We start from the raw sequence: 57671 nt of genomic DNA on the forward strand, positions 1-57671 counted from the left end.
GGGCCCAGGCCACGATCCGGATCAGGTCTTCCTTCGGGATGACCTTGCCGGTGGGGTTGGACGGGGAGTTGAGCCACAGCAGCTTCACGCCGGCCGGGTCGAGCTCGGTGGGGTCGTCGTAGACGACGGGCTCGGCGCCGCACAGCCGCGCGCCGACCTCGTACGTCGGGTAGGCGAGCCGCGGGTAGGCCACCTTGTCACCGGCGCCCAGGCCCAGCTGGGTCGGCAGCCAGGCCACGAGCTCCTTGGAGCCGACGACCGGCAGGACGTTGCGGTGCTCGGCGGCGCTCGCGCCGAGGCGGCCGCGCAGCCAGCCCGTGATCGCGTCGCGCAGGGCGGGCGTGCCCCACACCGTCGGGTAGCCCGGGGAGTCGGCGGCCTCGACCAGGGCGCGCTGGATCAGCTGCGGCACCGGGTCCACGGGCGTGCCGACCGACAGGTCGACGATGCCGTCCGCGTGGGCCGCCGCCGTCTTCTTGTACGGCTCCAGCTTGTCCCAGGGGAAGGCGGGAAGACGGTCGGATACTGCGGCCACGGTGGTCTCTGCTCTCTCTGGGTACTGGCTGGTAGCAGGTCGGAAAACGCCTCGGTCCCGTGCGGCGGGAAGGCCGTACGGGACCGAGGGGCGCTTCTGCCTGAAAGGTCAGTGCTCGCCGTTGATGCCGGCGGGCAGCGCAGCGATGAAGGGGTGGTCGCGCTCGATCAGGCCGAGCTTGGAAGCGCCACCGGGCGAACCGAGCTCGTCGAAGAACTCGACGTTCGCCTTGTAGTAGTCCTTCCACTCTTCCGGAGTGTCGTCCTCGTAGAAGATGGCCTCGACCGGGCAGACCGGCTCACAAGCACCACAGTCGACGCACTCGTCCGGGTGGATGTACAAGGACCGCTGGCCCTCGTAGATGCAGTCGACGGGGCACTCTTCGATGCATGCCTTGTCCTTGACGTCGACACAAGGCTCCGCGATGACGTAGGTCACGCTCTCGTTCCTCCTCGGTAGGGCTTTCCATATCGCGCGGGAGCGCGGCGTCGTCGATGCCCGCACCTAGTATCTCCGTTCCCGGGCACGATCCGAACAGGAGGGGCGGACAGAGCTGTGGAAATCACTGCCGGTGGGCTGCTGGAGGTCCGTATTACCCCAGCTGACGTGGGTAAGCGAGTCTCCGTACGACGGGTGGAGCAGGGGGAGAGCGGGGCGCCCTCCTTCACGGACACCGTAGGGGTTCTCACATCCTGGACCGAGGGTGTGCTGCTGATCACACAAAAGAATGGCAAGTCCGTCCGCATCGCGGAATCCTCGCTGGTAGCGGGCAAGGTCGTGCCCCCGGCGCCGGCCCGGCGGCGGGGTCCCGCGGCCTCCTTCGAGGAGCTCGCGCGGGTCGCGGCGCGCTCCTGGCAGCCGCTGGAGAGCGAGCCGCTGGGCGAGTGGACGCTGCGGGCGGCCGCCGGATTCACCCGGCGGGCCAATTCGGTGCTGCCGCTCGGCGAGCCCGGGATACCGCTGGACGATGCACTCGCGCGAGTGACCTCCTGGTACGCGGAACGAGGACTTCCGGCGTACGTGCAGGCGGCGACGGGGGCGGTCGGCACCCAGGAACTGCTGATCGCGGAGCTGGAGCGGCGCGGCTGGGCGGCCGAGGTGTCGGCGGAGGTACGGATCGGCGCGCTGGCGCCGGTGGCCGACGTGGACGCGCCCGCGGCCGGGGCCGTACGTCTGACCCGTACCCCGGACGAGGACTGGCTCGGGCGCTACGGCAAGGTCACCGACCCGGACGTGGCTCGGCGGATGCTGGTGGCCGGGCCGTCGGTGTGGTTCGCGTCGCTGGCCGGCGGCCGGGCGATCGGGCGGTGCGTGGTGGACGGGCGGTGGGCCGGTTTCGCGGCGGTGACCGTCGATCCCGCGCACCGGCGGGAGGGGCTGGCGACGGCGGTCATGGCCGCGCTGGCACGGCGGGCGCTGGAGGAGGGCGCGTCGGCCGCGTGGCTGCAGGTCGAGACGGACAACGCGGAGGGGCGGGGCCTGTACGACGCGCTGGGCTTCGCGACGCACCACTCCTACCACCACTACCGGGCGGCGCGGTGAGCCCGTCCTCGCGGGAGCGGTTCGCGGCGGAGGCCCGCTCGGAACGGCCGGACCTGTCGCTGCTGTGCCTGCTGCTGGCGATGGAGGCGGATCCGGAGCTGGACGAGCGGGTCGTGGACTGGGCGCAGATCGAGCTGGACCGGCTCGCCGGGATGCTGCCGTACGGGCTGCGGGGCGGGCGGGCCTGGGCCTCGGCGGTGACGGAGCTGCTGGGCGGTCGGCTCGGCTTCCACGGCACCCCGGCGGACTACGACAAGCTCTCCTCCTCCCTCCTGCACGAGGTGCTGCGGCGCCGTCGCGGCCTGCCGATCCTCCTGTCCGTCGTCTGGCTGGAGGTCGCCCGGCGGGCGGGGGCGCCGGTGTACGGGCTGGGGCTGCCGGGGCACTTCGTGGTGGGCTTCGGGGACCCGGAGGAGGGCGTGGTCGTGGACCCGTTCGCGGGCGGCGCGTCCCTGGGAGCGGGGCCGGCGGAACTGGCGGCGGCGCCGCGCACCCCGGCCCGGACCCTGGACATCGTCCTCCGGATCCTGAACAACATCCGCGCCTGGGCCTCCTCCCGCCCGGAGCAGTCGGGGGTGGCGCTGTGGGCGCTGGACCTGTCGCTGCTGCTGCCGTCGCATCCGGCGGTGTTGCGGTACGAGCGGGCGCGGCTGCTGGTCGAGCGGGGCTCCTTCCGGGAGGGGGCGGCGGAACTCGACGCGTACGCGGCCGTCGTGGCCGCGGTGGACTCGGCCGCCGCATCCCGCATCCACACCGAGGCCGCCTCTGCGCGTGCGCTGCTGAACTGACCCCCCGCTACGCGGGCCCTCCCGGGCTCCGCCCGCCCCCGCGCCTCAAACGCCGGCGGGGCTGGATGTGGCCGGCGTAGGCCGGGAAGTGCGCGCCGCGATGCGCCTGGCGAGGCTGGATTGCCCGCAGGGCAAATCCAGCCCCTCCGGCGTTTGAGGAGCGGGGTACGGGGCGGAGCCCCGGCAGCGGCGCCACACCGGCACAACCAGCCCCGCCGGCGTTTGAGGCGCCGCCGGAGGCGAATCCAGCCGCGCCGGCGTTTGAGGCGCGGGGGCCGGGGCGGAGCCCCAGGGCTCGGCGGAGCCGGGCTAGAGCCAGCCCTTGTCGCGGGCCACGCGAATCGCTTCGGCGCGGTTGCGCGCCGCCAGCTTCTGGATCGCCGTCGAGAGGTAGTTGCGGACCGTCCCCGGAGAGAGGTGGAGCCGCGCCGCCAGCTCGGCGTTCGTGGCCCCGGACTCCGCGGCCCGGAGGACCTCCCGTTCGCGGTCGGTCAGCGGGTTCGCGCCCTCCGCGAGGGCCGCCGCCGCCAGCGTGGGGTCGATGACCCGCTCCCCCGCCAGGACCTTCCGTACCGCGGCCGCCAGTTGCGCGGCCGGGGCGTCCTTGACCAGGAAGGCCGAGGCGCCCGCCTCCATCGCCCCGCGCAGGTAGCCGGGGCGCCCGAAGGTGGTGAGGATGACGATCCGGATCGAGGGGAGGGACGCACGGAGGGCCGCCGCCGCCTCGATGCCCGTCAGGCCCGGCATCTCGATGTCCAGCAGGGCGACGTTCACGTCGTGCGCGTGGGCCGCCGCCACCACCTCGTCGCCGCGGGCGACCTGCGCCAGCACCTCGATGTCCGGCTCCAGGCCGAGCAGCGCGGCGAGGGCCTCGCGGACCATCGACTGGTCCTCCGCCAGGAGGATGCGGATGGGGGCTGCTGCCGTCATGAGTCCGATCCTAGGGGGATGCGTGCGACGAGCCGGAAGCCGGTCTTGCCGGACGGGCCCGCCGACAGCGAGCCGCCGACCGCCTCCAGGCGTTCCGTCAGGCCCGTCAGGCCGTTGCCGGGCGGCGCCGCCGGGGCACCGCACCCGTCGTCCGCCACGGTCAGTTCCACGAATCGGCCCGCCAGGGTCTGCCGGTCGGTCAGCGTGACCGTGCACCGCTTCGCCCCGCTGTGCCGGACCACGTTCGTGACCGCCTCGCGCAGGGACCAGGCCAGGGCCGATTCCGCCTCCTCCGAGAGTTCCTCCGGGAGCTCGTGCGCCGCCTCGGGCGGGAGGACTGCCACGACGCCCGCCGCCGCCAGCGCGGTCCTGGCGCCCGCGAGTTCACCGGGCAGGGTGGGCCGCCGGTACCCGCTCACCGCCTCCCGTACGTCGACCAGCGCCTGCCGGCTGACCCGCTCGATGTCCGCCACCTGCTGGGCGGCGGCCTCCGGCTGCCCGGGCAGCATCCGGCCCGCCAGCTCGCTCTTCAGTGTGATCAGCGACAGCGAGTGGCCGAGCAGGTCGTGCAGGTCCCGGGCCATCCGCAGCCGTTCCTCGTTGGCCGCGAGCTGCGCCACCGTGGCCCGGGCCTCGCGCAGTTGGATGGTGGTCCGCAGCAGCGCGGCGACGCCCACCATCGCGAAGCCGCCCATCAGGGCCGGGATCAGCAGCCCCGCCAGGTAGGCGTCCCCGCCCGGGACCGCCAGGGCCGTGACCGTCATGAGCGCGGTCGCGCCCGGCACCGTCCAGCGGGAGATCTCCGGGGGCAGCGCGGCCCCCGAGGAGATGGCCACGTAGACGAAGAGCACGAGCCATTCGCGGCCCAGGGTCAGCGACAGGATCGTGGCCTGCGCGGAGAGCACCGCGACCGAGGCCAGGACCCGGGGGACGGCCATCTGCCGGACGGTGCGGAAGACCAGCACCAGGTACCAGGAGACGAAGGCCGCGAGGCCCAGGCCGCCGAGCAGCCGGGCCCCGAGGCTGTGTCCGCCGCTGATCAGGTCGGTGACGGGTGCGCTCAGGTAGAAGAGCCAGATGCTGATCCAGCAGGCCTTCACCACCTTCTGGCGGCGGTTTTCCGGCCGTTTGGCGATCTCGGGAAAGCCCCGGTCCGCCCGGTCCTCGTCTTCCTGCTTCAGCGCCACGGGTTCATGCCTTCAGAGAGTCCTTGCGGTACAGCCAGGCGGCGGCACCGGTGAACAGTACGAAGTACACGGCGAGGATCGCCACGTCCTTGACGTGCGGCGCGCCGCCCAGCTCGATGGCCTGGCCGAGGCCCGCGTAGGCGTGGGTCGGCAGCCACTCGCAGATGGTCCGCAGCCACTGCGGGAAGTTCGCGGTGGGCATCCACAGGCCGCCGAGGATGGACAGGCCGAAGTAGAACAGCATCGTGATGGGGCGGACGCTGTCGCCGCTGGCCAGGTATCCGATAGCCACGCCGAGCGCGGCGAAGACCAGGCTGCCGGCCCAGATCGCGCCGGTGAGGGCGAGCCACTGCCAGGCATCGAACCGTACGTCCTTCACGGCGGCCGCCACCGCGAAGACGACCAGGATGGAGGGGAGCGAGAGGACTCCGGCGCTGGCGGTCTTGGCCAGGACGTAGCCGCGGCCGGGGAGGGCGGTCAGCCGCAGCTGGCGGACCCAGCCCTTCTCGCGCTCCTTGGCGATGCGTTCGCTGTTGCCCATGAGGACGGCGGTCAGGGCGCCGAAGGAGGCCATGGCGACCATGTAGAAGGCGGGCATGGTCAGTTCGGTGCCCATGACCTTGGTGGTGCCGTCGAGGGTGCCGCCGAGCATCAGGAAGAGGGCGGCCGGGTAGAGGATCGTGAAGAAGAGGTACTTCTTGTTGCGCAGGGCCCGGGTGATTTCGAGCTTGATGAGGGCCAAAGAGGAAATGTTCAGCACTTCGAGGCCTCCTCGGTGAGGGCGATGAAGGCCTGTTCCAGGCCGAGGCCCGCGACCTCAAGGTTGCGGGGGTAGAGCCCGAGCGCGTACACGGCGTGGACGGTCGCGTCGGGGTCGGCGGACTGGAGCCGTACGGTCGCGCCGTGCCGCTCGTAGGCGGTGAGGGCGGGCAGGGCGCGGAGCATCTGCTCGTCCACGGCGTCCTGGCCGTCCAGGTCGAAGGAGATCTTCCGGGCGCCGGCCTTGGCCTTGATCTCGGCGGCGGTGCCGTCGGCGAGGAGCCGGCCCCTGTTGAGGACCAGCACCCGGTCGGCGATCGCGTCCGCCTCCTCCAGGTAGTGCGTCGCGAAGAGCACGGTGCGGCCCTGGGCGGCGTGTTCGCGCATCGTGGCCCAGAAGGCCTGGCGGGCGGTCACGTCCATGCCGGTGGTCGGCTCGTCGAGCACGATCAGGTCGCCCCGTCCGGCGGTGGCGAGGGCGAAGCGGACGCGCTGCTCCTGGCCGCCGGAGAGCTTGTTGACCATGCGGCCGGCGATCTCGGCGACTCCGGCGCGGGCCAGCACCTCGTCCACCGGGAGGGGGCGGGGGTGCAGGGAGCAGCCGAGCGCCACGAGTTCGCGTACGGTCACGTCCTCCATGAGGCCGCCGCTCTGCAGCATCGCACCGACCCGGCCGCCGGCGACGGCCTCGCGCGGGGTGGTGCCGAAGAGGCGTACGGAGCCGGAGTCCGCGGGGCGCAGCCCGAGGAGGAGGTCGAGGGTGGAGGACTTGCCGGCGCCGTTGGGGCCGAGGAGTGCGACGGTCTCGCCCGGGTGGAGCGTGAGGGAGAGGCCGTCGACCGCACGGACCGTGCCGTAGCTCTTGGTCACGTTCTCGAAGCGGACCACCGGGGCGGTGGGGGTGCCGGGTGCGGTTCCGGTGCCGGGCTGCGCGGGGCTTGTCGCGGTCGTGGTCATGGCCCCAGATTCCCCCGTACGGGGCCTTGCGCGGCAGTGTCGCGCGTCGTGGGTGCCGGATGACAGATGTCATGCCGCAGCCGCTGCGCGGGGCGCGTTTCCCCACGCAGCGGCTGCGGCGGCGGCTAGCTCGCGTTGGTGTCGATCACCACGGTGCGGTCGGCGGTGGTCTTGCCCCGCAGGGCCTTGCCGAGGGCTCCGGCGATGTCCTGCGGGGTGACCGCGGTCTTGGCGCCGGTGCCGCGGGTGATCGTGACCCCGTCGAAGGTGTTCCCGTAGGTCTCCTTCAGGGCCTCCAGGTCGAACTTCTCGACGAGGTGGCCGTCCACCGCCTGCATGCTGAGGATCTTCGGCAGGGACTTGCTGCCGAAGGCGATGGACTTGCCGCCGACCTTGACGACCGCGTTGGCGGACATCGCGGGCTCGGCGAACTCCTTCATGGCCCGGTTCAGTTCGGTCTCGTCGATGGACGGCGCCTTGGTGGTGACCGGCAGTTCGACCACGGCGGGCTTGCCGGTGGCGACCATGTCGCGGAAGGCCCGGGTGACCTTCTCGACGGAGGCGTCGGCGTCGAGGGTGGTGCCGGGGGTGCCCGGGACGGCCACGGGCTTGCCCGTGTCGAACTTGATCGTGCCCTCGGTGGCCGTCCCCGCGGTGCCGGCGAGCTCCTGGAGCGCGACCTGGAGCTTCTCCTCGTCGACGGGCATCACGGCGTCGGCCGTGCGCTCGTTGCCCAGGAGGGAGCCGATGACGGTGATCGGGTTGTAGTCGCTGCCCGCCGCGTTGCGGACGGTGGTCTGGGTGTCGAGGGTCAGGCCGGCCTTCTCGGGCTTCAGCTCGACCTGCTTGCCGCCGACGCTGAGCTGGAGCGGGGCGGCGGCGCGGGTTCCGAAGGCCGTCTGGAGCTTGGCGACGGCCTCGTCGCGGCTGCCGCTGATGTCGACGTCGAGCACGGTGGTGCCCTTGGGGACGTCGGAGTGGTTGAGGAGCAGGCCCGCGCCGTAGGCCACGCCGACGAGGGCCACGATGCCGCCGCCGAGGAGGACCAGCTTGGAGCGGCCCTTCTTGGCGGGCTTGGCGGTGGCCTTCTGCTGCGCGGGCACGGGGCGCGGGGCCGCGGGCTCGGGCCGGTCGAGGTCGGACACGGCGGGCCGCACCCCGGTCGGTCCGGGGCCGGGCACCTCGGGTCCGGGCCAGCGCGGCGCCTCGTCGGGGCGGGGCGCGCCGAGGGGGCCGGTCCCGAAGCCGGGGCCGCCCGTGGGGCCGGCGGGACCGGTCGGGGTGCCGCCGGGCGGGGTGCCGTAGACGGGGAAGGCCTCGGTGACGGGGCCGGTGTCGTCCTGGCCGGGGCCGTAGGCCGGGAAGCCCTGGGTGGCCCCGACACCGGGGCCGCCGGGGACGCCGGGGCGCGGGGCCGCGGGGGCGGCGGCCTGGGCGAAGCCCTGGCTGAAGTCGGAGACCGGCGGCGCGGGGGTGCGTACGGGCGGCGGGAAGCCCGCGTCCGGCCCGGCCGGCGGCTGCGGGGCGCCCACCCGGGTGCCCGGTGCGGGGGCCGGAGGCCCGACGGGGCCCGCCCCCTGGCCCGGAAGCGGAACCGGAGCCGGGGACGCCGCCGGCGGCGGTGTGGGCGTCTTGCGCGGGGCGAACCAGTTGCTGGCCGGCTGCTCGCCCCCGGCCGGGCCGCCGCCCTGCTCGCGGGCGGGCTCTTCCTCGGCCTGGATCCGCGTCGGCAGCGGCTGCTTCGGCCGCTGCGCGAGCTCCGGCCCGGGTCCTTCCGGCGCCGTCGGGCGGGCCTCGGGCTCGGCGCTCGACGGGTCGGAGTTGGTGCCCATGGCCTTGCGGACGACCACCGGCGGGATCGGCCGCGAACCCGGGATGTTGATCCGGATCCGGGTCGTCAGGGTGGTCTCGGTCTTGGGCCCGTCGGCATCGGGCGTAGACGGCTTCGAGGTCACAGCGTTCTCCTGGCCGGTTCCGTACGGCGGTGTACCCGGGGGGTACGCGGTTCCACCGCGCCCCTGGGGCCCGGAGGACGAACTGTCAGTTTCACGACTCAAGGCAGGTTCTCCCGGTTGGCTCCGCCGCCCGTCATACCGTGCGCGGGCAGCTCGGCGGCCCGTCCACCATACTGGCCGCCGCCCGTACGCAACTGACCCCCGGGAATCAGGGGTTCCTCATTGCCCCCGTCCGATGGGGTGCGAGCGCCCCGCGAGCCCCCCGCGCGCCCCCCTGGGCCGGTCCCCCGACGGGGTCCGACACCACGTCACTTGGCAGGCCTGGCGGCCGAAACCGGCCGGTCCAGCGGCCCGCGCACCGTGGCGCACATCACAGCGAAGACCGTTCCCCCCAAAAGGTATGCGTACATACCGATTCCGGACGAACTGAGCAGGAAGTCCCCCTCGGGGCGCGGAAGGCTGAGCACCACGTACGAGAGGAACCAGCCGGCCGCCGCCCCGCCCACCCCGAGCCCCACCCCGAGGGCGATCCGCCCGCCGAGGAACAGGCCGAGGACGGCGAGCAGCCCGAGCACCAGGCCGCCGGGGAACCACAGGTCCACCACCAGCCACCCGGCCGCACCGGTCAGCGCGCCCGCGACCAGCAGGCCGAGGCAGCCTGCGATCCGTCCCGGCGTCAGCGCCGTGGTCACGCGCCCACCCCCGCGAAGAGGTCGTGTTCGCGCTCGCCCGCCGGTACGCCCGGGCGGCCCTCGACGAGTTCGTAGTACTCCCGGGCGAACAGCGGCTGCGCCAGGTCGTTGGAGAGGGCGAAGAAGGGCCCGTCCACGGCGATCTGGGTGGCGTGGGCCCGCATGGCGGCCGCCTTCGCCGCGACGAACTCCTCGGGGGCGTCGATCTCGGCGGTGATCCGCTCGTCGGCGACGACCCCGGGGACGTCCTTCGGCGAGGCCAGCCCCGGGAAGGGTGTGGTGCCGGCCGCGCGGAGCCGGGCGAAGCCCTCCTCGACCACCGAGACGGGCACGCGGTTCCAGTAGATCTTCCCGATCGCGTGCGGCTCGCCGAGGTCGCGCCGGTAGGCGGATTCCGCGGCCAGTTCGGCGGCGCGCATGGCGACGCGGTGGGCCTGGATGTGGTCGGGGTGGCCGTATCCGCCGTCCGGGTCGTACGTGACGAGCACCTGCGGGCGCACCTCCCGGATCACCTCGACGAGGTGGGAGGCGGCCTCGTCCACGTCGGCGGACCAGAAGGCCTCGGGGCGGTCGTTCTGCGGGGCGCCCATCATCCCGGAGTCCCGGAAGCGGCCGGGGCCGCCGAGGAACCGGTGGTCGGTGACGCCCAGTTCGGCCATGGCGGCGGCGAGCTCGCCGACGCGGTGGGCGCCGAGCGCGTCGTCGCGGTCGGCCGCCAGGTGGGCGAGCCCGGGCGGGATGACCTCCCCCTCCTCACCGAGGGTGCAGGTCACCAGGGTGACGTGGGCGCCCTCGGCCGCGTACTTGGCCATGGTGACGCCGTTGTTGATCGACTCGTCGTCCGGGTGCGCGTGCACGAGGAGCAGACGACGGGCGGGAAGACCGTTCATGGGAGCAGCCTACGAGGCCTGACTCAGAACTTGAGCCCACTGATCATGCTGGCCACGTTGGACGTCAGCTGGCTCAGGGTGGGGGCGATGGTGGAACTCGCCAGGTAGAAACCGAGGAGCACACAGACCACCGCGTGTCCCGCCTTCAGGCCCGACCTTCGGACCAGCAGGAATACGACGATCGCCAGCAGCACCACGGCCGAGATCGAGAGTGCCACGGCGTTTCACCTCCACGTCGAGCGGACATCGGTACGCGTATTCGTGCTCGGCGAGAGTCATACCCACCGTGCGCTACGGATCATAACTTTCCGTGCCAGCGCATCGATCGAAATCCGGCAGCACAAGGGGCGCACGCCGCGCATGGGCGGGGTCACGGGGGTGGCCGGCCGGAGGTCCGTACGCCCCTCCGGCCGGCTGTCGGCACCCGCACGGCCGCACGTCACCAGGCTGCATGCCCTGGATCTCGGGTCAGAAACGGTCAAGTTGCCCCCGTGTAAACGGCGTTGCCGTGGCATATCCACGGGTGGCTCAAAATGATCGGTCCGTATCAGTCCTTGGTCAGCGGACCAGGCGGCGGGCCCGGCGGCGGCTCCGAGGGCGGGACCACCTGCTTCTCCGCCGCGAAGTGGCAGGAGGAGGGATGGGCCGCCGGACCCGACGGGAAGACCGCCGGAACCGCGAGCAGCGGCACCTCCACCACGCACCGCTCCTGGGCCTTCCAGCAGCGCGTGCGGAAGGGGCAGCCGGACGGCGGGTTGGCCGGGGAGGGCACGTCGCCGGAGAGGATGATCCGCTCCCGGCGGGCGCGGGCCTCCGGGTCGGGCACCGGCACGGCCGAAAGCAGCGCCTGCGTGTACGGGTGGGTGGGGTGGTCGTAGATCTGCGTGTCCGAGCCGATCTCGACGATCCGGCCGAGGTACATGACCCCGACCCGGTCGGAGATGTGCCGGACGATCGAGAGGTCGTGCGCGATGAAGACGTACGACAGGTCGAACTCGTCCTGGAGCCGCTCCAGCAGGTTGATGACCTGGGCCTGTACGGAGACGTCCAGCGCGGAGACCGGCTCGTCGGCCACGATGACCTCGGGCCGCAGGGCCAGGCCCCGGGCGATGCCGATGCGCTGGCGCTGGCCGCCGGAGAACTGGTGCGGGTAGCGGTTGATGTATTCGGGGTTGAGGCCGACCACGTCCAGCAACTCCTGGACCCTGCGCCGCCGGTCGCCCTTCGGGGCGACCTCGGGGTGGATCTCGTACGGCTCCCCGATGATGTCGCCGACCGTCATACGCGGGTTGAGCGAGGTGTACGGGTCCTGGAACACCATCTGGATGTTGCGGCGGACGGCCTTCAGGGCGCGCCCGGACAGCTTGGTGATGTCCTCGCCCTTGTACGAGATCGCGCCCGCGGTCGGCCGTTCCAGGTTGACCAGCATCCTGGCCACGGTGGACTTCCCGCAGCCGGACTCGCCGACGATGCCGAGCGTCTCGCCGGCGCGCAGGTCGAAGGAGACCCCGTCCACGGCCTTGACCGCGCCGATCTGCTTGCGGAAGACGATGCCCTGGGTCAGCGGGTAGTGCTTGACCAGGTCCTTCACTTCGAGAAGGGACTCAGCCATGGAGGCACTCCTTCCAGAAGTGGCAGGCGCTGGTCCGCGGCACCGGCGACTCGGTCACCGCGTAGAGCGGCGGCACGTCCGTACGGCAGACGGCCTGGGCCATCGGGCAGCGCGGGTTGAAGGCGCAGCCGGGCGGGATGGCGAGGAGGTTCGGCGGCAGGCCCTTGATGGCGTACAGCTCCTGGCCCTTCTGGTCGAGCCGCGGGATGGAGTCCAGCAGGCCGCGCGTGTACGGGTGCGCGGGCGCCTTGTAGATCTCGTGGACGGGGGCCGCCTCGACGATCCGCCCCGCGTACATCACGGCGATCTTGTCGGCGACGTCGGCGACCACGCCCAGGTCGTGGGTGATCAGGATGAGGCCCATGTTCAGTTCCCGCTGGAGCTCGGCCAGCAGGTCCATCACCTGGGCCTGGACGGTGACGTCCAGAGCCGTCGTCGGCTCGTCCGCGATGATCAGCGAGGGCTCCAGGGCCAGCGCCATGGCGATCATGATGCGCTGGCGCATGCCGCCCGAGAACTGGTGCGGGTAGTCCCCCACCCGCTGCTTGGCCGCCGGGATCTTCACCCGGTCCATCAGCTCGACGGCCTTGGCCCTGCCCTCCTTGCGGGACATCCCGCGGTGGACCTCGTACATCTCGCCGAGCTGCGCGCCCACGCTCAGTACGGGGTTCAGGGAGGAGAGCGCGTCCTGGAAGATCATGGCCATGTCGGCCCCGCGGATCTTGCGCCGCTCGTCCTCCTTCATCTTCAGCAGGTCGCGGCCCTTGAAGAGGATCTCGCCGCCCGCGATCCGCCCGGGCGGCATGTCGAGGATGCCCATGACCGCCTGGGCGGTGACCGACTTGCCGGAGCCGGACTCGCCGAGCACGGCGAGGGTCTCGCCCTCGTCCACCGAGTAGTCGACGCCGTTGACCGCCTTCGCGACTCCGTCGCGCGTCTTGAATTCCACGTGCAGGTCGCGGACTTCGAGCAGCATGTGCGGGGCTCCTCAGCGCAGCTTGGGGTCGAGGGCGTCGCGCACCGCGTCGCCGAGCATGATGAAGGCGAGCACGGTCAGGCTCAGCGCACCCGCCGGATAGAGCAGCATGTGCGGGGCGTTGCGGATCTGCGTGGCCGCGTTGGAGATGTCGATGCCCCAGGAGACCGTGGGCGGGCGCAGGCCCACGCCCAGGAAGGACAGCGTGGCCTCCAGGGCGATGTAGGTGCCGAGCGCGATGGTGGCGACGACGATGACGGGGGCGACGGCGTTGGGTGCGACGTGCCGCAGCAGCATGCGGCCGTTGCCCGCGCCGAGCGCCCGGGCCGCCTGGACGTAGTCGTTCTGCTTGGCGGTGATCACCGAGCCGCGGGCGATGCGGGCGAGCTGGGGCCAGCCGAGCAGCACGATGAAGCCGACCACGGGCCACACGGTGGTGCTGGTTACGACGGACAGGAAGACCAGGCCGCCGAGGATGACCGGGATGCCGAAGAAGATGTCGGCGACCCGGGAGAGCAGCGCGTCGCCCCACCCTCCGAAGAAGCCGGCGAGCCCGCCGAGCGCGGAACCGAGCAGGGCGACGCCGAGGGTGGCGCAGACGCCGACGGTGATGGAGGCGCGGGCCCCGTAGACGGTACGGGTGTACACGTCGCAGCCCTGGGTGTCGTAGCCGAAGGGGTGGCCGGGGGCGGAGCCCTGCTGGGACTTGGACAGCTCGCAGTGCAGGGGGTCGCCGCTCGCGATGACCTGCGGCCAGATGGCGATGATCACGAGGAAGAGGATCATCAGCGAGGAGATGATGAAGACGGGGTTGCGGCGCAGCTGGTGCCAGGCGTCCGACCACAGCGAGCGGGCCCGCTCCTGCGGTCCGGCCGGTCCGGTGGTCTTCGTGACGCCCTCGACGCTCTCGGCCTCCTGGAGTGCGAGGTCCATGGCGCCTCCCTGGCCGGTGGGGGACATGGCCTCGCGCGGGCGGGGGCCGACGGGGTCGTAGCCGCCGGGGCTTTCAGGACGCTCGGGACGCTCCGGGTCGGGCTCAGGCATAACGGATCCTCGGGTCCAGGACCGCGTAGAGCAGGTCGACGAGCAGGTTCGCCAGCAGGAAGACGATGACGAGGATGGTCACGAAGCCGACGACCGTGGGCGAGTTGTTGCGCAGGATGCCCTGGTAGAGCTGGTAGCCGACGCCGTGGATGTTGAAGATCCGCTCGGTGACGATGGCGCCGCCCATGAGGGCGCCGATGTCGGTGCCGATGAAGGTGACGACCGGGATGAGCGAGTTGCGCAGCAGGTGGCGGGTGATGACCCGGCGGCGCGGCAGGCCCTTGGCGACGGCCGTTCGGACGTAGTCGGCCTTGACGTTCTCGGCGATGGACGTCCGTGTGAGCCGGGTGACGTAGGCGAGGGAGACCAGCGCGAGCACGACGCCGGGCAGGATGAGCTCGTCGAAGGGGGCGTCCTGGGAGACGCTGGCCCGTTTGACCCAGTGCCATTTGACGGCGAAGACGAACTGGAGCAGGTAGCCCGTCACGAAGGTGGGGACCGAGATGACCACCAGCGTCAGCACCAGCACGGAGGTGTCGATGGCCTTGCCCCGGCGCAGTCCGCTGACGACGCCGAGGGTGATGCCGACGAGGATCTCGATGAGGATCGCGACGATGGTCAGGCGCAGGGTGACGGGGAATGACGTGGCCATCAGCTCGGTGACCTTCTGCCCGTTGAAGGCCGTCCCGAAGTCGCCCTGGAAGATCTGGCCCATGTAGTGGAGGTACTGCTCCCACAGGGGCCGGTCGAGGTAGAGGTCCTTGCGGATGCGCGCGGCGGTGGCGGGGTCGGGGGCCTTGTCGCCGAAGAGGGCCGCGACCGGGTCGCCGAGCGCGTACACCATGAAGAAGATCAGGAACGTGCTGCCGATGAACACCGGGATCATCTGGAGCAGCCGCCGGATCACATAACGTCCCATGGACTGCTCCAGGATCGATCCGTCGGAGGGGTCAGCTGACCTTGATCTCGTTGTAGACCGGGACGCTGAACTGGTTGAGCGTGACGTCCGAGATCCGCTCGGAGTGCCCGGCGCTGCCGTTCTGGTACCAGAGCGGGATGGACGGCATCTGCTCGGCGAGGATCTTCTCCGCGTCCTGGAACTTCGCGGTGGCCTTGGCGGCGTCGCTCTCCTGGTTGGCCTCGTCGACGAGCTTGTCGAAGTCCGGGTTGCTGAACTTGCCGTAGTTGGAGGAGGCGCCGGTGTAGTACAGCGGCTCCAGGAAGTTCTGGATCAGCGGGTAGTCGGCCTGCCAGCCGGAGCGGAAGGGGCCGGTCAGCTTGAAGGAGCTCTGCTGGTTGCGGAAGTCCGCGAAGGTGCCGACGGGGTTGACCGTGCAGACCGGGCCCTCGCCGATCGCGTTGTTGATGCTGTTGCAGACGGCGTCCATCCAGTCGCGGTGCGAGCCGGTGTCCACGTTGGACGTCAGGGTGACCTTGCCGCCGGGCAGCCCGCCCGCCTCCTGGATGAGCTTCTTGGCCGCCGCGGGGTCGAACTTGCAGGCGTCGCCGCAGAGCGTGGCGTTGAAGCCGCCCTTGTCGCCGAGGGCGGGCGAGGTCCAGTCCTTGGCGGGGGTGCGGGTGTCCCGGAAGATCTGCTTGGTGATCTCCTCGCGGTTGATCGCCATCGAGATGCCGCGGCGGACCTTCTCCATGCCCTCCTTGTTCCACTGGGGGTCGTACAGCGGGAAGGTGAGGGTCTGGATGATGAGGGCCGGCTGGTTGATGTAGCGGTCGCCGAGGTCGTTCAGTACGTTCTTCAGCTGCTGCGCGGGCACGTCGTCGACGAGGTCGAGGTTGCCGGAGATCAGGTCGGTGTAGGCGGTGTTGTTGTCGGTGTAGACCTTGAGGTCCACCCCGCCGTTCTGGGCCTTGTCCTCACCGGGGTACGCGTCCCACTTGCGCAGCTTCATCGCGGTGCCCTTGGTGTACGAGTCCACCGTGTACGGGCCGTTGCCGACGGGCTTGTTGAGCCAGCCGGCGTGGTCGGTGAAGAAGGCCTTGGGCAGGGGGGAGAAGGCCTGGTAGCCGAGGGTCTCGGGCCAGGTGGAGAACTTCGACTTCAGGGCGACGGTGAAGGTCTTGGGGTCCTTGACGACCAGGCCCTTCATCGTCTTCGACTTGGGCTCGCCGGACGCCGGGTGCACGTCCGCGTAGCCGACGATGTCCGAGAAGAACGGGGAGTTGTTCTGCTTGTTGCGCACGTCCGCCGCGTAGTTCCAGGCGTCCACGAAGGACTGGGCGGTGACCGGCTCGTCGTTGCTGAACTTCCAGCCGTCCTTCAGCGTGATCGTGAAGTTCTGGCTGTCGGTCGTGTCGATCTTCTCCGCGAGGAAGTTCTTCGCCTCGCCGGTCTTGGGGTCGTAGCGCTTGAGCCCCCGGAAGAGCATGTCGAGCACCTTGCCGCCCTGCACCTCGTTGGTGTTGGCCGGCTCCAGCGGGTTCTGGGGGTCACCCCAAGAGGAGCTGATGATTCCCGCGTCGCCGCCACCGCCTCCGCCGCCGTCGCTTCCGCCGCCGCAGGCCGTCGCCGCGAGGGCGACGGCCACCGCACATGCGGCCCACTGGGCGTGGGTGGCTCCGCGCATGGAGTGCCTCCTAGGGATCCCAAGACTTGCTTGGGGCCACTGTCACCCCATGCGGGGACTCGCACACTCATCGTTGGCCCGATTGCACCCGCACGTCACGCACCTTCACCCCTCCGAGTGCAAAGGCAGCTCCCAGGTGTCGACCGCGTAGTGCAGGCGCATGCCGTGCGCCTCGTAGAGCGCGAGTGCGCCGGTTTCGTTGTGGGTGTCCACGCCGAGGCCCACGGTGTCGCGGCCGCGGGCGGCATAGGCGGCGAAGCCGTGGCGCAGCAGGAACCCGCCGATGCCGCGGCCGCGCAGGTCCTTGCGTACGCCGATGTGGCTGAACCAGCCCATGCTCGTACGGTCGTCCCGGCTCAGCAGCACGGCCACGTCGCCCTCGCCGGGCAGGGAGGCGATCCAGACGAGGGACCAGTCGAGCCTGCGGGCGTCGAGGTGGTCGAGCCAGGGCTCGTACGCGCGGTGCGCGTGTCCGAAGTGCTCGGCGAAGGTCTCCTCGACCAGGGCGTGGGCGCGCCGCCGGTCGGCCTCGTCGGCGGCGCAGTGGCGCAAGGAAAGCCCTTCCGGCGTGGCCGGGGGGAGGTCGGAGCCCGGGTCCAGGGCACGGGTCATCACCTGGTAGCGGCGGACGCTGCGGTAGCCGCGTGCGGTGAGCAGGGAGAGGTCGAGGGTGGGTTCCACGTTGAGCTGCAGCCGCAGCCGTCCCCCCGCGGCTCCGGCGGCCATCTCACGGGCCCGGGCCTCCATCAGTTCCAGCAGCCGGACGGCGGCCTCGGGGTGGTCGGGCAGGACGTAGTGGTCGCCGTCGACCCGACCGGGCCCGGAGTCGGTCCAGACGAGCGCGTAGGCCACGAGCCGGCCGTCCTGGAAGGCCAGCCAGGAGTCGGTGGCCAGATCGACGTCGGGGTGGTTCAGGTCGGCTTCGACGCTGCCCAGGTCGGTCTCCGGGCGGCCGATCTCGACGACGTCGACGGCGTTGAGCAGCGCACATATGTCGGCGGCGTCCCCGGGCCCGGCGGGCCGGACGGTCAGGGCGGGCAGGACGGGCGTCTTGTCGGTCATCCGGCCACTGTCGGGCGGCGCGGAGGGCAGGCGCAACTGCCTTTCGGAAAGCGCCACTCCAGCCCCACCGGGCACGATCCGGCCCCGCAAATCCAGCCCCGCCGGCGATTGAGGCGCGGGGGCTCGGGGGCGGAGCCCCCGCAGCGGCGCCGCACCCGCGGACGAACCCCGCGGGAAACGGCAGGGCGCCCGGTACCGGATGGGATCCGGTACCGGGCGCCCCGGCGTACGGCGGCGGGAGGGTCAGACGGCCAGAACGGCCTTCTCCTCCGCGAAGTGGCACGCCGACTCGTGCGCGGCCGGCGTGTTCACCCCCTGGAACCGCGTCGGGATCGCCAGCAGCGGCTCCTCCGTGGCGCACTTGTCCTGCGCCTTCCAGCAGCGGGTGCGGAAGCGGCAGCCCGACGGCGGGTTGGCCGGCGACGGCACGTCACCGGTGAGGATGATCCGCTCGCGGCCCTCGCGGACCTCCGGGTCCGGCACCGGCACGGCGGAGAGCAGCGCCTGCGTGTACGGGTGGGTCGGGTGGTCGTAGATCTGGGCGTCGGAGCCGATCTCGGCCATCTTGCCCAGGTACATGACGCCCACGCGGTCCGAGATGTGCCGGACGATCGAGAGGTCGTGCGCGATGAAGACGTAGGACAGGTTGAACTCGTCCTGGAGCTTCTCCATCAGGTTGATGACCTGCGCCTGCACCGACACGTCGAGCGCGGAGACCGGCTCGTCGCAGATGATGATCTCCGGGTTGAGCGCGAGGCCGCGGGCGATGCCGATGCGCTGGCGCTGGCCGCCGGAGAATTGGTGCGGGTAGCGGTTGATGTACTCCGGGTTGAGGCCCACGACGTCCAGGAGCTCCTGGACCTTGCGGCGCCGGTCGCCCTTGGGAGCCACCTCGGGGTGGATCTCGAAGGGCTCCCCGATGATGTCGCCGACCGTCATGCGCGGGTTCAGCGAGGTGTACGGGTCCTGGAACACCATCTGGATGTTGCGGCGGACGACCTTGAGGGCCTTGCCGGACAGCTTGGTGATGTCCTGGCCCTTGTAGAAGACCTCGCCGGCCGTGGCCGTCTCCAGGCTCATCAGGAGCTTGGCGACGGTGGACTTGCCACAGCCGGACTCGCCGACGATGCCGAGGGTCTCGCCCTGGTAGAGGTCGAAGGAGACCCCGTCCACGGCCTTGACCGCGCCGACCTGCTTCTTGAACAGGATTCCCTGGGTCAGCGGGAAGTGCTTGACCAGGTTGCGCACCTGGAGGATCGGCTCGCCCTTGGGCTTGGTGAGCTCAGCCATGGATCTGCTCCTTCCAGAAGTGGCACGCGCTGCCGCGGCCGGGCAGCTCGGTGCCGTCCTGCTCGGTCACCTGGTGCAGGACGGGAACGTCCGTGCGGCAGATGTCCTGTGCCTTGGGGCAGCGCGGGTTGAAGGCGCAGCCCGAGGGGATGTTGAGCAGGTTGGGCGGCAGGCCCTTGATCGCGTAGAGCTCCTGGCCCTTCTGGTCCAGGCGCGGGATCGAGTCGAGCAGGCCGCGGGTGTACGGGTGCGCCGGGCGCTTGTAGATCTCGTGGACCGGGGCGTTCTCGACGATCCGGCCGCCGTACATGACGGCGATCTTGTCCGCGACGTCGGCGACGACGCCGAGGTCGTGGGTGATCAGGATCAGGCCCATGTTCATCTCGCGCTGGAGCTCCGCGAGCAGGTCCATGACCTGGGCCTGGACCGTCACGTCGAGAGCCGTGGTGGGCTCGTCGGCGATGATCAGGTCGGGCTCCAGGGCCATCGCCATGGCGATCATGATGCGCTGGCGCATACCGCCGGAGAACTGGTGCGGGTAGTCACCCACGCGCGCCTTGGCGGCGGGGATCTTCACCCGGTCCATGAGCTCGACGGCCTTGGCCAGCGAGTCCTTCTTGGACATGCCGCGGTGGACGCGGAACATCTCGCCGAGCTGGGCGCCGACGGTGTGCACCGGGTTCAGCGAGGACAGGGCGTCCTGGAAGATCATGGCGATCTTAGAGCCGCGGACCTTGCGGTACTCCTCGGCCGGAAGCTTCAGCAGGTCGGTGCCCTGGAAGAGGATCTCGCCGGACGGGATACGGCCGGGCGGCATGTCGAGGATGCCCATGATGGCCTGCGCCGTCACGGACTTGCCCGAGCCGGACTCGCCGAGGACGGCGAGGGTCTCGCCGGCGTTGACGGAGTACGAGACACCGTTGACGGCCTTGGCGACACCGTCGCGGGTGTGGAACTCGACGTGCAGGTCGCGCACTTCGAGCAGGGGGGTCCCCTCCGGCGCCGAGCGGGGCGCGGGGACGTTCGAGGTCTTGTCGATGATGGTCAACGTACGCCCTTCCTCAGCGCAGCTTCGGGTCGAGGGCGTCGCGCACCGCGTCGCCGACCATGATGAACGCGAGCACGGTGATGCTCAGCGCGGCGGCCGGGAAGAGGAGCACGTGGGGTGCCTGGAGCCAGCGGACGGAGGCGTCGCTGACCATCAGGCCCCAGGAGATCTGCGGGGGCTGGACACCGATGCCCAGGTACGACAGGGCCGCCTCGGCGGAGATGTACACACCGAGGCTGATCGCGCCGACCACGATGACGGGTGCGATCGCGTTCGGCAGGATGTGCCGCAGGGTGATGCGCAGGGTGCCGGCGCCGAGGGCGCGGGCGGCGACCACGTAGTCGTTGTTCTTGTTCTGCAGCACCGAGGACCGCATGATGCGGAAGATCTGCGGCCAGCCGAGGGTGGCGAGCACGATCGAGACGGTCCAGGCGTTGCCCGGCAGGGCCGACATGATCAGCATGCCGCCGAGGAGCAGCGGGATCGCGAAGAAGATCTCGGTGAAGCGCGACAGGAGGCTGTCCGTGATGCCGCCGACCCAGCCGGCAAGCAGGCCGAGGCCGCCACCGACGATGATCACCAGCGCGGTGGTGACGATGCCGACGATCACCGAGTTCCGCGCGGCGTACACCGTACGGGCGTAGACGTCGCAGCCCTGGATGTCGAAGCCGAACCAGTGTTCCCCGCTGGGCTTCTTCAGCGAGTCCGAGAGCTGGCAGGCGCCGCCCGCGAAGGGGTCGATGGAGGTGAACCAGCTCGGGAAGGCCGACACGACCAGCATGAACAGGACGAGGAGCGCGCCGATGACGAACACCGGGTTGCGGCGCAGGTCGCTCAGGGCGTCGGACCAGAGGCTGGCCTCGCGGTCCTTCTTCCTCTTCTTGTCTTCCTTGGTGACCGGGGCGCCGGCGGAGGGGGCTCCGGCGATCTGGGTGTCGGTCATCGAGTCCCCCACCGTAGTTGTGTCACGCATAGCGGATCCTCGGGTCGAGCACGGCGTAGAGCAGGTCCACGAGAAGGTTGGCGATGAGGTAGACGAGGACCAGGATGGTCACACCGCCGACGACGACCGCGCCTTCCTTGAGGTACACGGCCTTGGCGAGCAGGCCGCCGACTCCGTGGATGTTGAAGATCCGCTCCGTGATGACCGCGCCGCCCATGAGCGAACCGAGGTCGGCGCCCAGGAAGGTGACGATCGGGATGAGCGCGTTGCGCAGCGCGTGGTTCACGACGACGCGGCGGCGCGGCAGGCCCTTGGCGGTCGCGGTGCGCACGTAGTCGGCGCGCATCGTCTCCATGAGGCTGGTGCGCGTCAGGCGGGCCACGTACGCGAGGGACGTGGAGGCGAGCACGAACGCCGGGAGCAGGTACGCGCGGATGCCGTCGTGCTCGTTGAAGGAGACGGGGAAGAAGTCGATGCCCCAGGCGTTCTTGAGCTGGACGCCGAGTGCCAGCTGCAGCACGAAGCCGGTGACGAACACGGGGATGGAGATGACCATCAGCGTGGAGATCAGGACCAGCTGGTCCAGGAACTTCCCGCGGCGCAGGGCGGCCATGACACCGGCCAGGACGCCGACGACGGCCTCGATGACGAAGGCCACGAGCGCGAGGTTGACCGTGTAGGGGAAGGCCTCGGAGAACATGTCGACGACCTTGCGACCGGTCAGGGTCTCGCCCAGGTCGCCCTGGAACACGCCGACGATGTAGTTCCAGTACTGCAGCAGGAACGGGTCGTCGAGGTGGTACTTCTCGCGCAGCATGGCCGCGACGAGCGGGTCTGCCTTCTTCTCGCCGGCGAGGAGCTGGATCGGGTCAGCTCCGGGCATCTTGAAGGTCAGGAAGTAGATAAGGAATGTGGCACCGAGCAGGACAGGGATCGCCTGTATGAGTCGGCGGATGAGGTAGCGGCCCATCAGACCTCCAGCAAGAGCAGGGGGAAAGGGCAGGCAGACGGAAACCTGATTCCGTCTGCCCGCCCCCGGGTTCCCCTTAAGTGAAGAGGGGTGTTAGTTGAGCTCGACCTTGGCCAGGTCCATGCGGCCCTGGGCGTCGACCTCGACGTTCTTCACGGTCTTGGAGTAGGCCGAAGAAGACATGTACGTGAAGACCGGGATGTACGGCAGGTCCTTGACGAGGACGTCATCGGCCTGCTGGTACAGCTTCAGGCCCTCGGCCGCGTCGGCGGACTTGTCGGCCTTGTCGAGGAGGGTCTCGAACTCCTCGTTCACGTAGTGCGAGTGGTTGGAGCCGTTCTCGATCGCGACCTTCGAGAAGAGCGGACGGAGGTAGTTCTCCATGGCCGGGTAGTCCATGACCCAGCCCGTGCGGAAGGCGCCCTTGTACTTCGCGGCGTCCAGCTCGTCCAGCAGGTCGCCGAACTTGGTGAACGGCTTGGCGGTGACCTCGATGCCGAGGTTCGTCTTCAGCTGGTTGGCGACGGCCTCGATCCACTCCTTGTGGCCGCCGTCGGCGTTGTAGCCGAGCTCGAGCTTGTTGCCGGGGACGCCGCCCGCCTGGGTGAAGAGTTCCTTCGCCTTGGTCGGGTTGTAGGTGCCGGCGTCGCCGAGCGCACCCTTGCGGTAGCCCGGAATGATCGGGCTGACGAAGTCGTCGGCCGGCTTGCGGGTGCCGTTGAAGATGGTCTTCGTGATGGCGTCCCGGTCGATGGCCATCGAGATGGCCTTGCGGATCTCGACCTTGCCGAAGGCTTCCGGGTTCTTCTCGAGCGGCATGCCGATGTAGCCGACGCCGGACTCCGGCTTGTAGATGTAGCGGTCGCCGAACTCCTGCGAGACGCTGGCCATCGCGGAGACCGGGAGCTTGTCCGTGATCTGGATGGAGTCGGCGCGCAGGTCGTTGTACGCGGTGTCCAGGTTGTCGTAGATCTTGAAGGTGACGCCCGCGAGCTTGGCGCGACCCTCGGCCGGGTACTTGTCGTACCGCTTGACCTTGATCTGCTTGTTGTGCTCCCAGGCACCGTCCATCTGGAAGGGGCCGTTACCGATCGGGTTCTCGCCGAACGCCTTCGGGTCCGCCTCGAACGCCTTCGGCAGCGGGTAGAAGGCGTTGTAGCCGAGCATCGTCTTGAACTGCGAGAAGGCATCCTTCAGCGTGACGGTGAAGGTCATCTCGTCGACGATCTTGAGGCCCTTGAGCTCCTTGGCGGTGGGCTTCTTGTCCTTGCCCGGGGCCAGCTCGTCCGAGCCCTCGATCTTCGAGTAGAACGGCAGGCCCTCGGCGGCGTTCTCCTGGTTGGCACCCCAGTTCCAGGCGCGGACGAACGACTGCGCGTCCACCTTCTCGCCGTTGTGGAAGGTGAAGCCGTCCTTGACCTTGATGGTCCAGGTCTTCGAGTCGGTCGTGGTGATCGACTCGGCGGCCGCCAGCTGGACCTCGTTGGTCTTGTTGTCGTACGAGACCAGCGCGGTGAAGACCGCGTTCAGGACCTCGGCGCCCTCGGACTCGCCGGTGTTCTGGCCGATCAGGCCGTGCTGCGGCTCACCGAGCTGCACGGTGATGTTGCCGCCGCCGCTCTTGGCGTCGTCCTTGCCGGTACCACAAGCCGTGGCGGCCATCGCCACGATGACGGCACCCACGACCCACTTGGCGCTCGTTGCTCCGCGCATGGGTATTTGCCTCCTCAGGAGTCACTGTCGATACGTGAAGGGCCCGGCGCCCGCTGACACCCCTGACAGCGAATTCCGGCCCCATCGTGTGTGCTCGTGAGTCGGCGCTCCCCACAGCGCGTGACCCATTGACCCGAGCTCAATGGAGCCATCCTCAGGGACGCCCAGACCGTAAACCACACTTAAGTGGTCTCGTTTTCACAACATCACCGCATGCCGAAAACCCAAAATCCGGACAAACGGATAGGAGACAGACACGTGCGAAACGGACGGTTAGCTCACCATCCGGAGTGTCACGGTCGGTATGCGGACACCAGAACGCAACAATCCGTTTGACAAAAGCGAACAGCCCCTCCCACCACAAAGACTGTGGCAGGAGGGGCTGCTTGGCACTACAGGAGTTTCGGCCAGTCCGGCCGAAACCCCGTACTACTTGGCCGACTTGGCGCGCGACGCGGTGCGCGAGCGCTCCTTCTGGTCCAGGACGACCTTGCGGATGCGTACGGCCTCGGGGGTCACCTCGACGCACTCGTCGTCGCGGCAGAACTCCAGGGACTGCTCCAGGGACAGCTTGCGCGGCGGAACGATCGCCTCGAAGGTGTCGGCGGAGGAGGAGCGCATGTTCGTGAGCTTCTTCTCCTTGGTGATGTTCACGTCCATGTCGTCGGCGCGGGAGTTCTCGCCGACGATCATGCCCTCGTACACCTCGGTGCCGGGGTCGGTGAACAGGACACCGCGCTCCTGGAGGTTGGTCATCGCGAAGGCGGTGACCGCACCGGCGCGGTCGGCGACCAGGGAGCCGTTGTTACGGGTGACCAGCTGGCCGAACCACGGCTCGTGGCCCTCGTGGATCGAGTGGCCGATGCCGGTACCGCGGGTCTGGGTCAGGAACTCCGTCCGGAAACCGATCAGACCACGGGACGGAACGACGAACTCCATGCGCACCCAGCCGGAGCCGTGGTTCGACATGTTGTCCATGCGGCCCTTGCGGACACCCATGAGCTGCGTGACGGCGCCCATGTGCTCCTCGGGCACGTCGATCGTCATGCGCTCGACCGGCTCGTGGACCTTGCCGTCGACCTCGCGGGTGACGACCTGCGGCTTGCCGATGGTCAGCTCGAAGCCCTCGCGGCGCATCTGCTCGACCAGGATGGCGAGCGCCAGCTCACCACGGCCCTGGACCTCCCAGGCGTCCGGACGCTCGGTGTCCAGGACGCGCAGCGAGACGTTACCGATCAGCTCGCGGTCCAGACGGTCCTTGACCTGGCGGGCGGTGACCTTGCGGTCCTTGACCGCGGCCTTGGCGTCCGCGCCCTTGCCGGAGCCGCCGCGGCCGACCATCGGGGAGGTGTTGGTGCCGATGACCATGGAGATGGCCGGCTCGTCCACCGTGATGAGCGGCAGGGCGATCGGGTTCTCCGGGTCGGCCAGGGTCTCGCCGATCATGATCTCGGGGATACCGGCGACGGCGCAGATGTCACCGGGGCCGGCGACCTCGGCGGGCTTGCGGGTGAGCGCCTCGGTCATCATCAGCTCGGTGATGCGGACGTTCGAGATCGAGCCGTCGCGCTTGATCCACGCGACCGTCTGGCCCTTGCGCAGCTCGCCCTGCTCGACGCGGAGCAGCGCGATGCGGCCGAGGAAGTTGTCGGCGTCCAGGTTGGTGACGTGCGCCTGGAGGGGGGCCTCCTCGTCGTACACCGGGGCCGGGACGTGCTCCAGGATGGTGGAGAAGAACGGCTCCAGGTTGTCGCTGTCCGCGGGGACGGTGCCGTCCTCCGGCTTGGTCAGCGAGGCGATGCCGTCACGGCCGCAGGCGTAGACGATCGGGAACTCGATCTGGTCCTCGTCGGCGTCCAGGTCCAGGAAGAGGTCGTACGTCTCGTTGACGACCTCGTCGATCCGGGAGTCCGGGCGGTCCGTCTTGTTGATGCAGAGGATGACCGGCTTCCGCTGCTGGAGCGCCTTGCGGAGGACGAAGCGGGTCTGGGGCAGCGGACCCTCGGAGGCGTCCACCAGCAGAACGACTGCGTCCACCATCGACAGACCGCGCTCGACCTCACCACCGAAGTCGGCGTGGCCGGGGGTGTCGATGATGTTGATTGTGATGGGCGCCCCGCCGTCCTTGGGGTGGTACTTCACCGCCGTGTTCTTGGCGAGGATCGTGATGCCCTTCTCACGCTCCAGGTCGTTCGAGTCCATCATGCGGTCGTCGAGCTGCTGGTGGGCGGCGAAGGCACCGGCCTGCTTGAGCATGGCATCGACGATGGTCGTCTTGCCATGGTCGACGTGGGCGACGATGGCGACGTTACGGATGTCGTGGCGCGTGGGCACTTCGGCGCTTCTCCCGGGATCGTGGATGGCGTCGCGTACGGCCTGGCACGCGAGCCTCTGCCGGGCGGAAAACCTGCCACGGCCTTACCCCATGGTACGTCGCGCAGCGGGAACCGCCTGCCGGGGGGTCTGTCAAGAGGCCGGACGAATGAGTGGGGGCCCGTGCGGGGTGGGGTGCGCGGGCCCGTGGTCCGGCCGGTAATCATGCGGGTCAACGGGTATCCACGACCTTGCCCGCCGGGGGTCCGGCGGGCAAGGAAATTGAGTCACATCTGAGGTTGTGACCCTCGGGTCAACCTGACAGGCCCCGCTTTGTCACCACATCTTCGTCCGTTGCTCTTCTTCCGCTCCTTCTACTTCTTCTTGTCCTTGGCGGTCGGCGGCTTCTTCCAGCCGATGTCCTGGTAGCGGGGGGCGCCGAGGCCGAAGGCTCCCGCGTTCGCCAGGGCCGGCTTGGCCGCCACCAGCTCCGGGCGCTGGTAGAGGGGGACGGAGCCCGCGGCGGCCCAGATCCGGGCGTCCGCCTTGCGCACCAGCTCCCGGGACTGCTCCTCGTCCAGCTCGCCGAGGGCCTGGTCGAAGAGCTGGTCGATGTGGTCGGTGCCGACCCGGGTGTAGTTCTGTTCGACCAGGAGCGAGCCGTCCGCGGCCGGCTCCGGCTTGGCGAAGATCGGCCGGGCGTCGGTGGCCGGGTAGGCGGTCGCCGGCCATGAGTAGAGGGCCAGGTCGTACTGGCCCGAGGCGATGTGGTCCTTGAAGAAGCTCTCGTCGGCCACCTTGGTGATCTCGGTGTTCACGCCGATCTTCTGGAGCATCTGGGCGATCCGCTCGCCGACCGTGCGCAGGGCCTCGGATCCGGGGCCCGCCGGAAGCACGAAGCGCAGGCTGAGCGCCTTGCCGTCCTTGGCGAGCATGGAGCCGGAGGTGCGGGTGGCCTGCTTGGCCGGGGCCGGGGAGCCCTTGGCGGGCTCGGCCCCGTCGCCGTCGCGGGCGGGGCTGCGCTTGCCGTCGTCCACCGAGCCCGCGGGGGCAGCGGGGGCAGCGGGTGCCGCGGCAACGATCCGGCCCGCGGCGGCGGCCTGGGCCAGCAAGGAGGCCCGCTGCTGGGCCGCGAAGGGGGCGGGGGCCAGCACCGGGGAGGGCCGGTCCCGGTCCGCCGCCCCCGCGGCGAAGACGTCGGCGTCGACGATCTCGCCGTCCGGGCCGTTCGCCGGAATCCCGGCCAGGGCCCCGCCGCCACTGTGCCCCTCGGGGCCCTCGGGGCGGCTGCCGTGCGTGCCGCCGTGGTCGCCGGCGCCCGCCTTCCCGGCCTGGCTCGCCCGGCCCACCGCCGCGCGCAGGTCGGCTGCGGCCGAGCGGAGCTCACCGTTGCGGCCGTCGTCCTGGCCGACGATGTACAGGCCGTCGTTGCCGGTGCCGGGGCCCGTGGGGGTCTTCGAGTCGTCCTGGCTCTCGCTCTCGGGGCCGGCTTTCGCCCCCGGCGGCTCGGTGAGCTTGCCGCCGCGCCGCCAGCCCGCGTCCGCGAGGAGTGCCTGGGCCGCCTGGGTGTCCTGGCCGCCGAGGGCGCCGCTGTTGTCGGCGTACGCCTGCTGCCCGGCCAGCGCCAGGTGGCTGCCGACCGGCTTCGCGGGCAGGCCGAGCGGCTTGAGGACGATCTCGGCCAGCGCCTTGCGGTCCAGGGCCCGGGCCACCGCCCGGCGCACCCGCTCGTCGGACAGCGGGCCGGAGGCCCCGTTCAGGGCGAGCTGGGTGTAGGCCGGCTCCAGGGACTTGCGTACGGTGAAGCTCCGCAGGGCGTTCTGCTCGGTGGCGTACCGTTTCACCGCCTCGGCGTGCTTCTGCCGGGTCTCCTTCTCCGTCGCCGCCTTGGCCTCGTCCGCGCCGAAGGCGATCGCCCAGGACAGGGTGGCCTGGGCCGGTGTCATCGCGGCGCCCGGGCCGTGGGCCGGGGCCCCGCCGGAGCCCGCTCCGCCCTGGCCGGCCGCGTCCCTGCGGGCCAGCGCGATCCGGTCGGCGCCCGCGCGGTCGATCTCCGCCAGATCCACCTTCCCGGCGGCCAGCGCCGCCGGGCGCTCCGCCCTCGGCACCGCCGTCAGCACCATGCTGTCCAGCTTGGCCGGCTGGCCCCACCAGCGCGGATTGCGGGTCAGGGCGGCGGTGCCGGTCTTCTTGTCGATCGCCCCAAGGCCGAAGGGGCCGGCGGTGACCTTGAGGGTGCCGCGGGCCCCCTCGTTGAAGGCGTCCGGGGTGCCCATGACCTGCTTGGGGTAGAGCGGGGTGAAGAGCGAGCGCCAGTCGGCGTACGGCTTGGCGAAGGTGACCTTGACCTCCAGGTCGGTCTTGCCCCGCTCGATCTTCTCGATGCGCTCGTATCCGGCGTTGCGGGCCGTCCAGTACGCCGAGTCCTTGCCGTTCAGGGCCCGCCACTGGGCGACGAAGTCGGCCGCGCCGATCTCCCGGCCGTCGCTCCACACCGCCTGCTGGTTCAGCTTGTACAGGACGACCTGCTTGGGCTCCCGCTCGACGACCTCGGCCTTCTCCAGGTAGTCGGGATTGGCCACCGGCCGCCCCTTGGCGTCCAGCACGAACAACTGCGGCAGCACGGCACCGGCGATCCGGTTGGTGGTGGCGTCCGCGTCGGCCTGGAAGGTGTTCAGGGTCTCCGGGAGGGAGTCCACCGCCCAGCGCAGCACACCGCCGTCGGCGACCTTGTCGCGGGCCGTCGTCGCGATGTCCTGTCCGGCGGCGACCGAGCCGCCCTCGTCCTCACCCGCGCCGCAGCCCGTGAGGAGCGGCAGTGCGAGGACTCCCGAGGTCAGGAGCGCCAAGGACCTGCGCCTTCTCTGGGACATGGGTGGTACCTCCGGGGCGGGACGCGGGGGAAGCATGATCACGTTCGGCGGTATATGGAGCTGATCACACCGGTTGCCGGAACCCACTGAAATCGACGCCCGGCCACACCCCCCGCAGCCGCCTCACGCCACGCCGCGAACCCCACCCGTGCGGACCAATCCCATGGGTGCGCCGGAGGGGCGTTCCCCCGGGAGAGGGATGAGAATGGGGAGCAGGGAGGGGCGCACAGTTCACGCCTGCGCGCCCGCAATCGCTGCACGTCCCTTCACAACCGGGGACGGGAAGCGCGACACTCGCAGGCGCACATGAGCGTTGCCACCGCACCCGCGGAAGTGAGGGCAAATCATGTCCCTGCAAGACGATCTGAGCGCCGTACGGCGCAACCTGGACGAGCTGACGCGCAAGGTCGAGCAGCTGGAGCAGCAGGCCAAGCGCCAGAAGCCGGGTCCGGCCGCGCCGCCGGACCCGTCCCGGATGGTGACCATCCCGGACACCCCGTACGACAACGCGCTGTGGACGGACATCGACGACGAGGGCCTGGGCGCGCGCGACCGCCGCGCACCCTGACCCCGCCGGCCGTCCCCGGCCCGGCATCCGAACCCGCTGAACCCATCTGGCCCGGCCGTACGCGAGCCCTCGCGGCCGGCCGGGCCTCCTGGGCCACCCCTCATCACTCCACCCGGAGTCCCCTTTGGCCACAGGCACACAACCACCACAGCAGCGGCCCGGCGGCGTCCACGACGCCTCCCGGGCCGCGATCTCTGCCCGGCACCTGCGCACCGACCGGTGGTGGCTGGCCCCCGCCGGCACCGCGGCCGGGCTGCTCGCCTTCATCGTCTACTCGACCTGGCGGGCCTTCGCGAACGCCGACTACTACGCGGCCCCGTACGTCTCGCCCTTCTACTCCCCGTGCCTCGCGGAGAACTGCGTCCCCATGAAGGACGGCCCGAACTGGGACCTCTTCGGCAGCTGGTGGGGCCTCTCCCCCGCCCTGCTGATCCTGGTCTTCCCGCTCGGCTTCCGGCTGACCTGCTACTACTACCGCAAGGCCTACTACCGGGGCTTCTGGGCCTCGCCGCCGGCCTGCGCCGTCGCCGAGCCGCACGCGAAGTACACCGGCGAGACCCGCTTCCCGCTGATCTTCCAGAACATGCACCGGTACTTCTTCTACGCGGCGGTCCCGGTCGCGGGCATCCTCACGTACGACACGGTGCTGACCTTCCGCGACGAGCACTACGAGTGGGGCCACATGGGCCTCGGGACGCTCCTCTTCCTCGTCAACATCGCGCTGATCTGGGCCTACACGCTGTCCTGCCACTCCTGCCGGCACATCATGGGCGGCCGGCTCAAGCACTTCTCGAAGCACCCGGTGCGCTACCGGCTGTGGGGCTGGATCAGCCGGCTCAACTCCCGCCACATGCAGCTGGCGTGGGCCTCCCTGATCAGCGTGGCCCTGTGCGACTTCTACGTGTACCTGGTGGCCAGCGGCGCCTTCGACGACCCGAGGATCTTCTGAGATGGCTCAAGTGGAACGGCAGCAGTGGGACGTGGTCGTGGTCGGCGCGGGCGGCGCGGGGCTGCGGGCCGCGATCGAGGCCCGCGAGCGCGGCGCCCGTACGGCCGTGATCTGCAAGTCCCTCTTCGGCAAGGCCCACACGGTGATGGCGGAGGGCGGGATCGCCGCCTCCATGGGCAACGTCAACGAGGGCGACAACTGGCAGGTGCACTTCCGCGACACCATGCGCGGGGGCAAGTTCCTCAACCAGTGGCGGATGGCGGAACTGCACGCGAAGGAGGCCCCGGACCGGGTCTGGGAGCTGGAGACCTGGGGCGCGCTCTTCGACCGCACGCCGGACGGGAAGATCTCGCAGCGCAACTTCGGCGGGCACGAGTACCCGCGCCTCGCGCACGTGGGCGACCGGACCGGCCTGGAGCTGATCCGCACCCTCCAGCAGAAGATCGTCCAGCTCCAGCAGGAGGACTTCAAGGAGTACGGGGACTACGAGGCCCGGCTCAAGGTCTTCCAGGAGTGCACGGTCACGCGCGTACTCAAAGACGGCGAGCGAAGCGAGATGGGGGTCCCCCCGGCCGAAGGCCGGGGGAGGGTCTCGGGGACCTTCTGCTACGAGCGCGAGTCCGGCCGCTTCTTCGTACTGGAGGCCCCTGCCGTGGTCCTGGCCACGGGCGGGATCGGCAAGTCCTTCAAGACCACCTCGAACTCCTGGGAGTACACCGGCGACGGCCATGCGCTGGCCCTGCTGGCGGGCGCGCCCCTCCTCAACATGGAGTTCGTGCAGTTCCACCCGACCGGCATGGTCTGGCCGCCTTCCGTGAAGGGGATCCTCGTCACGGAATCCGTCCGCGGCGACGGCGGGGTGCTGCGCAACTCCGAGGGCAAGCGGTTCATGTTCGACTACATCCCCGACGTCTTCAAGGAGAAGTACGCCGAGTCGGAGGAGGAGGGCGACCGCTGGTACGAGGACCCGGACCACAACCGGCGTCCGCCCGAGCTGCTGCCGCGCGACGAGGTGGCCCGGGCCATCAACTCCGAGGTCAAGGCCGGCCGCGGCTCCCCGCACGGCGGGGTCTTCCTCGACGTGTCCACCCGCATGCCGGCCGAGAAGATCAAGCGCCGACTCCCCTCGATGTACCACCAGTTCAAGGAGCTGGCGGACGTGGACATCACGGCGGAGCCGATGGAGGTCGGCCCGACCTGCCACTACGTGATGGGCGGGATCGCCGTCGACTCGGACACCGCCGCCACGGTCGGCGTGCCGGGGCTCTTCGCCGCGGGCGAGGTCGCGGGCGGCATGCACGGCTCGAACCGGCTCGGCGGCAACTCCCTGTCCGACCTGCTGGTCTTCGGCCGCCGGGCCGGCCTGCACGCGGCGGAGTACGCCTCCGCGGACGGCGGGCGCCCGGCGGTCACCCAGGCCGAGATCGACGCGGCCGCCGCCGAGGCCCTGGCCCCGTTCCACGCGGAGGACGGCGCGGAGAACCCGTACACCCTCCACCAGGAGCTCCAGACGACCATGAACGACCTGGTCGGCATCATCCGCCGCGAGGGCGAGATGGCCGAGGCCCTGGAGAAGCTGGCCGCCCTGCGCGTACGGGCCGCACGCGCCGGGGTCGAGGGGCACCGGCAGTTCAACCCGGGCTGGCACCTGGCGCTGGACCTGCGGAACATGCTGCTGGTCAGCGAGTGCGTGGCCCGCGCGGCCCTGGAACGCACCGAGAGCCGGGGCGGGCACACCCGCGAGGACTGCCCGGCGATGGAGCGCGACTGGCGCCCGGTGAACCTGCTGTGCCGCCCGGTGGACCCGGTGCCGGCCGACCCGGCGGCCGACCGGATCTCCCTGGTCCGCACCCGCACCGACCCCATCCGCCCGGACCTGCTCGCGCTGTTCGAGAAGGAAGAGCTGGTCAAGTACCTCGCCGAAGAGGAGCTCTTCTGATGACCACCTACGACGCACGCTTCCGGATCTGGCGGGGCGACGCCGAGGGCGGGGAACTGCGGGACTTCACGGTCGAGGTGCACGACGGGGAGGTGGTCCTGGACATCGTCCACCGGCTCCAGGCCACCCAGGCCTCGGACCTCGCGGTGCGCTGGAACTGCAAGGCGGGCAAATGCGGCTCGTGCAGCGCGGAGGTCAACGGGCGGCCGCGGCTGATGTGCATGACGCGCATGTCGACGTTCACGCGCGAGGAAACGATCACGGTCACCCCGCTGCGCGCCTTCCCGGTCGTCCGGGACCTGGTCACGGACGTGTCCTTCAACTATCAGAAGGCGCGCGAGGTCCCGGCCTTCGTCCCGCCGGAGGGGGTGGCCCCGGGCGCGTACCGGATGCAGCAGATGGACGTGGAGCGCTCGCAGGAGTTCCGCAAGTGCATCGAGTGCTTCCTGTGCCAGGACACCTGCCATGTGGTGCGCGACCACGAGGAGAACAAGACCGCCTTCGCGGGCCCGCGCTTCCTGATGCGGGTGGCGGAGCTGGACATGCACCCCCTGGACGCGGCGGCCGATGCGGGCCTGGACCGCAAGCGCACGGCCCAGGAGGAGCACGGGCTCGGCTACTGCAACATCACCAAGTGCTGTACGGAGGTCTGCCCCGAGGGCATCAAGATCACCGACAACGCCCTGATCCCGCTGAAGGAGCGGGCGGTGGACCGCAAGTACGACCCGCTGGTGTGGCTGGGGAACAAGATCGGCCGCCGCCAGGGCTGAGCGCCGGGCCGGGGTCCCCTCGTCGGAGGGGACCCCGGCCCGCTGCGGGTCAGCCCTGCGCGTGGTTGAGGACGTTGCCGTTGACGCAGTGGTTGGTGGTGTTCCCGGTCCACGCTCCCGTGACGGGGACCATGGCCAGCTCCTGGAAGCAGACGGCGGCCGCGCTGAAGTTCCAGTTGCCGGCCGCGTTCACCCCGCCGCCGACATTGCTGTCGGTGTCGGCGTGGGCGGGGGTGGCGAGCGCGAGCGCGGCCGCGGTGAGCGCGGCGGCGGACATGATCTTCTTCATGGCCTGCGCAACGACGCCGGCGGCGGCAGGTCACTGGCCGCTACTCCGGGTGCGGGCCCGGGGATCCGCCCATAACCTCCCAAGTGTGAAGCCGCCGAGAAGCGAGATATCCGTACGGGCCGGGCTCGCCCTGGCCGCCGCGCTGCTGGCGCTCGGCGGCTGGGGCGTGGCCCAGGCGCCGGGCGCGCGGGCCGAGGACCCCGTCACCCTTTCGCAGCAGGGGCAGGTCACCGACCGCGTCGGGGCGCTGGGCGACCGGAAGGGCTCGGTCACCGCCGCGCTCGACAAGCTCTACGCCGACCGGAAGATCCAGCTCTTCGTGGCGTACGTACGCGACTTCTCCGGGCGCTCGGCCCAGGGCTGGGCCGATGCCACGGCCGAGAAGAACGGTCTCGGTCAGGACGACGTCCTGCTGGCCGTGGCCACGGGGGCCCGGCAGTACGCGTATTCGGCCGCCGTCGACTCCGGATTCACCGAGGAGCAGCTCGCGGACGTGGCCCGGACCGCCATCGAGCCGGCCCTGAAGCAGAACGACTGGGCGGGCGCCGCCATCGGTGCGGCCGAGGGATACGACGCGGTGCTCGGCGGGCGGGCCGTACCCGTGCCCGCGATCACTCCCGGCCGGGCCGACCCCGGCGGCAAGGCGAGCGGCGAGAACGGCGCCGGGGACTTCGTACTGCCGGTGGTCGCGGTCGGCGCGGCCGGGGCGCTCGGGGCGTACGCGTACCGGCGCCGCAAGCGCTGGATCTCCTCGGGCGGACGGGCCACGAAGACCGGCCCGGGCTGGCCCGAAGGGGCTCCGGACCGGCTCCCCCTCGCCGAGCTGGACGCCAAGGCCAAGGCGCTGCTGGTGGAGACCGACGACTCGATCCGTACGAGCACCGAGGAACTGGGCTTCGCGTACGCGCAGTTCGGCGACGAGGCGACCGTGCCCTTCAAGGAGGCCGTGGCGTACGCGAAGGGCGAGCTCACGCAGGCCTTCCGGCTGCGCCAGCAGCTCGACGACGCCTACCCGGAGGACGACGCGACCCGGCGCCGGATGCTGGACGAGATCGTCGCCCGGTGCACGGAGGCGAGCCGGCGCCTCGACGCGGAGTCGGCGGACTTCGACCGGCTGCGGGACCTGGAGAAGAACGCCCCGCAGGCCCTGGCCACCGTGGAGGAGCACTTCCGGGCGCTGACCGGGCGCGCCACGACGGCCGAGGCGACCCTGACCGCGCTGGCGCGGCGGTACGCGGACTCCGCGTCCGCGCCGGTCGCCTCCAACCCGGAACAGGCCAAGGACCGGCTGCTGTTCGCGACCACCAACCTCGGCGAGGCCCGCGCGGCCCTGGACGGCGGCGACAACGGCAGGGCGGCCGTGCACGTCCGGGCCGCCGAGGGCGCGGTGGACCAGGCGGCGACCCTGGTCGACGCGGTCGAGCGGCGGGCGCAGGAGCTGGCGGAGGCGGCCGGGAAGCTGCCGGGCGCCCTGACCGAGACGGAGACGGACCTGGCCGACGCGCGCGGCCTGCTGAGCGGTACGTCCGCCGAGGTGTCCACGGCGGATCTACAGGGCCGGATCGGCCGGGCGGAGGCGGTGCTGGCCGACGTACGGCAGGAGGAGGCGGCCGGCCGGTACGACCCGATCGACGCGCTGCGGCGCGTGGAGGAGGCCGACGCGGCCCTCGACGAGGCGCTGGCCGGGGCGCGGGAGCGGGAGTCGGGGCGGCAGCGAGCGGCGGCCCTGCTCGACCAGGCCACGCTCTCGGCGCGCAGCGCGATCGGCGCGGCCACGGACTACATCACCACCAGCCGGGGCGCGGTCGGCAGCCAGGCCCGGACCCGGCTGGCGGAGGCGCAGCGCCACCTTGAGCGGTCGGTGTCGCTGACCGGGTCCGACCCGGCGGGCGCGCTGGCGGAGGCCCAGCAGGCGGACGCGCTGGCGCGGCAGGCGCAGCAGCTGGCGGAACAGGACGTACGGGGCTACCAGGACCCGTACGGGGGCGGGCGCTCGGCGGGCGGCGGCCGCGGCGGCGCGGTGCTCGGCGGGATCATCCTCGGCGAGATCCTGCGGGGCGGCGGGGGCGGCTTCGGCGGGAGCGGTGGCTTCGGCGGCGGGGGCAGCGGCAGCGGCAGCGGCCCGGGCTCCTTCGGCGGCGGCGGAACCCGCGGCCGGATGGGCGGCGGCGGCCGCTTCTGAACGGCGCTCGGGCGCCATCCCAACCCCTTGACCAGGAGATACCCAGATGAGCAAGCAGACCATCCTCGGCCGCGTCACCCAGCTCGCCAAGGCCAACATCAACGCCCTGCTGGACCAGGCGGAGGACCCGCAGAAGATGCTGGACCAGCTGATCCGGGACTTCACGAACAACATCTCGGAGGCGGAGCAGGCGGTCGCGATGACGATCGGCAACCTGCGGTTGCTGGAGGCGGACCACAAGGAGGACGTGGAGGCGGCCGCGGAGTGGGGCGCCAAGGCCCTGGCGGCGAGCAGGAAGGCGGACGAGCTGCGGGCGGCGGGCGCGGCGGCGGACGCCGATACGTTCGACAACCTGGCGAAGGTGGCGCTGGGCCGGCAGATGCAGTCGGAGAAGGAGGCGAGTACGGCGGAGCCGACGATCGCGGCGCAGACGGAGGTCGTCGCCAAGCTGAAGTCGGGCCTGGACTCGATGAAGACGAAGCTGACGGAACTGCAGGCGAAGCGGGACGAGCTGGTGGCGCGGGCCAGGAGCGCGCAGGCGCAGAACACGATGCTGGACGCGGTGAAGAACATCGACGTCATGGACCCGACGAGCGAGCTGTCGCGCTTCGAGGACAAGGTCCGGCGGGAGGAGGCGAAGGCCCTCGGCGGGCAGGAGCTGGCGGCGTCTTCGCTGGACGCGCAGTTCGAGGCCCTGGACGACCTGGGCAAGTCCTCGGAAATCGAGGCCCGCCTCGCCGCCCTCAAAGCGGGCAAGGCCGCCTGACCCTCCCGGGGGCCCGGGCTCCGCCCGGACCCGCGCCTCAAACGGCGGCGAGGCCGGCTGCGCCGGTGCGGCGCCGCTGCCGGGGGCCGGCCCCCGGACCCCCGCTCCTCAAACGCCGGAGGGGCTGGGTTTGGCCCGCCTGAGCCGCACTGGACAGGCGGCATCAGCCAAAATCCAGCCCCTCCGGCGTTTGAGGAGCGGGGTGCGGGGCGGAGCCCCGGTTCTTGAGGCCCGGCCCCGCCACACATCAGCCGTACATGTTCAGCAGCTGCTCCGCCGAGAGCTCGGACACCGCCTCCGCCGCCGCGCCCGGGAGCGGGAGCTCGAACCAGACCGTCTTGCCCCGGTGGGTGCGGCGCGTGCCCCAGCCCGCCGACAGCAGGCCGACGAGCTGCAGGCCCCGGCCCCCCTCGTCCGTGTCCCGGGCGCGACGGCGCCTCGGCTGGACCAGGTTCCCGTCCCACACCTCGCACACCAGGGTCCGGTCGAGCAGGAGCCGGAGCCGGATCTCACCCTCCCCGTACCGCAGCGCGTTCGTCACCAGCTCGCTGACCAGTAGTTCCGTCGTGTCCAGCAGCCCCTCCAGGCCCCACGCCGGCAGCTTCGCCCGCGCCAGCTCCCGCGCCCGGCCCACCGAGCGGGCCTCGCGCGGCAGCTGCCAGTCGCCGACGGCGTCCACCGGCAGGCCCTGCACCCGCGCCATCAGCAGCGCGATGTCGTCCTCGCCGTGCCGGGTGTCCAGGGTGTTGAGTACGTGGTCGCACACGTCCTCCAGCGGGCGGACCGGGTCCGCGAGGGCCTCCCGCAGCCCGCGCAGGCCCTCCTCCAGCGGGTGGTCGCGGGATTCGACGAGGCCGTCGGTGTACAGGGCGAGGAGCGCGCCCTCCGGGAGTTCGACCTCGACCTCCTCGAAGGGTTCGCCGCCCACCCCCAGCGGCATGCCCGGCGGCACCTCCAGCAGCAGCGCGGGCCGGTGCTTGCCCCCCTCGTCCGGGGGTTCCACCAGCACCGGCGGCATGTGGCCCGCGTTGGCGATCGTGCAGCGCCGGGTCACCGGGTCGTACACGGCGTACACGCAGGTGGCGAGGTACACCTCCGAGCGGTCCGCGTCCCGCGAGTGCAGGGCCGCCCGCGAGGCCTGCTGGGACCCGCCGGGCGCGCCCAGCCCCCGGGCGATCTCGTCCAGCGCGGAGAGCACCTCCGCCGGTTCGAGGTCCAGCAGCGCCAGGGTCCGTACGGCGGTCCGCAGTTCGCCCATCGCGACGGCGGCCCGCAGCCCGCGCCCCATCACGTCGCCCACGACCAGCGCCGTACGGTGCCCGGGCAGCTCGATGACGTCGAACCAGTCCCCGCCGACCTCGGTGGCCGCGTTCCCCGGCAGGTAGCGGCAGGCGATGTCCAGGCCGGCGGCCTCGGGGTCGCCGGGCGGGAGCAGGCTGCGCTGGAGGATCAGCGCCCGCTCGTGCTCGCGCCGGTAGAGGCGGGCGTTGTCGATGCACACGGCGGCCCGGGCGGCCAGCTCGACGGCGACGGCCCGGTCGCGCTCGCCGAAGGGCTCGCTGCCCTTCACACGGGAGAACTGCGCGAGCCCGACCACCGTGTCGTGGGCGACCATCGGTACGACCAGCGTGGACTGGACGAGGCCGTCCGGTCCGCCGCCCTCCATCAGCCGCGGCCGCGCCGTCCGCAGCGCGAGCGCGCCGGGCGACGCCGCCGGATAGCGGTGGATGTCCCCCACCGCGACGGGCGCGCCCGGCCCCGACAGCGGGGCGTCCGAGACCGCCGAGGCGAAGGCGACCCTGCGCAGCGGCGCGGACGGGGCCCGCGCGGGACCCTGCCCGGGCAGCGAGGGCACCCCGGGGCCCTGGGGGCGGGCGGGCCGGTCGTCGTCGCCGAGCAGCAGCCCCTGGTAGAGGTCGACGGCGGCCAGGTCGCAGAAGCCGGGGACGGTGACGTCGAGGAGTTCGCGGGCGGTGGTCTCCAGGTCCAGGGAGTTCCCGATGCGGTGCCCGGCCTCGTTGAGCAGGGCGAGGTTGCGGCGGACCCCGGCGGCCTCGCGGGCTGCGAGGTGGCGGCGGGTGACGTCGGTGCCGATGCCGGCGATGCCGACGGGGCGGCCGGTGCCGCCGTGCACGCGGTAGAGGTTGATGGACCAGTGGCGGTCCTCCCGGCTGCCGGGGGCGGCTCCGGTGATCCGCAGGTCGGTGACCGAGTCCCCGGTCTCCAGCACACGGCGCAGGGCCTCGGCCATGCGGTCGGCCTCGTGCGGCGGCAGGTAGTCGTGGACCGTCCGGCCCCGGTGCTCCTCGGCCGCTCCGCCGAACACGGTGGCGAAGCGGCGGTTGGCCCGCTGCACGGTGAGGTCCGTACCGAAGAGCAGGAAGCCGAAGGGAGATTGGCCGAATATGGCCTGCGAGGCCGCCAGATCGGATTCGATCCGGCGCAGCGCGCGTACGTCGACGACGACGCACAGCGCGGCCCGCTCGGCGGTTTCGGTCTGGGTGGGCATGACGTAGATCTCGGCCACACCGTGCGCGCCGTTCCCGCCGGGGATCCGGAAGGGGATCAGGCCGGTCCATTCTTTGCCGTCGAGGATCTCGGAGACTCTGCGGTGGGCGTCGGCGCGCAGCTCGGGCGGCATGAAGGCGTCGACCGGATCGCGCCCCACGGCCTCGGCGGCGGTCAGTCCGAAGAGGTCCTCGGCGCGCAGACTCCACTGGTCGATGAGCCCGTCGGGCCCGATCGAGAACGATGCGACCTTTATGTAGTCATATATCGAGCCAGGCGGACTGCTGTGCCACAGGGAGTCGTGCCATGTCTCCCGAGGCACGTCGGCCTGATGTGCCTGCGCAGGTATCTCGCTCACGCGACCGTCCCCTCCAGCTCACCGCAACCGGACCGGCCATGACCGCAGTATTCAGCACCACGGGCCCTGACGGCACGGCGTTCACGATCACAAAAAGGTCCCGTTAGTTTTTAGCCACCTCGTGCGACGGACGGCCACCCTTCCCCTTGTTACTCACCAGGAAGTGCCAACTCGAACCACACAGTCTTGCCCGACTTCCCGTGCCGGGTCCCCCAGCGCTGCGAGGAGACGGCGACGAGATGCAGCCCGCGACCGCCTTCGTCGCTGGGCTTCGCGACGCGCTCGCGGGGCGGATCCGGAAGCGGATCGGAAACCTCCACGAGGAGTGCGGGGCCGCCCGGCGTGCCGTCGGCGGCTGGATTCCGCCGTTCCATCCGGACCCCGATGGGGCCGGAGGCGTACCGCAGGGAGTTGGTGACGAGCTCGCTGACCAGCAGGACGGTCACGTCTCCGACGGAGTCCAGACCCCAGGCCCGCAGGGTGCCGCGTACGGCGTGTCGGGCGGTGCGGACGGCACCGGGCTCGGCCGGGAAGGCCCACTCGGCGCACTCACCGTCTGTGTCGATCACGCCGATCACTTCCCGGGCCAGCAGCGACCCCAGTCCGGTTCGTCTGTGACGAAAGGGGGACGAGATAGGGATTAATAGCGACATACCCGATATTCGAGGCGTCGTACCACTCGGTCCCCCGGGCACCGGCGCACTGTGGCGCAGACGGCCTACAGCGCGAGCCTCACGCGCCCCCGGCGCCGACCCCGCCCGCACCGGCGCGCAGCCGGCGTCCGGCCTCGGCGACGGCGGGCCGGTCCTGGTCGAGCCAGTCCACGGACTCCAGGTCCTCGGGCGCGAGCCAGCGCAGCTCGTCGTGGTCCTCCAGCGGCGCGGGCACCCCGGACAGCAGCCGGGCGGTCCACACGTGCAGTACGAGGCCGGGCCTCAGCGGCCACTCCCCCGGGATCCGCTCCAGCGGCTCGGTCTCGACGCCGAGTTCCTCGCGCAGTTCGCGCACCAGCGCCTCGGGGACGGATTCGCCCGGCTCGGCCTTGCCGCCCGGCAACTCCCAGCGCCCGGCCAGTTCCGGGGGTGCGCTGCGGCGGGCGGCCAGCAGGCGCCCCTCATGACAAAGGGCTCCGCCCACGACCACTCGTACCGTCATGGGCGGAGCCTATGTCAACGCTGATGCTCAGTTCATCGTGGCGGTCTGACCGATCCGCTCGACCCAGTAGAGCTGCTTGTGACCTCTGTCGTCGAGGCTGTCGACGACCTTCTGGGCCTCGGCCCGGGTGGCGTACCGGCCCACCCGGTAGCGGTTGCCGTTGTCGTCCTGACGTATGACCAGCCACGGGAGCAGGGCACCGCTGTCGTTCATCGCGTTTCACCCTCCGCCGACGTACCTGCCCGGGAAACCGCATTGCGCATATGCCCGAGCTTACGCCCGACCTTTACGCAGCGGATACGGTTTTTCACAAAGAGGTACCTAGGGGGCGTACGCATCCGGCCACGTGTACGAGTGGGCCGTGCGCGCCGGTTCAGATCCGGCGCACGGACGGCATCGGGAGGATCACCGCACCACCCCCGGGCACCTTGCGGCAGACGTCACCGCAGGTGGCGTCGAGGGAGCAGCACAGGGAGCAGATCGGCCCCGACTGGACGGGGCAGTCGGCGATGTCGGGCAGCTCGTACGCGGTCTCGCAGACGGAGCAGACGTGGGTGGCGGTGACCTCCTCGACCCCGGCGTCCGGGCCGTTCACCCGGTTCGGGCGCGCCAGGTAGTACTTCCCCCTGGTCATCCAGGCGATCAACGGGCACAGGAGCAGGGCGAGTCCGGCCGCGATGAAGGTGGAGAAGGCCTCGGCGTAGGTGCCGAACAGCCCGAAGAAGGCGAGGATCGAGACGGTGGAGGCGATCACCATCGCGCCGAAACCCGCCGGATTGACGGCGTACAGGTAGGCGCGCTTGAACTCGATGTAGGGCGGGCTGAGTCCGAGCCGCTTGTTGATCACGAGGTCGGCGGCGACCGCGGCGATCCAGGCGATGCCGACGTTGGAGTAGAAGCCCAGCAGTTTGCCGAGCATCGCGAACATGTTCAGTTCCATCAGCGTCAGCGCGATGGCGAGGTTGAGGAAGATGTACCAGACCCGGCCGGGGTGGCGGTGGGTGACGCGGGAGAAGAAGTTCGACCAGGACAGTGAGCCGCTGTAGGCGTTGGTTACGTTGATCTTGATCTGCGAGACGATCACGAAGAGCGCGGCGGCGGGCAGCGCGAGGCCGCCGAGCCACGGGCGCAGGGCCTCGATCTGCGGGGCGATCGGCTCCAGGGCGTGCGTCGTGCCGACGGCTTCGAGCGCGACGAAGGCGAGGAAGGCGCCGCCGAGCTGCTTGGCGGCGCCGATGACCACCCAGCCGGGGCCGGCGGCGAGCACGGCGAGGTTCCATCTGCGGCTGTTGGCCGGGGTCTTGGCGGGCATGAACCGCAGATAGTCCGCCTGCTCCCCGATCTGCGCGATGAGGGAGAGAGCGATACCGGTCCCGAAGCCGAAGCCGATCCAGGAGAACCCGGCGCCGGCGCCCTCGGTCCCGCCGAAGTCGGCGAAGGCGCCCCAGGCCTCGGGGGCCTCGAAGGCGAGGACGAGGAAGGGCAGCACGAGGCCGATCAGCCAGACGGGCTGGGTCCAGGCCTGCACCTTGGCGAGGGCGCCCATGCCCTTGAACACGATCGGGATCACGACGAGCGTCGTCAGGAGGTACCCGATCTCCAGCGGCAGCCCGACGGCCTGGTGCATGGCCTGGGCCATGATCGAGCCTTCGAGCGCGAAGAAGATGAAGGTGAAGGAGGCGTAGATGAGGGACGTGAGCGTCGACCCGAAGTAGCCGAAGCCGGCGCCGCGCGTCACCAGGTCCATGTCCAGCCCGTACGTGGCGCACGCGCGGGCGATCGGAATGCCGGTCAGGAAGATGACCGCGGCGGCGGCCAGGATCGCGGCGGCCCCGCTGGTGAAGCCGTAGGCGAAGACGATGGAGGCGCCGATGGCGAAGTCGGCGAGGTAGGCGATGCCGCCGAGGGCGGTGCCGGCGACGGTGCCGGGGCTCCAGCGGCGGAAGGAGTGGGGGGCGTACCGGAGGGAGTAGTCCTCGCGGCTCTCGTCGGCGGCGAGCCGGGCGTAGCGGCGGGCCGCCTGCGCCTGCGGCGCGGGGGTGGTGGTGGCGGTATCGGTCATACCGCCGGAAGGTAAGCCCCTCGCGTGACGCCCCGTCACCCGTGGACATTGCCCGGCGGTTACACCCTTGCCTCCGGCATCACGTGGACGTAAAACCCCCGCACCCCCCGTCCGCTCTCCGGTACACCACCGCTTCCCGGAGCAGCGGCGGGTCAGCGGACCGGGAGGTGGTAGGATAGGCGGTAGCGGTCCGCCGGGACGATGACGTCCGCCGTTTCCACGGCGCGGCCGGAGGCGAAGTACGTGCGGCCGATCACCAGCACCACGTGCCCCGGCACCCCACCCAGCAGCACCAGTTCCTCCGCCAGGCCCGGTCTCGCGCCGACCTCCTCCACCACGTTGTCCACGACGACGTCGATCGCGGCCATCCGGTCGACCACCCCCGAGCCCCCCAGCGGCCCCTCCTCCGGCAGCATCACGGGGGTCCGGCCGGTCACGGCGAGCGGCTCCCAGGAGGTCGACAGCATCATCGCCTCCCCCGCGTCGCGGAAGACGTACCGGGTCCGCATCACCCGTTCCCCCGGCTCGATGCCCAGCCGCTTCGCGATCTCCGCCGGCGCGCCCGCCTGCTCGCTGCTCGACTCCCACGTGCCCCGCGCGCCCGATTCCGCCTGCTCCTGCCGGAACGGCGTCGACGCCCCGCCCGTGCGGTAGCCGGAGCGGGCGACCCGCCGCGGCACCGGCTGCTCGCGTACGTACGTACCCGACCCGGACCGGCCCTCCACCAGCCCCTCCGCCATGAGGACCTTGCGCGCCTCCAGCGCCACGGTGTCGGAGACCCCGTACACCTCGCGGATGCGGGCCTGCGAAGGGAGCCGGGCGTGCGGGGGCAGGGAACCGTCGACGATCTTGCGACGGAGATCCCCGGCCACGCGCAGGTAGGCCGGCTGCTCACCGAAAGTCACTGGCCACTCCCATCAGGTTGACAGACAGCTACACCCTGGCAACCGACGGTTGTAGACCGCAAGCAAGGGCCAGAGTTTCACCCGAAGTGATGAAGCCAGGTCACTCAAACCCGTTACCGCGCGTTACCCCGACGACGTCACACCGACTCGACGGAGGGATTCCTTCCGGGCCCACCGCCGGGCCCGCCACCCGGCCCTCCCGGCGACTCCTCCAGCCATTGCGGAACCTTCGTCGCCAGACCGTACGCACGGCGCAGCGACTTCTCCGTCTGCACCGACATCGCACCCACGGCCAGCTCCCACTGCCTGTTGAACTCCGCCGGCGTCCGCGCCTGCGAGGCCTTCATCCACAGCGTGCGCGCCGCCTCGATCTCCTTGAGCGTGGCCCGCGCCGCCACGTCCATGCCCGGCCGGCCCTCGTGCCCCTCCAGCACCTTCGCCTCGTCGCCCAGCGCCCCGTGGACCTTGCGCGCCCAGGCCTGGTAGTCGGGCAGCGCGTCCTCGACGTCCTCGTCCGGCGAGCGGCTCAGGAGGAATTCGAGCGCGTTCGCCGCCTTCAGGAACTCCACCTGCTGGGGCGCCAGTTCGTCCTCGCCATGGCGCAGGCTCCCGATCTGCTCCTCCTCCGTCGTCGCCATCACGCACAGCAGCTGCCGGTCCCCCTGGCGCCAGGTCTCGCGGGAGGGCGCGAAGTAGAACATCTCGACGGTGGCGGGCAGCGCCCAGGTGTCCATCGCGTAGGCGTCCTGCGCCTTCCAGCAGGTGTCCTCGGCTGCGCGGTCCGCCTCCTGCGAGCCGGGGGCGGCATCCGGGCCCAACCGCTCCGCGTGGGTGACCTCACCGTGGTGCGGCCGCCCACAGGCGACCTTGTAGATCAGGGGGTGATCGTCCATCATGTCCCCGCCCGGGACGTTGAAGCAGGCTCCCTTGCCCAGGTCCTCCATGTCCGTCAGATCGCCCTCGGCCTCGGTCGTCTCGGCGATCCGGTCGTACCGTTCGCCGAGCGCCGTCGCGACCGCTCCGGCGGTCACGGCCACTGCGACGGTCATCGCCACGGACACCGCCAGGCCCACGATGGCCAGCGCCTTGCCGCGCTGCCGCTTCTTCGCGATCTGTACGAGGGCCACGATCCCGAAGACGATGCCCAGCGGCGGGAGGCACAGCAGGCCGACGAGGAGCGAGGCGAGCGCGAAGCCGTTGAGCGCCGGCGCGGTCTGCCCGTAGCCCGGCGGCGGGCCCCACGCGGGCTGCGGGGAGGGCGGGGGCCAGGAGTGGCCCGGTCCGGCGGGAGGACTCGGCGGGGTGGTCACGGGGCGGGGGACTCCATCACAAGGGGCGCGAACGGATGCGCGAATAGTACGCAGTGGGGGCGACCGCCCTGCCGGTCGCCCCCGCCTGTTCATCGCGTGTACCGCGGCTCAGCCGTGCGCTGGTTCACCCGGACGCTCAGAACTGCAGCGCCCAGGAGTCGATCTTCCCGGTGTCGATGTTCGCGTTGTCGTTCACCCGGAGCTTCCACACCCCGTTGGCGACCTCGGAGGAGGCGTTCACCGTGAAGGTCTTGATGATGTTGTCCGCGCTGCCGCCGGCCCGGTTGTGCAGGGTGTAGACGGAGCCGTCGGGCGCGACCAGGTCGACCTTGAGGTCACCGATGTAGGTGTGCTTGATGTCGACCGCGACGCTCAGCGTCGCCGGGGCGTTGCCGGGGACTCCGCTGACGGTGACCGGCGATTCGACGGTCGAGTTGTCGTTGATCGCGTAGTCGGCGGTGTTCTCGAAGCGCTTCCCGGGCGGGGTGGTGCCGCCGGTGCCGACGTAGAGCAGCCGGTTCGGGGAGCCGGAGCCGGGGCTGGTCACCACGCTCGGGGTGGCCGCGTTCACCAGGCCGTCGCGGACCTGGGCCGGGGTGCTCGACGGGTTCTGCGACAGGTACAGGGCCGCCGCGCCCACGACGTGCGGCGTGGCCATCGAGGTGCCGGAGATGGTGTTGGTGGCGGTGTCGCCCGTACCCCACGAGGAGGTGATGGAGGAGCCCGGCGCGAAGATGTCCAGGATGGAGCCGTAGTTGGAGTAGCTGGCCTTCGCGTCGGTGTTGGTGGTGGCGCCGACCGTGATGGCCTCGGCGACGCGCGCCGGGGACTTGGTGGAGGCGTCCGTGGACTCGTTGCCGGCCGCGACGCCGTAGGTGATGCCGGAGGCTATGGAGTTGCGTACGGCGGTGTCGAGCGCGGAGTCGGCGCCGCCGCCGAGCGACATGTTGGCCACGGCCGGCTTGACCGCGTTCCGCGTCACCCAGTCGATGCCGGCGACGACCTGGGCGGTCGTACCGGAGCCGTTGTTGTCGAGCACGCGGACGCCGACGATCTTGGCCTTCTTGGCCACGCCGTACGAGCCGCCCGCGACGGTGCCGGCGACGTGCGTGCCGTGGCCGTGGCCGTCCTGGGCGGTGTTGTCGTTGTCGACTGCGTCGTAGCCGTCGGAGGCGCGGCCGCCGAAGTCCTGGTGGGTCTTTCGGACGCCGGTGTCGATGATGTAGGCGGTGACGCCCTCGCCGGCCTGGTCCGGGTAGGTGTAGCTCTGGTTCAGCGGGAGCGCGCGCTGGTCGATGCGGTCCAGGCCCCAGGACGGCGGGTTGGGCTGGGTGGCGTCGGCGGCGTCGATGGTGAAGACCCGGTTCTGCACGACCGACTTGACGGCCGGGTCGGCGGCGAGCTTTCTGGCCTGCGCCTCGGAAACCTCCACGGAGTAGCCGTTGAGGGCGGCGCTGTAGGTCCGGTCGATCTTCGCGCCGTACCGCTTGGCGACGGCCTTGCCGCTGTCGGCGGTGGAGCGGGCGGCGGAGTCGTTCAGGGTCACGATGTAGCTGCCGGGGACGGTTCCGGCGGCGCCGGCGTTCTCGATGACGCCCTGCGCGCCGCTGTCGGCCGCCGAGGCGGGTAGCGCGGCGGCTGCGCCGAGCGCGAGGGCCACGACGGCGGTCGCGCTGATGCCGGCGATTTTCCGGCGGGTGTGACGCATCACGGACATGTGAGGGGTCCTCCTCATAGGTGGTGCGCTGCGGGGGGTGGGGCGGAGCCTGACGGGCGTTCACGGGCATGACGAATCGATGGAATCTGCATGCCCATGACAAAGCAGATGGCCCAACGGGCTGTCGCCTCCGAAAGGTTGACCCACCGTCGCCGCCTGCCACAAGAGGACGGCCGACGCGTAACATCCGTGCCATACCCCGGCCATGATTGAGCAAAGGCGCTCCGCACATGACGCACGCACTCCCCGGTTATCTCTGCCCAGAGGACGCCACGCGCGCGGACGCGCGGACGGCACCCTGGTGCTGCCCGGTCTGCGGCGGCCCGTGGGACCTCGATTTCACGCCGGATCCGGCAGCGCCGCTGGATCCGGCCGCCGGGCCGAACTCGCTGTGGCGGTACGCGGCCGCGCTGCCCCTGCCGGGGGCGTTCTCCGTCACCCTGGCGGAGGGGCACACTCCGATGGTGCCGCTGGGGGAGCGGGTTCACGCCAAGCTCGACTTCCTGATGCCGACGCTGTCGTTCAAGGACCGGGGCGCCGTGATGCTCGCGGAGCTGGCCCGGCGGCTGGCTCCGGAGCGGGTGGTGGCGGACAGCAGCGGCAACGCGGGGACGTCGGTGGCGGCGTACTGCGCGCGGGCCGGGCTGGATTGTGAAGTTTTCGTGCCGGAGGGCACCTCGGAGAAGAAGACCGAGCAGATGCGGGCGCACGGGGCGGTCGTACGGGTGGTCCCGGGCGGGCGCGAGGCCGCGGCGGAGGCGGCTCGGGGGGCCGCCGACGGGCCGGGGGTGTTCTACGCGAGCCACGTCTTCAACCCGTACTTCCTGCACGGCACGAAGACGTACGTGTACGAGGTGTGGGAGGAGATGGGCGGCCGGCTGCCGGAGGCGCTCGTCGTCCCGGTGGGCAACGGGACGCTGCTGCTGGGGGCGGCGCTGGCGGTGGAGGAGCTGGCCCGGCGCGGGGTGCGGGCGCCGGCGCTGATCGCGGTGCAGGCGGAGGCGGTGTCCCCGCTGGCCTCCGCCTTCGCGGCGGGCGCGGAGGACGCGTCCCCGGTGCCGCAGCTGCCCACGCTGGCGGAGGGGATCGCGATCCCGGCGCCGCCGCGGGCGCGGCAGATCCTGGCTGCGGTCCGCAAGTCCGGCGGCACGTTCCTGACGGTGTCGGACGAACGGCTCCGCGAGGCGCAGCGGGACCTGGCCCGTCGGGGCCTCTTCGTCGAACCGACCGCCGCGGCCTGCTGGGCGGCGGTGGGCCCCTCGGCCCCCGACGACCCCCTGCGGGGCCGCACGGCTGTGCTCCCGCTGTGTGGTGCGGGCGCCAAAGCGGGCCTGGCCCGGTAACCGGCCCCTGGGGCTCCGCCCCAGCCCCCGCTCCTCAAACGCCGGAGGGGCTGGATTTGGCTCCCGCACCGGCGATTGAGGCGCCGCCGGAGGCAAATCCAGCCTCGCCGGCGTTCGAGGCGCGGGGGTCCGGGGGCTGGCCCCCGGCAACGGCGCCGCACCGGCACATCCAGCCCCGCCGGCGTTTGAGGCGCGGGGTCCGGGGCCGAGCGCCGGCGGGCGGTTCCGCACCCGCGGACCCGGCGGGCCCGACGTGCACGTCGGAAATCCGCGAGCCCCGGGGGCGGCCGTCTGGTGAACTGGGCGCATGGCCAACCACCTTGACCCCGCCGCCCCCGCCGCGAAGGCGCGCGCCTTCGCGGGACTGCACACCCCCGCCACCCCCCTCGCCCTCGCCAACGCCTGGGACGTCGCCAGTGCCCGCGTCGTCGAGGCCGCCGGGGCGGCCGCCGTCGCCACCACCAGCGCCGGCGTCGCCTGGTCGCTCGGGGCGCCCGACGGGGACGCGCTGGCCCGCGAGCGGGCGCTCGACCTCGTCGCCCGCGTGGCCGCCGCCGTCTCCGTGCCCGTGACCGCCGACATCGAGGGCGGCTTCGGCGCCGACCCCGCCGGGGTCGGGGAGACCGTCGCGGGGGTGCTCGCCGCGGGCGCGGTCGGCATCAACATCGAGGACGGCGACCGCACCCCCGCCGAGCACGCCGAGCGCGTGGCCGCCGCCCGCGCCGCCGCGACCGCCGCCGACGTCCCGCTGTACATCAACGCCCGCGTCGACACCTACCTCCGGGGCCTCGGCGACCCCGCCACCCGCCTCGACGAGACCCTCGCCCGCGCCGCCGCCTACCTCCGCGCCGGAGCCACCGGAATCTTCGTGCCCGGCGTCACGGACCCGGCCGTCATCACCGAGCTCGCCAAGGGCATCGACGCCCCGCTCAACATCCTCGTCGGCCCCGGCGCCCCCACCGTCGCCGAGCTCGGCACCCTCGGCGTCGCCCGCGTCAGCCTCGGCTCCTGGGTCGCCGAAGCCGCGTACGCCGTGGTCCGCGGCGCCACCGAGGAGCTGCTCTCCGGCGGAACGTACGGCTCCCTCGCCCACGCCCTCCCTTACGGGGAGCTGAACAGCCTGCTCAAGGGCTGAGAAACCGAGAAGCCTGCATCGGCCAACGACCGTAGGATCCGGCCATGCGCATATCGACTCCGGTGGACAGCAAGGCCGCGGCCACCCCGCACCGCAAGACCACCGGCGCGGTCTGGACCGCCCTCGCCCTCGTCTACGTGGTCTGGGGCTCGACCTACCTCGGCATCCGGATCGTCGTCGAGACGATGCCGCCCTTCCTGTCCGCCGGAGCCCGCTTCATCACCGCCGGCCTGCTGCTGGCCGGCGGTGTCGCCTGGCGGTTCGGCCCGGCCGCCCTCAAGGCCACCCGGGCGCAGGTCGGCTCGGCGGTCCTGGTCGGCCTGCTGCTGATCCTCGGCGGCAACGGCCTGGTCGTCCTCGCCGAGACCTCGGTGCCGTCGGGCCTGGCCGCGCTGCTGGTGGCGGCGGTGCCGATGTGGGTGGTGGTGCTCCGGGCGGGCACCGGGGACCGGCCTCCGCTGCGCACCCTCGGCGGGGTCCTGGTCGGCCTCGCCGGGCTCGCGGTGCTGACCAGCCCGGGGATCGGCGGTGCGGTGCGGCTGTCCGGGGTGCTGATGGTGCTGGGGGCCTCGGTGCTGTGGTCGCTGGGCTCGTTCTCGGCGTCGAGGGTGACCCTGCCGGAGAACCCCTTCACGGGCAGCGCGTACCAGATGCTCGCGGGCGGGGTCGCCGGCGTCGTGGTCGGCCTGCTGCGCGGCGAGCACCGCGGGCTGGACCTGTCGGCCTACTCCACCGCCTCCTGGGCGGCCCTGGCCTACCTGGTCCTGTGCGGTTCGCTCGTCGGCTTCACGGCGTACGTGTGGCTGTTGCGGGCCGCGCCGCTGTCGCTGGTGTCCACGTACGCGTACGTCAATCCGGTCGTCGCGGTCGCGCTGGGCTGGCTGATCCTCGACGAGGCCCTGACCTGGCCGATCGTCCTCGGCGGCGGGATCGTCGTGGCGGCGGTGGGCGTGATCGTCAGTACGGAGCGCAAGAAGTAGCGGGGCCGCGGAACCCAATGGCCCCGGCCGGCCGGGGGCTCAGCCCCGTGCCGCCCGCTCGTACAGCGCCTTCGCGCGCTCGTCGAACAGCGCGGCGGTGGAGTCGACGTCCGTGTCCCCGCCGCTCAGCACCCCGATCAGCCGCCCCGCCCGCTCGGCCCCGCCCCGGTCGGCGATCCAGGGGCTGCCGCTGGTGCCGGTCCAGAAGCCGGCGCAGCTGATGTAGAGCATGTCGGGGTCATCGTCGTCGTGGCGGGTCTGCGTCGTGCAGGAGACCGGCTTGTTCTGCGGGTTGTGCTCGGACTCCGGGTAGCCGACCACGGTCACGTCCCGCTCGTACCCGGAGGTCCAGTCCGGTTTCGGGGCCTCGGCCCGCCCGCCCACGACCTCCTGGACGCTGCGCCCGTCGGAATCGGGCGCGATGGTGAGGAAGGCGAAGTCGGCGGTGTCGTCGCCCCACTTCGTCCAGCGCTCGTCCACGTGGATCGAGCGGACCTTCCACACCCCGAGGGGCTGGCTGCCGGATCCCTCGCCGGAGAAGGCGGGGGCGAAGGCGAGCTCGCCGATGGCCAGGCCGTCGTGGGCGACCTCGCCCGGCCGCCCGTTCTCCCCTGCGGGGGCCACGCAGTGCGCGGCGGTGGCGACTACGTTGCCCTTGGGGCTGTCGACGACACTCGCCGTGCACCAGTGCTCCCCGCCCGCCATGAGCACGCCGACGGTGGGGAAGGGATGCACCGGCCGGTCGCCCGGCGCCTTGAGGAACGCGACGGCGCACACCGCCGCGATCCCCGCGGCGGCGGCCACCGACGCCCCCTTCGCCACCGTGCTCACCGCACGTCGGGATCGGGGGTGGGCGCGGACATCACCTTGCTGATCCACTCCAGAGCGCCCTCCCTCATGCCGCGTACGTAGGACTTTCCGTTGTGCTCACCATCCTGGATCACCTGCAGCTTGGTGTGCACGGGGCCCTTCCCGTACTCCTCCATGAACTTCTCGGCCTTCTCGCGGCCGGTCTCGGCGGTGCCGATCTGGAAGTTGATGTAGACGTCCGGACCACCCTCCTTGATCAGCTTCGCGGCGAGCTTCTCGGGGTTGTTCTCGTCCATGGCCTGCGTGTTCCCGTTCCAGAGCGGGGAGTCGGGGACGATGTCGACCCCGCTCGCGATGGCCGCCTTGAAACGGTCGGGGTACTTCAGGAGGTGCTTGAAGGCGCCGAATCCGCCCGCCGATGAGCCCATGAAGGCCCAGCCGTCGCGGGAGGTGAACGTCCGGAAATTGGCCTTCGCGAAATCCGGGATGTCATCGGCCATCCAGGTGCCCATCCTGGGCTGGCCGGGGATGTCCGAGGCGTCGAAGTGGTGCTTGGTGTCGGCGTTGTGCACCGGCATGATCAGGATGAAGGGCAGGCTGGTGCCGGCCTTCGCCCCGTCGCTGACGGCCTTCTGGAGGCCGAGGCCGGGTCCCGTACCCCAGTAGTTCGTGGGGTAGCCGCGGCCGCCGGGCAGGGAGATCAGGACCGGGAAGGCGCTCTTGGCGTACTTCGGGTCGTCGTACTCCTTGGGCACCCACACCCACACGTCGCCCGTGAATCCGGACTTCTTGCCGGTCAGGGTGGTCTTGGCGATCTGCGTGCCGTCCGGCAGCCGGCTGGTGCGGACGAACTCGGCCTTCGGGCCGGTGGGCATCAGCACGCCCGGCCGGACGTCGGAGGTCTTGGTGGCCTTGGAGGCGTTCTCCTGGACCTTCCCGAAGGAAACGGGATCCCCTATGTCCGAGAAGAGCCCGTATTTGTACGCTGCCGCGCCGCCGCCGGCCGCGAGGATGAGCGCGAGCCCACCGCCGATCAGCGTCATGCGCAGGCGCTTGGGGCGACGGCCGCCCTTGGTCGTGGGGCTGCCGTCGCCTTGCTGGTCATGCTGCACGGAATTGTCCCGTTCCTTATCCGGCGCTCGGTGCGGAGCGCGGGCCGGACCGATCGGTCCCCCTTACACCCTTTACAGAGGTATGAACGAGGGGATGGGTTGCCTGGGACGGGGGTGACGTGGCGAGTGCCACGTGCCGTGCGGGGCGTACGGAGATCAGCCGGCGGTGTCGGGCTTGGGGGCCTTGAGCACCTTGCTGATCCACTCCAGGGAGCCTTCCTTCATGCCCCGGACGTAGTGCCAGCCGTTGTGCTCGCCGTTCTGGATGTCGCGGATGGTCATCTTGATCGGGCCCTTGCCGAACTGCTGCTGGAACTTCGTCATCCGCTCCTTCCCGCTCTCCTTGGTGCCGATCTGGAAGTTGATGTAGACCTCGGGTCCCTTGGCGTCGATCAGCTTCTGGGCGAGCTTCTCGGGGTTGTTCGCGTCCATCTCCGCCTGGTGGCCCTTCCACAGTGGGGAGTCCGGGACGATCTCGCCACCGCTGGCTATCACGGCCTTGAACCGGTCGGGGTACTGCAGGACCGTCTTCATGCCGACGAAGGCGCCGGAGGAGGAGCCCATGAAGGCCCAGCCGTCGCGGGACTTGTACGTACGGAAGTTGGCCTTGGTGAAGTTCGGGATGTCCTCGGCGATCCAGGTGCCCATCTTGGGCTGGCCGGGTATGTCGGCGCCGTCGTAGTAGTACTTGTTGTCCGGGTTGAGTACCGGCATGACCACGATGAAGGGGAGGCTGGTGCCCGCCTGGACGCCCTCGCTGATGGCCTTCTGGAGGCCGAGGCTGCGGTCGGCCCAGTAGTTGGCCGGGAAGCCGTTGCCGCCGGGGAGCGCGATCAGGACCGGGAAGCCGCTCTTGGCGTACTTCGGGTCGTCGTACTCCTTGGGCGCCCACACCCATACGTCGCCCTCGAAGCCGGACTTCGCGCCCGCGAGGCGGGTCTTGGCGATGATCGTGCCGTCGTCGAGCTTGGCGGTCTGCTTGAACTCGGACTTCGGCCCCGTCGGCATGAGCACGTCCGGGTCACCGGAGGGCTTGGGGGCCTCGCTCGGGGTGGCCTTCTTGTCCGCGGCCGGGGGCGGGGTGGCCGCGCCGAAGCTCACCTTCTCGCCATTGCCGGAGAACCAGTCGAGCTTCCAGGCCGCGAACCCGCCGCCGCCGAGCAGGAGCGCGAGGGCGACGCCTGCGCTGATCCATATCGCGCGCCGGGACCGCCTGCGCTGCGGGGGCTGCGGGGGCTGCGGCGGCTGCCCGTACGGGCGTTCCCGGTAAGGCTGCTCGCCGTAGGGCTGTTCCCGGTACGGGGGATCCTGCGGGTACCGCTCCGTATGGTCCTGGTACGACGGCTGGTCAGGCCGCGGGCTCTGCGGGTACTGGTGCACGAACTTCGCTCCGAACGGTCACGACTGCCCCCGGGGGCAGAACGACTGGGCATCCCCTAGTCCTGATGTACGAATTACCCCGGACAGTTCCAAATCCCGGCAAAAACATGACGGGGGTCTCAGCGGAACAGCCGGCTAACGCTGGGCGTCGAGCACCTCCGCGCACCGCCCGAGCAGGTCGATGAGCAGCTCCCGCTCCTCCCCGCTGAGCGCTGCGGCCAGCGCCCGCTCCACGCGCACCGCGCCCGCGTCCGCCAGCTCCAGCGCCGCGCGCCCCTCGACCGTGAGCCGGGTCTCCAGCACGTTGCGGTGCCACTCGTGCGGGGTCCGCGCGATGAACCCGCGCTCCTGGAGGTTCTTCAGCACGGTGTTCATCGTCGGCGGCGTCACCCCGCACAGCCGGGCGAGCGCGGCGGCGGAGATGCCGGGCTTCTCGGACAGCCAGAGCAGGGCCGCGTACTGCGGAACCGTTACTGCGGCCGGCTTGCACGCGGCGTTCTTCGCCGCGAGAAGTGCCTGCTCAGCGCGCTTCAGATGAGAGCCGATGCGCTCCTCGGGGGCCATGGAGGTCATTCCCGCATCCTACGGCCCCTTGCAGGCATTAGAGCTCTAACTTACATTCGTCCACACCTACTCAGTAGAGGACACCTGATGAAGCTTCCGGTCACCGCTCTGACCACCGCTCTGACCACCGCCCTGGCCGGGTCCCTCATCCTGGGGGCCGCGCCGGCCCGGGCGACCGACGCCCGCATATCCACGGCCTTCTCCATACCCGGCACGAAGGTCTACCCCGAGGGCATCGCGACCGACCCCCGTACGCACACCGTCTACGTCGGCTCGTACGCGGACGGCACCGTCTACCGCGCCCGCCCCGGCCGGTCCGAGGCGGAGGTGTTCCTCCCCTCCGGCACCGATGGCCGCCACACGGCGAACGGCCTGCGCGTCGACTCCCGCGGCCGCCTGTGGGTGACGGACTCCACCGCCGGCGTCTCGGTCTACGACGTGGGGACCGGCGCCCGACTGGCCCGCTTCGGCGTGGCCGGGACGGGCCCGCGCTTCGTCAACGACCTGACCGTCACCCCAGACGGCACCGCCTACCTGACGGACAGCGTCCGCGGGGTGGTCTACCGCGCGGCCCCGGACCACCTGGCCGCCGGCGGCGGCACGCTGAGCGTGGCCTACGACCTGGCCCCGGTCCTGCGCCCGCGGCCCGAGGGCACGTACTCCCTCAACGGGATCACCTCGGACCGGGCGGGCCGCTACCTGCTCACCGTCGACATGACGGGCGGCGACCTCTACCGGGTGGACCTGCGCAGCGGCGCCGTCGTCCGCGTCGCCCTCTCCGGCGGCGACCTGAAGGCCGCCGACGGCCTCGACCTCTCCCCCGACGGGACCCTGCGCGTGGCGCACAACACGACCAACACGCTGACCCGCTGGCTGCTCACGGCGGACGGCACCCGCGCCCGCCTGCTCCACACCATCACGGACCCGTCGTTCCAGATCCCCACGACCCTCGCCCACACCGCGGGCCGCACCCTGGTGGTCCGCTCGCAGTTCGACAAGGGCGGCCCGATGGGCCCGGGCGGCGGCACCCCGACCACCTTCACGGTCGCCTCGGTCCGCGGGCTCTGACGTATCAGGGGCCGGACCCGCCGAGGTGGCGGTCCGGCCCCTCACCCGCGGGGGGCAGAAGCGGGAGTATCAGAAGCGGGAGTACAGGAGCCTGTTCGGCGAGCCGGGGCCGGGGAGGACGACGGCGCCCTGCGTCGCGCCGGCCACCACCGCGTCCCTGACCTGGAGCGCGCTCGCGTTCGGGTGGGTCGCCAGGTACAGCGCGGCCGCGCCGGCCACGTGCGGGGCGGCCATCGAGGTGCCGGAGATGGTGTTCGTGGCGGTGTCGCCGGAGTACCAGTCCGAGGTGATGCCGACGCCCGGGGCGAAGAGGTCGAGGCACGAGCCGTAGTTGGAGAAGGAGGCGCGGGCGTCCCAGCGGAGGGTCGCGCCGACGGTGATGGCCGACGGGGTGCGGCCGGGCGAGTAGTTGCAGGCGTTCGCGGAGGAGTTGCCCGCGGCGATCGCGTAGGTGATGCCCGAGGAGATCGACCGGGCGACCGCGCCGTCCAGGGCCGAGCTGGCCCCGCCGCCGAGGCTCATGTTGGCGACGGCGGGCCTGGCCGCGTTGGCCGACACCCAGTCGACCCCGGCGATCACCCCGGCGGTGGTGCCGGAGCCGCTGCAGTTCAGCACCCGTACGGCCACGAGGGAGGCGCCCTTCGCGACACCGTACGCAGCACCGCCCACCGTCCCGGCGACGTGCGTCCCGTGCCCGTTGCAGTCCTGGCCGGTGCCCCCGAAGGCGTCGAAGCCGACGCGCGCCCGGCTGCCGAAGTCGGTGTGCGTCGTGCGGATCCCGGTGTCGATCACGTACGCGGTCACGTTCGCGGCCGTCGAGTCGTACGTGTACGTCTGCGACAGCGGCAGCGCCCGCTGGTCGATCCGGTCGAGGCCCCACGTCGGATTCGACTGCGTGTCCGAGACCCGCACCTCCGCGTCCTGCTCCACGTACGCGACGCGCGGGTCGGCGGCCAGCTCGGCGGCCTGGTCCTGCGAGGTCCGGATCGAGAAGCCGCGCAGGGCACTGCGGTAGACGTGCCCGACCTCCCCGCCCGCCCCGGAGGCCATGGCCTGGGTCCCGGCCATGTCCGTGCCGTCCTTGAGCACGACGATCCAGCTGTCCGGGACGGCGGTCGCGGCCGGCGCCAGCCGCAGGTCCCCCGGCGGCGGGGCCCCGTGCGCGGCGGTGGTCGCGGCGAACTGGAGGCCGGCCACGAGGAGGGCGGCGGACAGCACTGCGCTGAGGCGGGTTCTCATCGGGTGCACCTGATCTTTCGTCGGCCCCTCGGGGCACGTACGGCTTACAGGTGCCGATGCTGAGCGATCCCACCCCACCGACCGGCCACCCCACGAGCCACGTCCGCCGACTGGAGTCACAAGACACCACGTCCGAGAACCCCACCCCCGCGGAAACCCAGGCCCTCACCCACGACCAGGCGGCACGGCACGACACCTCCTCTTGACGGCCGCAATCGCGAGGGTTGGCTCATGACCGCACTGCCCGACTGGATGCGCCCGCCTCGCGCGGAAGGCTGGTTCGCGCAGGACCTGGACCGCTTCCCCGAGGCACCACGCCACACCGAGTTGATCGATGGGGCCCTCGTCTTCACGATGTCCCCGCAGCGGTCGTGGCACGGCCGCCTCGTCACCGCGCTGACCACCACGCTCATGACGCAGGCGCCTACGGGCTTCGAGGCCGAGCGGGAGATGACGATCCGCCTCGATGCCCGCAACCGTCCAGAACCGGACCGCCTGCTGACGGACCTGCCCTACGACCCCGACCGCACCTGGTACGCACCGGACGACGTGAGACTCGTCATCGAGGTCGTCTCCCCCGAGTCCGCCCATCGCGACCGCACGGGAGGGCAGCCCCGCACGGCATCAGCAGTCAGTAGTGGTACCGGGCGGCAAGCATGACGATCTCCTTGTCCGTCACCAGGTAGACAAGGCGGTGCTCGTCATCGATCCGCCGCGACCACGCCCCGGGCAGGTGATACTTCAGCGGCTCCGGCTTGCCGATGCCCGTGAAGGGGTCACGCCTGACGTCCTCGATGAGCTTGTTGATCCGGGCGAGCATCTTGCGGTCGTTCTTGAGCCAGGACGTGTAGTCCTCCCAGCCCTGATCCTCGAAGACAAGCCTCACGCAGCACCCGCGTCGGCCGAGTCAGGATCGATCAGCTCGCGCTCCGACACGTTGATGTTCGCCAGGGCGTTCTCGTACGCCTTGAGCAGGCGACGGGCATTCGCCGGGGAGCGCAGCAGGTACGAGCCCTCACGCAACGCGGCATAGTCCTCGGCCGAGACAAGTACGGCATTGCCGTGCTTGGAGACGATCTCGATCGCCTCGTGGTTCTCGTTGACCTTCTTGATCAGCGGAAAGAGTTCCTTGCGGGCTTCGCTCGCAGTTATGGACATGACCTGACCTCTCTCCTCAAGTGGTACCTAATAACGTACCACTCTCGGAGCACATCACGCGGGTCATACGGCTGACGGGTAGCCAGATTTCCCAGCACCATCCCAGCACTGGTACACACCAAGGGGCCGACTCCGGAGGAGTCGACCCCTTCTGACTCATCCGCTCAGACGTTGAAGCGGAACGCGCAGTGCAGGGCTCCCACCTGCAAAAACGCGGTTCTGCGGGGTCCAAGTCAGCACAGAATCAGCATGGGATTGCGCCGGTGCCTTCTACGCAAGACCGCCGTCATCGCTCAGCGGTCGCATGGGAATCTCGATGAGGGCGGGTTCCACCAGTTCAGGGACCTCCACACCTGAGGCCTGCTCTGGGCTTTGCCGTCCAAGCCGCTTCCGGACCTCGCCGGATGAGCGGGTCCACGCGGCCGAACGGTCCGTCCGCTTCCACCCGAAACTCGTAGATCTTGGGCAGCTCCGAGGAGAACAGCTGATGGCCCATGTCGATGACAAAGGGGATTCGGCGCTTCGGAGGCAAGGTGGCGATGGGGCGACCGACAGCGCGATTGAGCGTCGCGGCCCGCTCGGACCCGAGGGTGGTCCGCAACGGAGGGTTCACTGAGGTGCGTACGTTGCGGGCCAAGGTCTGACCAATGTTCTCGATCACCAGCACGAGCAGCGACGACCCGGGGATACGAGGCCTAATGTCGACGATGACGTACGGCTCCGCCTACTCGCGTTGCGCC

Annotated in this window: 51 protein-coding genes and 1 pseudogene (1 of these 52 cut by a window edge); 13 read left to right on the forward strand and 39 right to left on the reverse strand. The window is 71.1% G+C overall.

The features are described 5' to 3' along the window. Positions 1-535, reverse strand: partial view of a succinyldiaminopimelate transaminase gene (gene dapC / locus ACGFYU_RS26380; protein ID WP_393829789.1) — the 5' end (the start) only. Its footprint begins 560 nt before the window's first position; only the first 535 of its 1095 coding nucleotides appear in the window; the start codon lies at positions 533-535; the stop codon falls past the left edge of the window. Between the two features lie 108 nt (positions 536-643). Beyond that, the gene (gene fdxA / locus ACGFYU_RS26385; RefSeq protein WP_030713714.1) at positions 644-973 is read right to left on the reverse strand and encodes a ferredoxin; all 330 of its coding nucleotides are present in this window, start codon (positions 971-973) and stop codon (positions 644-646) included. A gap of 117 nt (positions 974-1090) precedes the next feature. On the opposite strand from fdxA, the gene ACGFYU_RS26390 reads away from it, so the two are divergent. Both ACGFYU_RS26390 and ACGFYU_RS26395 read left to right on the forward strand, forming a co-directional pair. Beyond that, a complete protein-coding gene (locus ACGFYU_RS26390) occupies positions 1091-2077 on the forward strand; it encodes a GNAT family N-acetyltransferase (protein WP_393829790.1) in 987 nt (328 codons plus the stop codon). Continuing rightward, the gene (locus tag ACGFYU_RS26395) at positions 2074-2865 is read left to right on the forward strand and encodes a transglutaminase-like domain-containing protein (protein WP_393829791.1); all 792 of its coding nucleotides are present in this window, start codon (positions 2074-2076) and stop codon (positions 2863-2865) included. The genes ACGFYU_RS26390 and ACGFYU_RS26395 overlap by 4 nt, the downstream gene beginning before the upstream one ends. A gap of 309 nt (positions 2866-3174) precedes the next feature. Here ACGFYU_RS26395 and ACGFYU_RS26400 read toward each other — a convergent pair whose 3' ends face one another. The 21 genes from ACGFYU_RS26400 to ACGFYU_RS26500 all read right to left on the reverse strand — a co-directional run bounded on the left by ACGFYU_RS26400 (position 3175) and on the right by ACGFYU_RS26500 (position 28664). Beyond that, positions 3175-3795 carry a DNA-binding response regulator gene (locus ACGFYU_RS26400; RefSeq protein WP_393829792.1) on the reverse strand — a complete coding sequence of 207 codons (621 nt, stop codon included), beginning with the start codon at positions 3793-3795 and terminating at the stop codon, positions 3175-3177. Continuing rightward, complete coding sequence (locus ACGFYU_RS26405) at positions 3792-4982, reverse strand: sensor histidine kinase (protein WP_393829793.1); 1191 nt, start codon at positions 4980-4982, stop codon at positions 3792-3794. The genes ACGFYU_RS26400 and ACGFYU_RS26405 overlap by 4 nt, the downstream gene beginning before the upstream one ends. A 4-nt stretch (positions 4983-4986) precedes the next feature. Then, positions 4987-5742 carry an ABC transporter permease gene (locus ACGFYU_RS26410; RefSeq protein WP_393829794.1) on the reverse strand — a complete coding sequence of 252 codons (756 nt, stop codon included), beginning with the start codon at positions 5740-5742 and terminating at the stop codon, positions 4987-4989. Then, positions 5736-6698 (reverse strand): ABC transporter ATP-binding protein, encoded by a 963-nt coding sequence (locus ACGFYU_RS26415; RefSeq protein ID WP_393829795.1) that lies wholly within the window; start codon positions 6696-6698, stop codon positions 5736-5738. Before ACGFYU_RS26415 ends, ACGFYU_RS26410 begins: the two co-directional genes overlap by 7 nt. Before the next feature lie 125 nt (positions 6699-6823). After that, positions 6824-8653, reverse strand: a complete 1830-nt coding sequence (locus ACGFYU_RS26420; protein WP_393829796.1) for a hypothetical protein — start codon at positions 8651-8653, stop codon at positions 6824-6826. 308 nt (positions 8654-8961) lie between these two features. Continuing rightward, positions 8962-9345 carry a DUF6113 family protein gene (locus ACGFYU_RS26425; RefSeq protein ID WP_393829797.1) on the reverse strand — a complete coding sequence of 128 codons (384 nt, stop codon included), beginning with the start codon at positions 9343-9345 and terminating at the stop codon, positions 8962-8964. After that, positions 9342-10235: an N-acetyl-1-D-myo-inositol-2-amino-2-deoxy-alpha-D-glucopyranoside deacetylase gene (gene mshB / locus ACGFYU_RS26430; RefSeq protein WP_393829798.1), complete on the reverse strand. Its 894-nt coding sequence runs from the start codon at positions 10233-10235 to the stop codon at positions 9342-9344. Before mshB ends, ACGFYU_RS26425 begins: the two co-directional genes overlap by 4 nt. 23 nt (positions 10236-10258) lie before the next feature. After that, positions 10259-10453 carry a hypothetical protein gene (locus ACGFYU_RS26435; RefSeq protein WP_053677094.1) on the reverse strand — a complete coding sequence of 65 codons (195 nt, stop codon included), beginning with the start codon at positions 10451-10453 and terminating at the stop codon, positions 10259-10261. Between the two features lie 329 nt (positions 10454-10782). Next, complete coding sequence (locus ACGFYU_RS26440) at positions 10783-11847, reverse strand: ABC transporter ATP-binding protein (RefSeq protein ID WP_393829799.1); 1065 nt, start codon at positions 11845-11847, stop codon at positions 10783-10785. Next, the gene (locus tag ACGFYU_RS26445; protein ID WP_393829800.1) at positions 11840-12823 is read right to left on the reverse strand and encodes an ABC transporter ATP-binding protein; all 984 of its coding nucleotides are present in this window, start codon (positions 12821-12823) and stop codon (positions 11840-11842) included. The genes ACGFYU_RS26440 and ACGFYU_RS26445 overlap by 8 nt, the downstream gene beginning before the upstream one ends. A 12-nt stretch (positions 12824-12835) precedes the next feature. Further along, complete coding sequence (locus tag ACGFYU_RS26450) at positions 12836-13867, reverse strand: ABC transporter permease (RefSeq protein WP_393829801.1); 1032 nt, start codon at positions 13865-13867, stop codon at positions 12836-12838. After that, positions 13860-14786 carry an ABC transporter permease gene (locus tag ACGFYU_RS26455; RefSeq protein WP_393829802.1) on the reverse strand — a complete coding sequence of 309 codons (927 nt, stop codon included), beginning with the start codon at positions 14784-14786 and terminating at the stop codon, positions 13860-13862. Before ACGFYU_RS26455 ends, ACGFYU_RS26450 begins: the two co-directional genes overlap by 8 nt. Before the next feature lie 31 nt (positions 14787-14817). Next, on the reverse strand, positions 14818-16452 hold the full coding sequence (locus ACGFYU_RS26460) for an ABC transporter substrate-binding protein (RefSeq protein ID WP_393829803.1): 1635 nt from the start codon (positions 16450-16452) through the stop codon (positions 14818-14820). 105 nt (positions 16453-16557) lie between these two features. Then, positions 16558-17514, reverse strand: a complete 957-nt coding sequence (locus ACGFYU_RS26465; RefSeq protein WP_393829804.1) for a GNAT family N-acetyltransferase — start codon at positions 17512-17514, stop codon at positions 16558-16560. A 243-nt stretch (positions 17515-17757) separates the two neighbouring features. Beyond that, positions 17758-18804, reverse strand: coding sequence for an ABC transporter ATP-binding protein (locus ACGFYU_RS26470; RefSeq protein ID WP_393829805.1), 1047 nt, complete (start codon positions 18802-18804; stop codon positions 17758-17760). Further along, positions 18797-19852 carry an ABC transporter ATP-binding protein gene (locus ACGFYU_RS26475; RefSeq protein ID WP_393829806.1) on the reverse strand — a complete coding sequence of 352 codons (1056 nt, stop codon included), beginning with the start codon at positions 19850-19852 and terminating at the stop codon, positions 18797-18799. The genes ACGFYU_RS26470 and ACGFYU_RS26475 overlap by 8 nt, the downstream gene beginning before the upstream one ends. 13 nt (positions 19853-19865) lie before the next feature. Next, complete coding sequence (locus ACGFYU_RS26480) at positions 19866-20825, reverse strand: ABC transporter permease (RefSeq protein WP_393829807.1); 960 nt, start codon at positions 20823-20825, stop codon at positions 19866-19868. Next, entirely contained in the window at positions 20818-21765 is a 948-nt protein-coding gene (locus ACGFYU_RS26485) for an ABC transporter permease (protein ID WP_393829808.1), read from the reverse strand. Before ACGFYU_RS26485 ends, ACGFYU_RS26480 begins: the two co-directional genes overlap by 8 nt. A 93-nt stretch (positions 21766-21858) precedes the next feature. After that, positions 21859-23478, reverse strand: coding sequence for an ABC transporter substrate-binding protein (locus tag ACGFYU_RS26490; protein ID WP_393829809.1), 1620 nt, complete (start codon positions 23476-23478; stop codon positions 21859-21861). Between the two features lie 429 nt (positions 23479-23907). Beyond that, positions 23908-25812, reverse strand: a complete 1905-nt coding sequence (gene typA / locus ACGFYU_RS26495; protein WP_393829810.1) for a translational GTPase TypA — start codon at positions 25810-25812, stop codon at positions 23908-23910. A gap of 353 nt (positions 25813-26165) precedes the next feature. Then, entirely contained in the window at positions 26166-28664 is a 2499-nt protein-coding gene (locus ACGFYU_RS26500; protein WP_393829811.1) for an ABC transporter family substrate-binding protein, read from the reverse strand. Positions 28665-29010: 346 nt separating this feature from the next. On the opposite strand from ACGFYU_RS26500, the gene ACGFYU_RS26505 reads away from it, so the two are divergent. The 4 genes from ACGFYU_RS26505 (at position 29011) to ACGFYU_RS26520 (ending at position 32890) form a co-directional block, all read left to right on the forward strand. Further along, positions 29011-29232: a hypothetical protein gene (locus ACGFYU_RS26505; protein WP_393829812.1), complete on the forward strand. Its 222-nt coding sequence runs from the start codon at positions 29011-29013 to the stop codon at positions 29230-29232. Between the two features lie 124 nt (positions 29233-29356). Further along, positions 29357-30181 (forward strand): hypothetical protein, encoded by an 825-nt coding sequence (locus ACGFYU_RS26510; RefSeq protein ID WP_393829813.1) that lies wholly within the window; start codon positions 29357-29359, stop codon positions 30179-30181. A 1-nt stretch (position 30182) separates the two neighbouring features. After that, complete coding sequence (locus ACGFYU_RS26515; protein WP_393829814.1) at positions 30183-32120, forward strand: fumarate reductase/succinate dehydrogenase flavoprotein subunit; 1938 nt, start codon at positions 30183-30185, stop codon at positions 32118-32120. After that, positions 32120-32890, forward strand: coding sequence for a succinate dehydrogenase/fumarate reductase iron-sulfur subunit (locus tag ACGFYU_RS26520; protein ID WP_393829815.1), 771 nt, complete (start codon positions 32120-32122; stop codon positions 32888-32890). Before ACGFYU_RS26515 ends, ACGFYU_RS26520 begins: the two co-directional genes overlap by 1 nt. 49 nt (positions 32891-32939) lie before the next feature. On the opposite strand, the gene ACGFYU_RS26525 is transcribed toward ACGFYU_RS26520, so the two are convergent. Next, on the reverse strand, positions 32940-33179 hold the full coding sequence (locus tag ACGFYU_RS26525; RefSeq protein ID WP_393829816.1) for a hypothetical protein: 240 nt from the start codon (positions 33177-33179) through the stop codon (positions 32940-32942). Positions 33180-33264: 85 nt separating this feature from the next. On the opposite strand from ACGFYU_RS26525, the gene ACGFYU_RS26530 reads away from it, so the two are divergent. Beyond that, positions 33265-35361 carry a TPM domain-containing protein gene (locus ACGFYU_RS26530; protein ID WP_393829817.1) on the forward strand — a complete coding sequence of 699 codons (2097 nt, stop codon included), beginning with the start codon at positions 33265-33267 and terminating at the stop codon, positions 35359-35361. A gap of 46 nt (positions 35362-35407) precedes the next feature. Continuing rightward, a complete protein-coding gene (locus ACGFYU_RS26535) occupies positions 35408-36127 on the forward strand; it encodes a PspA/IM30 family protein (protein WP_393829818.1) in 720 nt (239 codons plus the stop codon). A gap of 247 nt (positions 36128-36374) precedes the next feature. Here ACGFYU_RS26535 and ACGFYU_RS26540 read toward each other — a convergent pair whose 3' ends face one another. The 8 genes from ACGFYU_RS26540 to ACGFYU_RS26575 form a co-directional block, all read right to left on the reverse strand. Further along, positions 36375-38984, reverse strand: a complete 2610-nt coding sequence (locus ACGFYU_RS26540) for a SpoIIE family protein phosphatase (RefSeq protein ID WP_393829856.1) — start codon at positions 38982-38984, stop codon at positions 36375-36377. Between the two features lie 158 nt (positions 38985-39142). After that, positions 39143-39571 (reverse strand): ATP-binding protein, encoded by a 429-nt coding sequence (locus ACGFYU_RS26545; protein WP_393829819.1) that lies wholly within the window; start codon positions 39569-39571, stop codon positions 39143-39145. A 154-nt stretch (positions 39572-39725) separates the two neighbouring features. Continuing rightward, entirely contained in the window at positions 39726-40148 is a 423-nt protein-coding gene (locus ACGFYU_RS26550; protein WP_393829820.1) for a (deoxy)nucleoside triphosphate pyrophosphohydrolase, read from the reverse strand. A 27-nt stretch (positions 40149-40175) separates the two neighbouring features. Beyond that, the gene (locus ACGFYU_RS26555) at positions 40176-40361 is read right to left on the reverse strand and encodes an SPOR domain-containing protein (protein ID WP_030029543.1); all 186 of its coding nucleotides are present in this window, start codon (positions 40359-40361) and stop codon (positions 40176-40178) included. 160 nt (positions 40362-40521) lie between these two features. Beyond that, entirely contained in the window at positions 40522-42210 is a 1689-nt protein-coding gene (locus tag ACGFYU_RS26560) for a purine-cytosine permease family protein (protein WP_393829821.1), read from the reverse strand. Between the two features lie 152 nt (positions 42211-42362). After that, entirely contained in the window at positions 42363-43115 is a 753-nt protein-coding gene (locus ACGFYU_RS26565) for a GntR family transcriptional regulator (RefSeq protein ID WP_393829822.1), read from the reverse strand. A gap of 137 nt (positions 43116-43252) precedes the next feature. Further along, positions 43253-44425: a DUF4190 domain-containing protein gene (locus ACGFYU_RS26570; protein ID WP_393829823.1), complete on the reverse strand. Its 1173-nt coding sequence runs from the start codon at positions 44423-44425 to the stop codon at positions 43253-43255. Between the two features lie 136 nt (positions 44426-44561). Beyond that, positions 44562-46142, reverse strand: a complete 1581-nt coding sequence (locus ACGFYU_RS26575) for a S8 family peptidase (protein WP_393829824.1) — start codon at positions 46140-46142, stop codon at positions 44562-44564. Between the two features lie 230 nt (positions 46143-46372). On the opposite strand from ACGFYU_RS26575, the gene ACGFYU_RS26580 reads away from it, so the two are divergent. The 3 genes from ACGFYU_RS26580 (at position 46373) to ACGFYU_RS26590 (ending at position 49600) form a co-directional block, all read left to right on the forward strand. Further along, the gene (locus ACGFYU_RS26580; RefSeq protein ID WP_393829825.1) at positions 46373-47485 is read left to right on the forward strand and encodes a threonine synthase; all 1113 of its coding nucleotides are present in this window, start codon (positions 46373-46375) and stop codon (positions 47483-47485) included. Between the two features lie 307 nt (positions 47486-47792). Further along, positions 47793-48620, forward strand: a complete 828-nt coding sequence (locus ACGFYU_RS26585) for an isocitrate lyase/phosphoenolpyruvate mutase family protein (RefSeq protein WP_393829826.1) — start codon at positions 47793-47795, stop codon at positions 48618-48620. 44 nt (positions 48621-48664) lie between these two features. Beyond that, positions 48665-49600 carry an EamA family transporter gene (locus tag ACGFYU_RS26590; protein ID WP_393829827.1) on the forward strand — a complete coding sequence of 312 codons (936 nt, stop codon included), beginning with the start codon at positions 48665-48667 and terminating at the stop codon, positions 49598-49600. Between the two features lie 39 nt (positions 49601-49639). Here the strand turns inward: ACGFYU_RS26590 and ACGFYU_RS26595 are convergent, their stop codons facing one another. The 4 genes from ACGFYU_RS26595 to ACGFYU_RS26610 form a co-directional block, all read right to left on the reverse strand. Beyond that, complete coding sequence (locus ACGFYU_RS26595) at positions 49640-50404, reverse strand: trypsin-like serine peptidase (RefSeq protein ID WP_393829828.1); 765 nt, start codon at positions 50402-50404, stop codon at positions 49640-49642. Positions 50405-50427: 23 nt separating this feature from the next. Next, positions 50428-51522, reverse strand: coding sequence for an alpha/beta hydrolase (locus ACGFYU_RS26600; protein ID WP_393829829.1), 1095 nt, complete (start codon positions 51520-51522; stop codon positions 50428-50430). Between the two features lie 156 nt (positions 51523-51678). Further along, positions 51679-52719, reverse strand: a complete 1041-nt coding sequence (locus ACGFYU_RS26605) for an alpha/beta hydrolase (RefSeq protein ID WP_393829857.1) — start codon at positions 52717-52719, stop codon at positions 51679-51681. Positions 52720-53037: 318 nt separating this feature from the next. Beyond that, positions 53038-53475, reverse strand: a complete 438-nt coding sequence (locus ACGFYU_RS26610; protein WP_393829830.1) for a MarR family winged helix-turn-helix transcriptional regulator — start codon at positions 53473-53475, stop codon at positions 53038-53040. Between the two features lie 78 nt (positions 53476-53553). Here ACGFYU_RS26610 and ACGFYU_RS26615 point away from each other — a divergent pair, with 78 nt between their 5' ends. After that, on the forward strand, positions 53554-54534 hold the full coding sequence (locus tag ACGFYU_RS26615; RefSeq protein WP_393829831.1) for an SMP-30/gluconolactonase/LRE family protein: 981 nt from the start codon (positions 53554-53556) through the stop codon (positions 54532-54534). 69 nt (positions 54535-54603) lie between these two features. Here ACGFYU_RS26615 and ACGFYU_RS26620 read toward each other — a convergent pair whose 3' ends face one another. Then, on the reverse strand, positions 54604-55773 hold the full coding sequence (locus ACGFYU_RS26620) for a S8 family peptidase (RefSeq protein ID WP_393829832.1): 1170 nt from the start codon (positions 55771-55773) through the stop codon (positions 54604-54606). Positions 55774-56004: 231 nt separating this feature from the next. Here ACGFYU_RS26620 and ACGFYU_RS26625 point away from each other — a divergent pair. Next, positions 56005-56376 (forward strand): annotated as a pseudogene (locus ACGFYU_RS26625) (Uma2 family endonuclease); the annotation flags it as partial. Positions 56377-56404: 28 nt separating this feature from the next. Here ACGFYU_RS26625 and ACGFYU_RS26630 read toward each other — a convergent pair. Together ACGFYU_RS26630 and ACGFYU_RS26635 are read right to left on the reverse strand one after the other, a co-directional pair. Beyond that, a complete protein-coding gene (locus ACGFYU_RS26630; protein ID WP_393829833.1) occupies positions 56405-56659 on the reverse strand; it encodes a Txe/YoeB family addiction module toxin in 255 nt (84 codons plus the stop codon). Further along, positions 56656-56931, reverse strand: a complete 276-nt coding sequence (locus ACGFYU_RS26635) for a type II toxin-antitoxin system Phd/YefM family antitoxin (protein WP_226735034.1) — start codon at positions 56929-56931, stop codon at positions 56656-56658. The genes ACGFYU_RS26630 and ACGFYU_RS26635 overlap by 4 nt, the downstream gene beginning before the upstream one ends. Positions 56932-57671 lie beyond the last annotated feature (740 nt).

It is taken from the genome of Streptomyces sp. NPDC048337, from assembly GCF_043201175.1.
Classification (GTDB): Bacteria; Actinomycetota; Actinomycetes; order Streptomycetales; family Streptomycetaceae; genus Streptomyces.

Bases quoted from the DNA above. Each gene is read 5' to 3' on its own strand.
- ACGFYU_RS26400 (WP_393829792.1), bottom strand. From the start codon at position 3,795: ATGACGGCAGCAGCCCCCATCCGCATCCTCCTGGCGGAGGACCAGTCG.
- ACGFYU_RS26415 (WP_393829795.1), bottom strand. From the start codon at position 6,698: ATGACCACGACCGCGACAAGCCCCGCGCAGCCCGGCACCGGAACCGCA.
- mshB (WP_393829798.1), bottom strand. From the start codon at position 10,235: ATGAACGGTCTTCCCGCCCGTCGTCTGCTCCTCGTGCACGCGCACCCG.
- ACGFYU_RS26440 (WP_393829799.1), bottom strand. From the start codon at position 11,847: ATGGCTGAGTCCCTTCTCGAAGTGAAGGACCTGGTCAAGCACTACCCG.
- ACGFYU_RS26445 (WP_393829800.1), bottom strand. From the start codon at position 12,823: ATGCTGCTCGAAGTCCGCGACCTGCACGTGGAATTCAAGACGCGCGAC.
- ACGFYU_RS26450 (WP_393829801.1), bottom strand. From the start codon at position 13,867: ATGCCTGAGCCCGACCCGGAGCGTCCCGAGCGTCCTGAAAGCCCCGGC.
- ACGFYU_RS26455 (WP_393829802.1), bottom strand. From the start codon at position 14,786: ATGGGACGTTATGTGATCCGGCGGCTGCTCCAGATGATCCCGGTGTTC.
- ACGFYU_RS26460 (WP_393829803.1), bottom strand. From the start codon at position 16,452: ATGCGCGGAGCCACCCACGCCCAGTGGGCCGCATGTGCGGTGGCCGTC.
- ACGFYU_RS26465 (WP_393829804.1), bottom strand. From the start codon at position 17,514: ATGACCGACAAGACGCCCGTCCTGCCCGCCCTGACCGTCCGGCCCGCC.
- ACGFYU_RS26470 (WP_393829805.1), bottom strand. From the start codon at position 18,804: ATGGCTGAGCTCACCAAGCCCAAGGGCGAGCCGATCCTCCAGGTGCGC.
- ACGFYU_RS26480 (WP_393829807.1), bottom strand. From the start codon at position 20,825: ATGCGTGACACAACTACGGTGGGGGACTCGATGACCGACACCCAGATC.
- ACGFYU_RS26485 (WP_393829808.1), bottom strand. From the start codon at position 21,765: ATGGGCCGCTACCTCATCCGCCGACTCATACAGGCGATCCCTGTCCTG.
- ACGFYU_RS26490 (WP_393829809.1), bottom strand. From the start codon at position 23,478: ATGCGCGGAGCAACGAGCGCCAAGTGGGTCGTGGGTGCCGTCATCGTG.
- ACGFYU_RS26500 (WP_393829811.1), bottom strand. From the start codon at position 28,664: ATGTCCCAGAGAAGGCGCAGGTCCTTGGCGCTCCTGACCTCGGGAGTC.
- ACGFYU_RS26505 (WP_393829812.1), top strand. From the start codon at position 29,011: ATGTCCCTGCAAGACGATCTGAGCGCCGTACGGCGCAACCTGGACGAG.
- ACGFYU_RS26515 (WP_393829814.1), top strand. From the start codon at position 30,183: ATGGCTCAAGTGGAACGGCAGCAGTGGGACGTGGTCGTGGTCGGCGCG.
- ACGFYU_RS26520 (WP_393829815.1), top strand. From the start codon at position 32,120: ATGACCACCTACGACGCACGCTTCCGGATCTGGCGGGGCGACGCCGAG.
- ACGFYU_RS26525 (WP_393829816.1), bottom strand. From the start codon at position 33,179: ATGAAGAAGATCATGTCCGCCGCCGCGCTCACCGCGGCCGCGCTCGCG.
- ACGFYU_RS26535 (WP_393829818.1), top strand. From the start codon at position 35,408: ATGAGCAAGCAGACCATCCTCGGCCGCGTCACCCAGCTCGCCAAGGCC.
- ACGFYU_RS26550 (WP_393829820.1), bottom strand. From the start codon at position 40,148: ATGACGGTACGAGTGGTCGTGGGCGGAGCCCTTTGTCATGAGGGGCGC.
- ACGFYU_RS26555 (WP_030029543.1), bottom strand. From the start codon at position 40,361: ATGAACGACAGCGGTGCCCTGCTCCCGTGGCTGGTCATACGTCAGGAC.
- ACGFYU_RS26560 (WP_393829821.1), bottom strand. From the start codon at position 42,210: ATGACCGATACCGCCACCACCACCCCCGCGCCGCAGGCGCAGGCGGCC.
- ACGFYU_RS26575 (WP_393829824.1), bottom strand. From the start codon at position 46,142: ATGTCCGTGATGCGTCACACCCGCCGGAAAATCGCCGGCATCAGCGCG.
- ACGFYU_RS26580 (WP_393829825.1), top strand. From the start codon at position 46,373: ATGACGCACGCACTCCCCGGTTATCTCTGCCCAGAGGACGCCACGCGC.
- ACGFYU_RS26585 (WP_393829826.1), top strand. From the start codon at position 47,793: ATGGCCAACCACCTTGACCCCGCCGCCCCCGCCGCGAAGGCGCGCGCC.
- ACGFYU_RS26590 (WP_393829827.1), top strand. From the start codon at position 48,665: ATGCGCATATCGACTCCGGTGGACAGCAAGGCCGCGGCCACCCCGCAC.
- ACGFYU_RS26610 (WP_393829830.1), bottom strand. From the start codon at position 53,475: ATGACCTCCATGGCCCCCGAGGAGCGCATCGGCTCTCATCTGAAGCGC.
- ACGFYU_RS26615 (WP_393829831.1), top strand. From the start codon at position 53,554: ATGAAGCTTCCGGTCACCGCTCTGACCACCGCTCTGACCACCGCCCTG.
- ACGFYU_RS26620 (WP_393829832.1), bottom strand. From the start codon at position 55,773: ATGAGAACCCGCCTCAGCGCAGTGCTGTCCGCCGCCCTCCTCGTGGCC.
- ACGFYU_RS26635 (WP_226735034.1), bottom strand. From the start codon at position 56,931: ATGTCCATAACTGCGAGCGAAGCCCGCAAGGAACTCTTTCCGCTGATC.